Here is a 57,157-nt window from a genome sequence, read left to right on the forward strand (position 1 = left end):
GGTCCCCGTGGGGGGGGGGTGGGGGGGGGGGGGGTTGGGGGGGGGGGGGGGGGGGGGGGGGGGGGGGCCCCCCCCCCGGCCCGGTCGGTGGTGCTCTAGACGTTCGGGACGCGCAGCTTGTCCCAGCTCTTCTTGCCCGGGATGCCGTCGGCGGCATCGCCGGAGTAGCCCAGCTTCCGCTGCCAGGCCGCGTACGACTTCTTGTCGGCGGCCGTCCACTCCGGGCCCGGGCCCACCTCGTAGCGGCCGCAGCCCTCGGCCACCAGCCGCTTGCCCATCGCCGTGATGATCTTGCTTTCGCGGCCGGTGCGGAAGAAGTCGGCGCCCGGGAAGGGCTCGTACGTCGCCGGGGGCTTCGGCTTGGGCTCGGTCGGGCCGTCCGGCTTGTTGCCGAGGCGCTTGCCGATGCGGGTGCGCATGGAGCTCATCGTGAAGCCCCGGGGGTCCACCTTGCCCGGCTGCCACTCCAGGTGGCCGATCACGGACCGCTCGCTCCAGCCGTGGGCGCGGCAGATGGCGGCGGACGCCTTCTCGATCGCCAGCTTCTGCGCCTCAGGCCACGGGTCGTCGCCGTCGCCGAGGTTGACGCATTCGAAGCCGTAGAAGCGGGCGTTGCCGTCCTTGTCGGCCTCGTTGTCGGTCGGCAGCTTGGTTTCGTTGATCACCGCGTTCAGGACGTCGTTGTCACCGAGGCCCGCGTGGTTGGCGCGGCCGTGGCCGACGAGGTGGATCTCGCCCTTCTTGTCGATGACGCCGTGGCACAGCGGTCCCGGCAGCGACGCGTGGCCCTCGTAACAGAGTTCGACGGAGCTCGCGGTGCCCGAGGTCACGGTGTGGTGGATCATGACGCCGTTCACCGGGCCCCACGGGCCCTTGGAGTTGCGGTTGTGTGAGCGCCAGTTGCGGTACTCGTGGACGGTCAGGCCCTCGTCGCGCAGGGCCTTCAGGAGTCTGTCGGCGCTCAGGGGTGTTGCCATAGTGAGGTGCTCCTTCGGTGTTACTGGTATCCGTCATGTACGGATGCCGTCATGGCATGACTCAGTTGCGGTCGGTGTGTGGCGCGTCAACTACCGGCGTCCGCCGCCGGGACCGGGGCGGCCAGGGGCGCGAAGTACACCTCGGCGCCGTCCTCCAGCGGCAGCGAGCGGCTCACCACGGCTGATGGTGGCGGTGTCGACGAACTCGACCCGGTCCGCCACGTTCAGGCCGAGCTTGCCGTCGCCGCCCAGCGACCCCAACTCCCCCCCAGGCCCCGTCGAGTTCGTCGACCGGGAAGACCACGGGGCCGTTCTCCCGCGCCCCCTTGAAGGTGGCGCCCCTGGCGGGACCACCGTCGTGGATCTCCACCCGGCGGAGCTGGTTCCTCGTCCGCGTGGTCGGGCCGCTCGCTGCGCGCGGCGAGCCGGGCGGCGGTGACCGTGCGCTCCCACACCTTCAGGCAAGCCAGGTACGGGAACCGCGTGGACAGCCGGTCGGCCGGGCGCTCCGGGTCGCGGTGGGCGTCCGGCTGGTCCCAGGACGTCCAGGCTCACGGCTGCCGCCCTTGAAGTCGATCGTGAAGCGGGTGTTCCCGGCCGGGCCGCCGTGCTGCCCGATCAGGTCGGTGGCGAGCGTACGGGCCTGCCGGAGCTGGATCGCGGTCTGTTCGTTGGCGTCCGCGTCGGGCTGGACGCGGGGGCTGGGCGACGACTGGCCTGCTGGGGCGGGACGACCTGCCGCCAGGCGGCATACAGCCCGATTTGAAGGCGCGGGTCGAGGACATGGAGGTTGAAGGTCTCCTCCGGGTGCCTCGCCTCGTAGTCGACGGCCTGCCGCTGACCGGAACCCCATACCCCGGGCTCCTTGGCGTGCACCTCGAGCACGGGGCATTCGCTGCGCCCCTCGGTGGAGTGGAGCCTGACGCGGGCCGCCTGGCCGGTGCCCGCCTCGGCCACCCGGACGATGACGGCGACAGTGCCGCCGTTACCGAAGAACTGGTGCACGGCATAGCCGACCGCGCTCTGCGAGGTGAGACCGCCGAATCGGCGTTCGAAATCGGCGAAGCCGGTGATCCGCACGGGGGTGTTCAACGGACCCCGGCGGGTGTGCCCCGCGAAAGCGGTCACCGATGTGGTGACCGAGGCGATGGTGCGTACACCGCTGGGAAGTTCTTCGACGTAGACGCCGGGACAGCCCGCTTGTGTCGGCATTCCCCCTCCATTCTCCGCGCGCATCAAGAGATGAGGAGAGGAAGTGAAGAAAGCGCGAGCATGGCGCCGCCATGCACACACTTCCTCCACCAGTTCCCCCGGGACACATGAGCGCCATTGGGAGTTTCGAACGCGACGGAATGAGGGTCAAGAAGACTTTCTGGCCAATTCCGTACGGCAATGCGGCGGGGCGCGAACTCGGCCGACGTCGCGGGAATGAGAAACATATGACCTGACGTGTGCCGCTTCATCACGCGTGATCAATTTTTTGGCGGGCCCACCGAGGCGGCTGAAGCCCTTCAAGGGATCATGGCAGCGCCCGATTCAGGGAAAGCGAACGCGCCCGGTGGTCCGACCAATGGCACTCGGGAAATACACCTCAGGCGTCCTGCGGGTACCAGCGCAGCTCCACGGTGTTGCCGTCCGGGTCCGCCACATAGAGCGAAACCGCGGTGCCCCGGGCACCGTAGCGCTCACCGGGGCCGTCCAGCACCGTGAAGACGCCGGAGTCGATGACCTGCTGCCAGTCGGTCGGCTCGACGACCAGACAGATGTGGTCGACGTTGGAGCCTTCCGGGCGCCCGTCGGGCGCCTCGACGAGGTCGATGATGGTGGTGGGGCTCACCCGTACGGACGGGAAGGAGACCTTGCCCGCCCTCCACTCCTCCAGGCGCACCGGTTCCAGGCCCAGCGGGCCGGTGTAGAAGGCGAGCGAGCGCTCGGTGTCGGCGACGTTCAGGACGAGGTGGTCGAAGGCGATCACACGCATGGGATCTCCCTTGAGTCGGGGCGCCGGGGCGCCGGTCGGTGCTCCAGCATCGCCGAGTGGTGATCCATCGGTCCAACACATGCTTGTCATGTGATCCATCGTGTTTCACGATGAATCAATGGACCTCCAGCAGATGCGCTACGTCCTCGCGGTGGCGGAGACCGCGAGCTTCACCCGCGCCGCCGAGCGGTGCCATATCGTCCAGTCCGCGCTCAGCCACCAAGTGGCCCGGCTGGAGAAGGAATTGGGCGCCCGGCTGTTCGAGCGGACCAGCCGCCGGGTGCGGCTGACCACCGCCGGGGAGGCGTTCCTGCCCGCCGCCCGCCAGGCCCTGGAAGCGGCCGAGCGGGCCCGGGCGGAGGTGGCGGCGGCCACCGGCGAGATCCGGGGCAAGCTGGCCGTCGGCTCGATCCCCACCGTGGCGGCCGTCGACCTCCCGGCCGTGCTGCGGGACTACCGCCTGCGCTACCCCCAGGTGCGGATCAGTCTGCGGGTCGACTCCAGCGAAGGACTCGTCGAGCAGGTGCGCGACGGCAGACTGGACGCGGCGTTCCTCGGCGTACAGCCCGGATTCCGGCCGCAGGGCGTCCGTGACCGGGAGCTCGCCCACGGGCAGCACGTCGCCGTGGTCGCCCCGGGCCACCCGCTGGCCACGGCACAGGAGGTGGACCTCCGTCTCCTCGCCGAGGAGGTGTTCGTGGACTTCGCCGCGGGCAGTGCCGCCCGCGCCCAGTCGGACGAGGCGTTCGCGGCGGCCGGCCTGCGGCGCGAGGTCGCCTTCGAGGTGTCCGGCGTCGAACTCGTGGCCCGGATGGTCCGCCACGGCTTGGGCATCGCCCTGCTGCCCGCCCCGTTCGCCGCCGAACTGCCCGGCCTGCGGACCGTACCGGTCACCGATGGGCCGGTACGGGTGGAGCGCCTGGCCTGGAGCCGGTTCACCCCGTCCCCCGCGGCCTCCGCGTTCCTGGCCCTGCTGGGAGTCGACACCTCGCCTCCGGCCGGATGACCACCGTGGAGGCGTCCGCCGCCTGTCGCCTCCCACCGGCGCGGCGCCGCGAGTTCTGCTGCCGCGCATGGTGCCGCTCCCGGCGCACCCGGTGGTGCGCGTGCCGCTGCGGGGGCCGTCCGTTCCCGCCCGGCGGATCGTCGCCGTCACCCGGCGGAGCAGCGCCCGCTCATCCTGTGGGAACTGGGCGCGACCGGCTCTGCTTCCCGGCCGGCCACGGCTGAGGCCCGGCTGACGCGCGAGGAGTGTCGATAGCATCGCGGGGAGACGACAACGGCCGACCAGCCTGTGAGGGAGTACCGACGTGCGACTCAGCCCGCGAACCGTGCGCGAGATCGATTCGCCGATGGGTGCGACGTACGCCCTGCTGGCGGGCCGCAGCGGCGAGCGGACGCTGCTCGATCTGGCCCAGGCCGCGCCGAGTTACCCGCCCGCGGCCGAGATGATCGAGCACGTCGCCACGGTCGCGCACCAGCCGAACGGTGCTGCCTACGTACCGGCGCCCGGGCTGCCCCGGCTGAGGGAGGCGTTCGCCGCCGACCTCAGCCGGGGGTACCGGAGCCCGGTGGGGGCCGATCAGATGGTGGTCACCGCGGGATGCAACCAGGCGTTCTGCCTCGTCGCCCAGGCGCTCACCGAGCCGGGTGACGAGGTCATCGAAGTCCTGCCCTACTACTTCAACTACGACATGTGGCTGCGCATGAACGGCGTCGTGCCGCGCTATCTGGAGCCCGGCCCGGATCACGTGCCGACCCCGGAGGCGGCCGAAGCGCTCATCACACCGCGCACCAAGGCGATCGTGCTGGTCACTCCGGGCAACCCGAGCGGTGTCACCCTTCCGCCGGACGTGCTCGCCGGTTTCTACGCGGTGGCCAAGCGGCACGACATCGCGCTGATCGTGGACGAGACCTACCGCTCGTTCCGCGACACCGCGCGACCGGCACACGAGCTGTTCGCCGAGCCGGACTGGGCGGGGACCCTGGTGAGCCTGCACAGCTTCTCCAAGGACCTCGCCATCCCCGGCTACCGGGTGGGCGCGGTCGTCGCTTCGCCGGAGCTGAACCGCGAGGTGATGAAGTTGCTCGACTGCGTGGCGATCTGCCCGCCGCGCGTCGGGCAGGAGGCCGCCTGGGCCGGGCTGGCCTCGGCCCAGGAGTGGCGGGCGGAGCGGGCGGAGGAGATGACGGACAAGCGGCGCCGGCTGGAGACCGTGATGGCCGACCGGCCGGGCGGTTTCGAGCTGCTGAGCAGCGGAGGGTTCTTCGGCTGGGTCCGCCACCCCTTCGCCGGGCGCGGCACCGACGACGTCGTGCGCGACCTCATCACCCGCTACGACACGCTCGTCATCCCCGGCACCGCCTTCCTGCCCGACGACCGCCAGGTGTTCCGGGTCAGCTTCGGCAACGTCGACCGGGCCGGGCTCACCGAGTTCGCCGGGCGGCTCCGGCTGATGGCCGGGGACGTCGCCGGCTGACCCTCGTCGGCCGGTCAGGTTGTCTCCAGGTCGCTGGTGTGGGTCTCCTTCAGGAACCACACGCACAGCGCGGAGACCAGGGCGACCACCACGATGTAGCCGGACACCGGCACCGACGAGCCGGTGGAGGCGACGAGCTGGGTGGCGAGCAGGGGCGTGATGCCACCGCCGACGATGCCGCTCGCGTTGTAGGCCACGGAGGCGCCGGTGTAGCGGTAGCGGGTGGCGAACATCTCGGGGAGGAAGGCGCCCATCGGCCCGTACAGGGCGGCGAAGGCGAGCATCCCGACGGACATCGCGAGCCCGATCAGCAGGGGCTCACCCGTATTGATCAAGGCGAACATGGGGTACGCCCACAGCGCGGCCAGCACCCCCGCGCTCAGGCAGACATTGCGGCGGCCGACCCGGTCGGACAGGACTGCCAGCAGCGGGGTGGCCAGGCCCAGGACGAGCGCCGCGGCCATCGCGCACAGCAGCAGCATGTCCTTGTCGAGGTCCAGGACCGTGGTGCCGTACGAGAGGGCGAAGGTGGTGATGGTGTAGAAGAGCGTGTGCGCGAGAATGAACGCGCAGGTCGCCAGGGCCAGGGTGGTGCCCTGACGGCGGACCACGTCGACGATGGGCGCCTTGGCCCGCTCATGCTGTTCCAGCGCCTTCCGGAACACCGGTGTCTCGGCGATCCGCATGCGGATGTAGAAGCCGACGACCACCAGCAGCGCGCTGGCGAGGAAGGGGATCCGCCACCCCCAGGACTCGAAGGCCGCGTCGTCCATCACCCGGCCCAGCAGCAGGAACGAGCCGCCGGCGGCGATGAAACCGATGGCGGGGCCCATCTGCGGGAAGCTCGACCACAGCCCTCGCTTGTCGCGGGGCGCGTACTCGGTGGCCAGCAGCACCGCGCCGCCCCACTCGCCGCCCAGCCCCACGCCTTGCAGGAACCGGCACAGCACCAGCAGCACCGGTGCCGCGATCCCGACGTCCCGGTAGGTGGGCAGCAGTCCGATGGCCACCGTGCCCGTCCCCATGACGAGGAGGGAGGTGACCAGCATCGCCTTGCGGCCGGTGCGGTCCCCGAAGTGGCCGAAGATCACTGCGCCGATCGGGCGGGCGACGAAGCCGACACCGAAGGTGGCGAACGCGGCCAGGGTGCCCGCGAGCGCGGAGAAGGTGGGGAAGAAGAGCTTGCCCAGGACCAGCGCGGCGGCGGTCCCGTAGATGTAGAAGTCGTAGAACTCGATGGCCGTTCCGACGAAACTGGCGACCGCGATCCGCGCGGTGGACACCGTACGGACGGCGGGCGGGGCGATGGTGGACATGGCGGCGGCTCCCAGATGACCTTGGACTGCGGACGGAGTATCGGGCGCGGCGGCGGAGCGCGCCACCGCCTGCTGTCGGGAATCGGCCGGATGCTTTCCTCGCTTTGTCGAAAACCGGTCGAGGGCCCGTGGCTCACCCGTGGTCGGCCCCGCGCATCAGCGCGTGGAGGCGGAGCCCCAGGTGGAGGGCGAGCCGGTGGTCGCCGTCCGCCAGGTCGAGCCCGGTGAGTTCCGTGATCCGCCGCAACCGGTAGTAGAGCGAGGTGCGGTGGAGGTGGAGGGCGTGCGCGGTACGCGGGGCCGAACCTCCGTGGTCGAGGTAGGCGGTGAGGGTTTCGGTGAGGCGGCCCGACGGGTCCCGGGCGAGGAGGGTACGCAGCGGTCCGGGCAGCAGCGCGGGGGTCAGGCGGTCCGGCGGGAGCAGCGACAGCGGTGCCAGCGCGCCCAGTTGCTCCCACTGGACGATGCCGTCGCCGCCGGGCCGCACACCGGCCGCCCGGGCGGCACCGATGGCCTGCTCGTACGACATCCACGCCGCTTCGGCGCCGCCTTCCACGGTCTCGCCGATCCCCGCGACGCACTCCGCCGTCCCGGCCAGCACCGACCGTGCCTGGTCGAGGAGGGCCGACGCGCGGGCACGGAGCGGCCCTTGACGCATGGGGCGGTCGGAGAAGGTCAGCAGGACGCCCTGTGGGCCGGTGAGGCAGAACTCGGTGCGCCACGACCTGTCGGCCGCCACCCGCTCCAGTCCCGTCCGCAGCGCCACCTCCACCGCTCCCGCGCGGTCCGCGGGCGGGTCGCCGGCGATCCGCGCGACGGTGACGGTGGCGTAGCGGGACGACGGCAGCCGCCCGCCGCGCGCGAGGGCGTCCCGCCCGGTTTCGCGCGCGGTGGCCGACGCGCTCAGCAGCTGGCGCAGCGCCCCTTCGCGGGCCATGCGTTCGGTGTCGCCCGCGGCGAAGTCCTGGTACATCAGGGGTGCGAGGGTGCGGGTGGCGGCGGTGACGGCGTCGATGCTGGAGCCGGGCAGGGAGCCGTCGGGGTCGATGACGATGAGCAGGCCCAGCAGGTGGTGCCGCCACCGGATCGGTGCGCACAGCCGGGCCCGCATGCCGAGGTCGGCGCGCGGCGGGATGACGCCGGGTCCGGTCCAGCGGTCGACGCCCTGGGCGAGGATGTGACCGGCGGCGGCGCTCCCCGCGTCGCGCTGCAGTACGGCGCGCACCCGCACCCGGTCCTCGTCTCCGAAGTGGCGGCTGGCGCAGAGGATGTGAACGCGTGGATCGTTGACCGCGACGGAGCGGCCTATGCGCTCCGCCACCTCGTCCACGATCTCCTGGAGTCGGCCTCCGGGCATCGTGTGCTCCCTCCCATCGGACGCTGCCGCTGTCCCTGGAAGATCATTACGTATGTTCGTGGCCAGGTGAAGGGCCATGACCTGGTGTTTTCTACAGATCGAGGACCGGGTGCGGCAGGTTTGCGACGGCCGTCGGTGGTCCGGGGTTGCCTCGGCACCCAGGATCGGGCCATGCGCAGGGGACGACGACTGGCCGACCGCACCGCACTCGTCTTCGGGGCCGGCTCCAGCGGTGGCGGAGTGAGCAACGGCAAGGCGGCCGCGCTCGCGTTCGCCCGTGAGGGCGCGCGCGTCGCGGCCATCGACATCGACGCCGGCCAGGCGCGCCGTACGGCCGAGGCGATCGTGGCCGAGGGCGGTGAGGCGCTGGCGCTGACGGCCGACGTGACGGTCGAGGAGCAGGTGGCCGACGCCGTCGCGGCGGCCGAGCGCGCCTTGGGCACGCCGACGGTGCTGCACAACAACGTCGGCGTGGCCCGCTTGGGCGATGTCACCGAACTCGACCTCGCCACGTGGCGGTCCGCCCTCGCGGTCAACGTCGACGGCGTCTTCCTGACCTGCAAGCACGTGCTGCCGCGGATGGTGGCGGCGGGCCGCGGAGCGGTCGTCAACGTGTCGTCGATCGCCGCGATCCGTGACACCGGCTACCCGTACCCCAGCTACAGCGCGGCGAAGGCGGCGGTCGACCAGCTCACGGTCGCCCTCGCGCTGCGTCATGCCGCCGAGGGCATCCGCGTGAACGCCGTCCTTCCGGGGCTGATCGACACCCCGCTGGTGGCCCGGCAGATCGTGGCCGGTGCGGATGACCCCGAGGCCGAGCTCGCGGCCCGCCACGCGGCGAGCCCGACCGGGCGCATGGGCAGCCCCTGGGATGTCGCGGCGGCCGCCGTCTTCCTCGCCTCCGACGAGGCGGCGTACGTCAACGGCGTGTGCTTGCCGGTGGACGGCGGCCTCACGGCGCGCTGCGCGACACCTTGACACCTCGTCACCCGTGCCTTGTCGTAATACCCGCACAAAGTCGAACGCCCCCGCACAGCACCGCACGGACGACGAGGAGTACGAACATGACGTTACCCACCCGCAGACGCCGGGCCATGGCCGCCACCCTGGCGGCCGTCACCTTCACGGTGGCCGCGCCGGCCGCGGCGCAGGCGGCCGCGTCCGCGAAGGCAACGGCCGCCCAACAGCTGTCGCCCCAGGCGCAGTTGGCGACCATCACCTGGACGCTGCAGAGGGACTCCAACCCCACCCCGGACCAGCAGGACGCGTACAACCGCATCACCGCGGCCATGAACGCCGCGGTGGCCCGCTACAACAACCTCAGCGATCTGGGCAAGAACATCACCGTGCGGTACGACCCGGGTGTTCCCACCGCGGACGGCAACATCAACGGGACCATCCGCTTCGGCAACCGCTCCTACATGACCGAACGCACCGCACTGCACGAGATCGCCCACACGATCGGCGTCGGCACGAGCGGCCGTTGGGCCTCGCTCACCAGCGGCGGAACGTGGCGTGGCGCGGAGGCCACCCGGCTCGTCCGGCAGTACGACGGCGCCAGTGCCACGCTGTCCGCCGGAGGCGGCCACTTCTGGCCGTACGGCCTGAACTACGACAACGAGTTCTCCCAGACCGCCGCCGACCGGCACGTCAGCATCGTCGCCGCGATGGTGCGGGACGGCCTGTAGCGGGTCTGGTGGCCCGTCATTCGGCGAGACCGTAGTCGGGCAGGACCAGGCCGGTGTTGACGGCGCGGAACTCGTCTCCCGTCAGCGTGGCGGGGTTGCGCAGGGCCTCGTTGCGGGCGTCGAGCATGTCCTGGGTGCCGGGAATCATGACGGTGCCGCCCGAGGTGGCGAGGGCCTGGTTCTGCTCGGCGAAGGGGCGTGCCCTCCGCTCGTAGGCGGCGAAGGCGTCCGCGTGATCGGCGTGGGTGGCCAGCTCCCCGGCCAGGACGTACGCGCTGACGAGGGCGATGCTGGAGCCCTGGCCGGAGAGGAACGAGGTGGCGTGGGCGGCGTCGCCGACGAGGGCCACGCGGCCGCGCGCCCAGGTGGGCATGTGGATCTGGCTGACGATGTCGAAGAACAGGTCGCCGGCCTCGCCCATGGCGGCCACCAGGCGCGGGACGTGCCAGGCGTGTTCGGGGAACGTGGCCGCGACGAGGTCGCGCTGGGCCCCGGGGTCGCGGAAGGCGTCGAAGGGCGGCTCCTCCCGCCCGAAGACGAGGAACCCGTGCACGGGGTCGTGGGGTTCGTGGGCGTAGAGGACGGCCGCCCTGCCGGGGGCGTTCCAGACGACCGCCTCGTGTGCGAGGCCGAAGTCGTTGGGGAGGGTGAAGCCCGCGAAGACGTGGCCGAGGTAGCTGTGGAACTGCTCCTCGGGGCCGAAGACCAGGCGGCGGGTGTGGGAGTGCAGCCCGTCCGCGCCGATGACCAGGTCGAAGGTGCGGTGGGCGCCGCCCTCGAAGGTGACCTCGACGCGGTCCCCGCGGTCGTCCAGGGTGGCGATGGAGTCGTTGAACATGAACTCGACCTGGTCGCGGACCGGCTCGTAGAGGGCGTCCGCCAGGTCGCCGCGCCGCACTTCGAGGTCCAGGCCCTCCGCGCCACCGGTGATGGCTTCGGGGGGGACGGATCCGACGAGGCTTCCGTCGGCGTCCACGAAGGAGAGCTTGCCGGTGTCGACGTGTGCTTCGCGCAGCCGCGGAAGCAGTTCCATCCGGTCCGCGACGTCACGGGCCGTGCCGCGGATGTCGATGGGATAGCCGCCGCTGCGGATCGTGGATGCCTTCTCGACGACGGTGACCTCGAAGCCGTAGCGGTTGAGCCAGTAGGCGAGGGACGGACCGGCGATGCTCGCGCCGGAGATGAGGACCTTGCGGTGCGCGGAGTGGTTCATCTGGGGCTCCTTCCGTGGGACGACCCCGCCATATCTACCTACCTTAGGTATCTTTTTCCGGGGCGACGGCGATGCTACAGATACCTAACTTAAGTAAGCAAGTGCGAGCGAGCGCTCGTTGACCTCAGCCGCTCCCCGGCCTCAGTCCAGCAGCTCCAGAATGGGCGCGAGCCCTGCCGGACGTTGGTCGACCGGCAGATGGTCGACGAAGCGCACCGGGCACCCCAGCGCCTCCGCACCACCGTCCGCGGCACGGTTGTCACCGACCATCAGCACGTCGGAGGGTGCCAGGCCGAGCGTGTCGCATGCGGCGCGGAAGATGGCGGGGTCGGGCTTCCGCGCCCCCAGCTCGAAGGAGAGCGCATAGGCGTCCACCAGCCCATCCAGCCCATGGGCCCGGAAGACGGGCCGCAGATCCCAGCCGATGTTGCTGACCACGGCCACCGGGATCCCGCGACGGCGCAGTTCCCACAGCGTCGTCTCGGTGTCGGGGTAGGGCCGCCAGGCGGCGGGCGCCTTGTGACGGTCGTAGAGCGCCGGTATCAGCTCCGCCCTCGGCAGCCCGGCCTCGGCGATCAACCCGCTGTAGGCCGCCCGGTGCTGATCGGAGCTCAGGTCCCGTTCGCGCCACTGCCTTTCGAGGTGCGCGGGAATCCGCTGGGGCGCCGGCCCGCCCGGCAGTGCTCCGCACTCGGTCAGCCGCCGCACCCAGTCGGAGAACTCCTCGCCGTTCACGGAGACGGCGGCGTCCGCCAGGACCGCGCCGAGCCACTCCCCGACCGACTCACTGCGCATCAACGTTCCGGAGAAGTCGAACATCACGCCGCAGACCATGTCCGTCATCGTAAGCGCCCTGGGCGGGGTGAGGCTCGCGGAAACGCCACCCAGGGGGCTTACGCGGCGATCCGTACGCGGTCGCTTTCCTTGTCGGACAGGAACGACGCCAGGGCCCGGCCCTCCTCGGTGACGGCCGTGTGCTCGGCTCGGGTGAAGCCGCGCAGCGGGGTGACGGTCACGGTGCCCGCGTCGACCGTCCAGGTCGCGGCGACCCGGCCGTCCACCAGGAGGACGCGGGCGCCCGTGACGGACAGGCCGCGGTGGGCGTCGTCGATGATGCGGCTCCGGTCGTCGTAGCCGAGGATCGCGTTGTCGAACGCGGGGAGGAACCGCACCGGGGCGGGGGTGTCGGGGTCGGGGCGTGGCGCGTCGGGCAGGTCGAGCAGTTCGCGGCCGCGCGTGTCGCGGAAGGTGACCAGCTCCGCGCGGAGGGCGGCCACCGCGGCGGGCAGTCCGGCGAGGCCGCACCAGGCGCGCAGGTCGGCCGAGGCCGCGGGGCCGAACGCGGCCAGGTAGCGGCGTACCAGCACCTCGCCGACCGGGTCGGTCCCCTCGGCGGCGGGCGGGTCGATCTCGCGGCCCAGCCAGCGGGACAGCGGGGTGTTGCGCACCCCTGACTTCACGCGCCACAGACCGCGCGGCGGCAGCTGCACGACGGGGACGAGGGCGGCGATCGCCATCTCCCCCAGGGCCCTCGGGCTCGGCGTGGGCCAGCGGCCGGCGAGCGCCCGCGCGACCTCGGCCATCGAGCGGGGCTCGCCGTCGGCCAGCACCGCGCGGGCCGCGGCGGCGAGTTCGTCGAGGTCGACCCCGTCCATCTCGCGGCGGTAGGCGGCCATCGCCCGCTGGCGCAGCATGGTGTCATGGCGCGCCCGCCACGCCAGGACGTCGTCGGCGGTGAGGAGGTGAACCGTGCGGCGCATCAGGTGGGTTCGCACCACGCTCCGCCCGGTCAGCAGGCCGTCCAGCGCCGCCGGGTCGAACGCGCGCAGCCGCGACCAGAGACCGGTGAACGGTTCCTGCGGCTCCTGCGCCTGCAGCCCGCCGAGGTGCGCGACGGCGTCGAGGACGGGTAGGTCGGCGCGGTCGAGCAGCAACTGCCGGGCCAGCGTCGCGCGGCTCAGCGCCCGGTTGTCGAGAACGGCCATCGGCTTCCTTCGGTTCCGGTCGCTGTCGGGTGCGGGACCACGATCGCAGGGGATGCGGTCAGGACGTGACCGCATCCCCCGACCGCCTCCCCCGACCCCGTCCCCCGGCCGCGTCCTTACGGCAGCTCCGGGCCGCGGTACTCGCCCATCGCGTCGATGAGCCAGCGCGCCAGGTAGTCGGCGAACGAGGACCGCGGCAGCAGCCGGTACGTCGGCGCGTCGTCGATCTGCCAGAGCAGCACCGCGACAGGACCCACCGTGGTCGAGACCGCCCGGCCGGGGCCGAAGGCCCGGGGATGGAGGTCCAGGGGGCAGCCCTTTTCCAGCACCTGCCGGGCGGCCGGGCCGCGCAGCTCCAGCGTGGTGCGGTTCGCCGAGACGTCCACGGCCGACCCCGGGTCGCCCGCGAGTGCTTCCCGCAACTCGGCGGCCACGGCGTGTCCGTCGGCCCGGGACACCACCAGCCACTCGTCGGGACCGAGCCACAGCACCTTGTGGGGGCCGGAGGCGGTGGTGTCGCCGCACCGGCGCGGGAGCGGCGCGCCCAGGGTCTTCTCCACGCGGACGGCCGTCTCGGAGGCGGGGGCGACGCGCAGGTTCACCATGGCGACGAACGGCCGCTCGCTGAGCGTGACGCCCCGCGCGCCGGTGACGGCGGCGGCGCGCATCCGCTCCTCCAGGTGGGCCAGGGGGCTGGTGCGCAAGTTCACCGGGCCCGCGCCCGCGTCGGTCGTCGGCTCGGTCGGCTCAGCCATCTCGCTTGGTCCCTTCGGGGTCGTACAGGACACAGTCGGCCACCTCGACGGGCACCAGGTCCTCGCCCACCGGGGCGAGCAGGGTCTGACCGATCCTGGCCCGCCCGCCGGCGACGAGGGCGAGGGCGAAGGGGCGGCCGAGGGCCGGGCTGTGGTAGCTGGAGGTGACGTGGCCGAGCATGGGCACCGGCCCGGCCCCGGGGGTGATGGGCACGTCCGGCGCGACGAGCTGGGCGCCCTCGGGCAGCCGGGTCCTGCCGTCGCTCGGCAGCAGGCCGACCAGCTGCTTGCGGTCGGTGCGGGAGGTGTCGGCGCGGGAGTAGGACCGCTTTCCGATGAAGTCCTTCTGCTGGGAGACCACCCAGGACATGCCCGCGTCCTGCGGGGTGACGGTGCCGTCGGTGTCCTGGCCGACGATGATGTAGCCCTTCTCGGCCCGCAGGACGTGCATGGTCTCGGTCCCGTACGGGGTGATGTCGTACGGTCGGCCGATCGCGTACACCTCCTCCCAGACCGCCCGGCCGTACCACGCGGAGACGTTGATCTCGTAGGCGAGTTCACCGGAGAAGGAGATCCGGCAGATGCGGGCCGGGACGCCGGAGGCCAGGGTGGTCTCGCGGAAGGCCATGAAGGGGAACGCCTCGGCGGACAGGTCGACGTCCGGCGCGAGGTGGGCGACGACCTCGCGGGAGCGGGGGCCGACGACGGCGATCGTCGTCCACTGCTCGGTCACCGAGGTGCAGTGGACGTCGAGTTCGGGCCACTCGGTCTGCAGCCACTCCTCCAGCCAGTCCAGGACTCCGGCGGCGCCGCCGGTCGTGGTGGTCATGAAATAGCGGTTGTCCTCCAGGCGCAGCGTCACCCCGTCGTCGAAGATCATGCCGTCGGGCTTGCACATCACGCCGTAGCGGGCCATGCCGGGCCTCAGCTTCTTGAAGCCGTTGGTGTAGATGCGCCCCAGGAACTCGCCCGCGTCCGCGCCCCAGATCTCGATCTTGCCGAGGGTGGTGGCGTCCATGAACGCCACCCCCTCGCGGGCCGCGCGGCACTCGCGGGCCACGGCCGTGTCCATGTCCTCACCGGGCCGGGGGTAGTACCGGGGGCGCTTCCACTGCCCGACGTCCTCGAACACCGCGCCCTGCGCGAGGTGCCAGCCGTGGACGGAGGTCGTGCGCTCCGGATCGAACAGCTCGCCGCGTTCACGCCCGGCCAGGGCGGCGAAGCCCACCGGCGTGTACGGCGCCCGGTAGGCCGTGGTGCCGATCTCGCCGGGTGACGCGCCCGCGCCGAGCGCTGCGGCGATGACACCGATCGCGTTGACGCCGGACGTCTTGCCCTGGTCGTTCGCCGTGCCGAGCGAGGTGTAGCGCTTGACGTGCTCGACACCGCGCATACCGGCGCCGACCGACCGCCAGACGTCGGCGACCGTCACCTCGCGCTGCAGGTCGACGAAGTGGGTGTCCCAGGTGGCGGGTTCGCCCTCGGAGGCGGGGACGAGCCACAGCGCGCGCACCGGGCCGCAGCCCCGGGCATCACCGGACGGCGGTGCGGGCACGGCGACCGGGAATCCGGCGTCCGTCGCGGCCCGGGCGCCGGCCCGCGCCCCTTCGGCCAGGCAGCCGTCGAGGCCGTACGTCCCGCGGGCCGCGCCGACGACCTGCTGGTCCCGTACGGCGCCGTCGGGCACGAAGGCGGCCAGTTCCTCGTCCCAGCGCAGCCGGCCCTGGCGCTGGCTGTGCAGATGCACCACCGGGCTCCATCCGCCCGAGACGGCCAGCAGGTCGCAGTCGAACGACTCGGGGGTGCCGGTGAGGTCACCGTCGCCGTCGAGGGCCCGGACGGTGACGCCGGTGAGGCGGCCCTCGCCCGTGGTGTCGACCACCGCGCTGCCCGTCAGCACCCGCGCCCCGGTGGCCACCGCGACCTCGGCGGCCCGGTGGGACAGCTCGGGGCGGGCGTCCACGACGGCGGCGATGTCGATCCCGGCGGCGTGCAGATCGGCGACCGTGTCGTAGGCGCTGTCGTTGGTGGTGCTCACCACGGCCCGCGAGCCCGGGGCCACGGCGTACCGGTTGAGGTACGAGCGCACGGCCGCGGCGAGCATCACCCCGGGGCGGTCGTTGCCCGCGAAGACCAGGGGGCGCTCGTGGGCGCCGGTCGCCAGGACCACCTGGCGGGCCCGGATGTGCCACAGCCGTTGCCGCGAGACGCCTCTCGACGGCTCGGGGGCGTCGGCGCCGAGGTGATCGGTGCGCCGTTGCAGGGCCAGCACGTAGTTGTCGTCGTAGGCGCCGAACGCCGTGGTACGCGGCAGGACGACGACCTCGGGGGCGGCGTCGAGCGCCGCGCGGACCTCGGTGGCCCAGGCGAGGGCGGTCTGCTCGCCGACGGTCTCGGTGCTCCCGGAGAGCAGCGAACCGCCCGGTTCGGACTGCTCGTCGAGGAGGATCACGCGGGCGCCGGAGCCCGCGGCGGCGGTGGCGGCGGCGAGCCCCGCGGGTCCGGCGCCGACGACGAGGACATCGGTGTGGACGTACTTCTTGTCGTAGACGGCGGGGTCGGGGGCCGGGTCGAGCCGCCCCATCCCGGACAGCGTGGTGGCGGACAGGCCGTCGTACAGCTCGACCGTCGTCGCGGGCAGCATGCCCTCCGAACACGGGCCGTCGATCCGCACCAGGGCGCCTGGCTCCTCGGCGCCCGCGGTGACGATGCCGCGCGGGCGGCCCCGGTAGATCGACGGGGCGACCTCGACGACCCCGCCTGCCAGCATCGCCGAGGCGACGGTGTCTCCGGGGTGGCCGGTCATCTCGCGGCCGTCGACGGTGAACCGCAGCACGGTGCCGCGGTCCACGCGGCCCCCGTCCGGGAGCCGGAATGGCTGGTCGGTCATCGGTTCCCTCCGGCCTGGGGCAGTTCGGGGCGGGGCTCGTCGAGCCGGTAAGCGGCCAGTACCTCGTAACTCGCGGTGTCGCGCAGGAGGTTGAACCAGCGGCGGCATCCGCTGCTGTGCATCCACCGCTCGGCGAAGGGCCCCTTGGGGTTGTCGCGGTAGAAGACGTACGCGGCCCACTGCTCGTCGGTGAGGTCCGCGGTGTTTCCGGGGTAGGGGACGTGGGCCTGGCCCCCGTAGTGGTATTCGGTCTCGTCGCGAGGACCGCACCATGGGCAGGTGATCAGCAGCACGGGCTCTCTCCTCAGTGGGCCACGGCCGCGGCGCCGTGTTCGTCGATCAGTGCGCCCGTCGTGAAGCGTTCGAGGGCGAACGGGGCGTTCAGCGGATGCGGCTGGCCCGTGGCGATGGTGTGCGCGAAGGTCCACCCGGCCGCCGGGGTGGCCTTGAAGCCGCCGGTGCCCCAGCCGCAGTTGACGTACAGGTTCTCCACGGGAGTGGCACCGATGATCGGGGAGGCATCCGGGGTGACGTCGACGATGCCGCCCCAGGTGCGCAGCACATGGGCCCGGGCGAAGACGGGGAACAGCTCGACGGCGGCCGCCATCTGGTGCTCGATCACATGGAAGGAGCCGCGCTGCCCGTAGCCGTTGTACGCGTCGACGCCCGCGCCGAGCACCAGCTCGCCCTTGTGCGCCTGGGAGACGTAGACGTGCACATGGTTCGACATCACCACGGTGGGGTGCACCGGCTCGTGCAGCTCGGAGACCAGCGCCTGCAGCGGATGCGACTGCACCGGCAGCCGGAAACCGGCCAGCTCGGCCAGGACGCTGCTGTGCCCGGCCGCGGCGAGGCCGACCCGGCCGGCGCGGATGCGGCCGCGGTTGGTCTCCACGCCCAGGACCCGGTCGCCGTCCTTGAGGAAACCGGTGACCTCGCAGCCCTGGATCAGATCCACGCCCAGCTCGTCGGCCCGCCGGGCGAGTGCCCAGGCGACGTGGTCGTGCTTGGCGATCCCGGCCCGGGGCTGGAAGGTGGCGCCGAGGACCGGATACCGGGTGCGGGGAGAGACGTTGAGGATGGGGCAGACCTCGGCGACCTGCTCCGGCTCCAGCCATTCGGCGTCGACACCGTTGAGGCTGTTGGCGCCCACGCGGCGCACGCTGTCGCGGACGTCCTGGAGGGTGTGCGCGAGGTTGAGGACGCCGCGCTGGCTGAACAGGAAGTCGTAGTCCAGCTCCCCCGGCCACCGCTCCCACAGCTTCAGCGCGTGCTCGTAGATCGCCGAGCTCTCGTCCCACAGGTAGTTCGAGCGGATGATGGTGGTGTTGCGCGCCATGTTGCCGCCGGCCAGCCAGCCCTTCTCCAGGACGGCCACATTGGTGATGCCGTGGTTCTCGGCGAGGTAGTAGGCGGTGGCCAGGCCGTGGCCTCCCGCGCCGACGATGATGACGTCGTAGGAGGAACGCGGCTCGGGGTTGCGCCAGAGGAAGTCCGGGTGCTCCGGCAGCGGCTGGGTGGTCATGCCGCGTCTCCGTTCAGCTGGGGATGTTCAGGTGGGGGTAGAGGGGGAACGCGGTGGCGAGCTTGTCGACCCGGTCGCGCAGCAGGCCCGCCTGCTCGTCGCCGAACCGCTCGTCCTTCAGTGCCTGGGCGATGATGTCGGCCACCTCCCGGAACTCCGTCTCGCCGAAGCCGCGGGCGGCCAGGGCCGGGGTGCCGATCCGCAGCCCCGAGGAGACCATGGGCGGACGCGGGTCGAACGGCACCGCGTTGCGGTTGACGGTGATGCCGACGCGGTGCAGCCGGTCCTCGGCCTGCTGCCCGTCGAGCGCGGAGCCGCGCAGGTCCACGAGGACCAGATGGACTTCCGTGCCACCGGTCAGCACCGTGATCCCGGCCTCCGCCACATCGTCGGCCAGCAGCCGTCCGGCGAGGATGCGGGCACCGGCCAGGGTGCGCTGCTGGCGCTCGGTGAACTCCTCGCTCGCCGCCACCTTGAACGCCACCGCCTTCGCCGCGACGACGTGTTCCAGCGGGCCGCCCTGCTGGCCGGGGAAGACCGCCGAGTTGATCTTCTTGGCCAGGTCGGCGCGGCTGAGGATCACACCGCCGCGCGGGCCGCCGAGCGTCTTGTGCGTGGTGGTCGTCACGACGTCGGCGTACGGCACCGGGCTCGGGTGGAGGCCCGCGGCCACCAGCCCGGCGAAGTGCGCCATGTCCACCATCAGATACGCGCCCACCGCGTCCGCGATGCGGCGGAAGGCGGCGAAGTCCAGCCGGCGGGGGTAGGCCGACCACCCGGCGACGATCATCTTGGGCCGGTGGGCGAGAGCGAGCTGCTCGACCTCGTCCATGTCGACGCGCATGTCGGACTCGCGCACGTGGTACGGCACGACGTCGTACAGCTTGCCGGAGTAGTTGATGCGCATGCCGTGGGTCAGATGACCGCCGTGCGCCAGGTCCAGGCCGAGGATGGTGTCGCCGGGATCGAGCAGCGCGAACATCGCCGCCGCGTTGGCCTGGGCGCCGGAGTGCGGCTGGACGTTGGCGGCCTCCGCGCCGAAGAGCTGCTTCACCCGGGCGATGGCCAGCCGCTCGATGACGTCGACGTGCTCGCATCCGCCGTAGTAGCGGCGGCCCGGGTAGCCCTCCGCGTACTTGTTGGTGAGGACCGAGCCCTGGGCCTCCATGACCGCGGCCGGGGCGAAGTTCTCCGAGGCGATCATCTCCAGGGTCGACTGCTGACGGTGCAGCTCGGCGTCCACCGCGGTGGCGACATCCGGGTCGAGTTCGCTGAGCGGGAGGGAGAGGGGGGAGGTGACCGTGGTGATCGACGGGTTCGCTGCCATCTGTGCACCATCCTGAGAGCCAACTAATGGGCAACTGATATATCAGCCTCTGCGGTAAGGTATGGGAGCTCGCTGGACAGGTCAAGGGGGTTTCATGCGGCACGTGGCGACCGAGCCGAGGGGCGAGGAGCTGTCCCTCGCCGAGCGCGCCTACCGCGCCATCCGCGACCGGCTCGTGATGCTCGAGATCCGCCCGGGCGCGCCGATCAACGAGGACCAGCTGGCGCACTCCCTCGGCGTCGGGCGCACTCCGGTGCGCGAGGCGCTCAAGCGGCTCCAGTACGAGCGCCTGATCACGACCTACCCCCGGCGCGGCACCTTCGCCACCGAGGTCAACATCACCGATCTGGCCCATATCTCCGAGGTGCGCCAGGAGCTGGAGCCCCTGGCCGCCGCCCAGGCCGCGCGGCGCGCCACGGCCGCGGACCGCGAGGCCCTGACGGCCGCGCTGCGGGAGCTGGAGGGCATGGACGCCGGCCGGCACGGAGCCGATGAGCTGATGCGCCTGGACCTCTCGGTCCACCGCGCCATCTACGCCGCCACGCACAACCCGTACCTGGAGGACACCCTCGTCCGCCACGACAACCTGGCCACCCGCATCTGGTGTCTGTTCATCGACCGGCTGTCCGACATGGCGGGCCACGTCCAGGAGCACGGACCGCTGATCGAGGCGATCGTGGCCGGTGACCCGGAGAAGGCGGCACAGCTCGCCCACGATCACGTCGAGGGCTTCGAACGGGCCATCCGCGACGCGATCTGAGACGACGCCGCAGGCACCGGCCGACGTGCCGAGTGTGTGTCAGCGCGCGTCAGTGCCCGTCAGTGCGCCGCATCCCGGGGATCGTCCCGGCGCAGTCGGGGCCTGCCGACCAGGGTGGGGTCCGGGGGGCAGGTCCACCACTCCCCCGGTATCCGCCGCGTGCCGCTCGCCACGCGGCGCCGCGAAGGCGCAGGCCACGGCCAGCACGTGGGGCACGTCCTGGTCCTGGCCGAAGAGCCGGGCCGCGGGAGGCCGCCCGGGCCAGGATTGCTCGTCCAGTCCGGCCGGCCGTTCGGCGAGGGAGGGCGGTGCCGCCTGCCGCGTACTCGTCCGCGCATCAGTCGCCGACCAGTTCGTCGGCCAACTCGTGGGCGAGGTGCTGATACCGCCCCTGGTCAGGAAGTCGCCCAGGGCGCCGGTGGACTTCGTCACCAGGGAGGAATGACTCCCCCGCCCTCCCAGACCGCGTGGTCGTGGGCGAAGAGCACCCGGCGCGGATCGAAGTCGGCGAGCCGGTCCAGCCAGGGCCGGTACGGCGGAAGCGGTGGGGCCAGGCCGTCCCGGGCGGCATCGCGCGCCAGGTGGTCGGAGGCGAACTCGGAGGCGGTGTCGTGCGCCTGGCCGGCCAGGACGACCGTGCCGTCCGGCCGGCGGACGACGAGGGACTGGTGTCCGTCGGTGTGGCCGGGGGTGGGGATGATGCGGATACCGGGCCAGACCTCGGCCTCACCGGTGAGTTCCGTATACGTCGCGCCGGGGAAGTCGATCAGCTCGTCGATGGTGTGGCCGCCCCGGCGCGCGGTGGCCAGTTCCGTGGCCTGGACGAGGAGGGGGACGCCCGCCAGCAGGGGGTTGCCGCCGCAGTGGTCGAAGTGGAGGTGGCAGTTCACCACGAGGGTGATGTCGGCGAGGGTGGCACCGGCCGCCGCCAGCGCGGCCGGGAGGGCGCGGCGGCAGGGCCGGTAGTGGGCATCGGTCCCGGGGTTGCCGGCGCCGATGCCCGTGTCGAAGAGGAGCAGGCCCCGTTCGTGCCGCACCAGATAGCCGAGGACCGGCTCGACCCGCGGGTGTGGGCCGCCCGTCTCCGAGGACGGACGGATGAAGCAGCCGAGGTCGAGACGGCGGATCCCGATGTCGTTCACCATGGCCCCAGCGTGACAGGCCGCCCCTCGGAGCGGCGCCCGCCTCTGCCCTGGGCAGAGTGGGGATTCAGGGGGTCACCGCACGCCCGCCGGCCGCTCCACCGGAATTCGTGCGGGGTCAGGTATCCAGAGAGGCGGTCAGTCGGTCTGGAGCTGCCACACCGACCGCAGCACTCCGAGTCAGGCATGATGCGTCGCGTCACCACCACGGCAGGGAGTCTGGCCGCCGCAGGCGCCCTCGTCCTCGGCATGGCCCCCTCGGCCTCCGCCGCTCACGGCGACCTCTTCAACAGCACCTGGCGCGTCACCAACCCCAGCGGCTGCGTCGCCGTACCGCTGGAAAGCAACAGCTTCCACGTCTACAACCAGACCAACGAATACGCCCTCGCCTACCAGAACAACAACTGCACCGGGCCGGTCATCGATGTGATCCCGCCCGGTGGCCAGGCCCCAGGAGGCGCGATCGCCGTGCTGGGCCGAGCCGCCTGGATCAACTGACGAAACGGCGGGGCCGGGCCCGGGGACCGGTCCCGCCGCTGCTATCCGACCGCGGTGACGGCCGTCAGGAACGTTTGTCGATGGTGATGAACGGGTCCCATTGGAAGTACCCCACCGGATGCTGGTCGCTGTCCAGCAGCTGGAAGTAGAAGCGGTACGTGACCCGGCCGACCTTGCGGACGTCCGCCTCCCAGTAGTGGTCCTGGTAGTCCTGGGTGACGAAGTCCGGCTGGTCGACGGCCCCGTCCTTCGGCATCGGATAGGTGCCGTCGCCTATCACGATCCGCGGTTTGCTGATGAGTGGATCGCTGCTCACGTACCGGTACAGCAGGGCGCAGTATTCGCTGTTGAGCGACAGCGTCGTCTCGCGCCACCTGATGATGTCCCGGGGGTTGGCCCGGAAGTTCAGCTCGGCTCCCGAGGTGCCGACGACGCGGTCGTGACGCGTCGTCATGTAGATCAAGTCGTGGTCGACCTGGGTCGGCGCGTCGGGGTTCCGCGACGCGTTGGGGTAGCGCTGGGCGATGGTGAACGCGTCGAACGCGATCATCACGTTGATGAACTCGGACATGTTCCTAACCCCTTTTCTGTTGCACCTTGTACGCCATCGCCCGCGGGTAGTCGTGCCGGTGCAGGCGGACGCGGACCAGCAGTGGTCCGGCGTTGAGCGGGTCGGTGGGGTCGGCGAGGCGGGCCAGCAGCTCGTCCAGCTCCGAGGTGTGCGCGATGCTGATTCCGTTCGCCGGGGTCTTCTTGCCGGAGAAGACCTCCGCGAGGCGGTCGTAGTGCCACGGGTGGAGGACGTTGTAGAAGTCCGCGTCGTCCGTGGCGTCGTCGGCGTAGTAGGACGGGTGCACCAGCATCTGCTCGATGCCGTAGAAGTGCCCGTTGTCCATGACGAACACCACCGATCGCAGCCCGAGCCTGGTGTGGGTGGAGATCTCCTGGCAGGTTTCCTGGAAGGCTCCGTCGCCGACGAACACCATCGGGCGGGCGTGCTCGCGCTCGGGGGCGAGCGCGGCGCCGGTGGCCGCGCCGACGGACCAGCCGATGGACAGCCAGCTGATCTGCGACAGGAATCCGCCCGCGGGCAGGCTCAGGTTCATCGAGCCGATGAGGGAGAACGCGGCGTCGGAGACGACCGTCCAGTCCGCTTGCGTCTCCTGGCCCAGGAAGTGGTTGATCCGGTCGAACACGCCGTCGTAGGTGAGCCGTTCGCCGTGCCGGGACCGCGAACCGCTGATGCGGAGCGTGGCCCGGTGGTTACGGAGGCTGGCGGGGCGGTCGCCGGGCGCGCCGTGGTGGGCGTGGGCCTCGGCGTAATAGTCGGCGGCCAGGCCTCCGGATCCGAAGCGCTTCACCAGCGCGTCCTGGAGGGCGGGCAGCAGCCGCTCGAGCTGGACGTCGGGGAAGTAGCGGGTGCCGACGCTGACGCCGCCCTGGGCGGCCATCACCCAGTCGGTGCCGACGCACTGATCGCCGCCGAGGTTCTTCGACGTGGACCAGGCGCCCAGGCCGATCCGGCAGGTGGCCCAGTCCTTGAAGATCCAGTGCACATCCGGGTGGCTGGCGTCTCCGTTGTAGACACCGTGGAACTGCCGCAGGTCCTCGTCGACGACGGCCTTGGCACCGACGGTGGTGCAGAAGGGCACTCCGGTGGCGTCGGTCAGGTCGGTGAGCCGGCCGCCGAGGCGGAACCGGTCGATCTCCTCACCGGCCCACACGATCGGGCGGGGCCTGCCGTCCGGGCCGGGGTGTTCGTCGATCAGGGTGAGGACGGCGTCCACCGCGCTGTCCAGCATGGTCTGGTTGCGGGTGCTGAACGGCCGCTCACGGCGGACGAGGGGCTGCTCGGCGGCGGCGCACGGCTCGTCCCACAGGTCCTCCATGACCTCCAGGTAGACCGGCCTGCGCTCGGACAGGCAGGCGGTGAGCGCGGCGTCGATCTGACCGGGGGCGAGGCCCGGGTTGGAGATGACCTGCGCTTCCACGGTGACCTGCCGGTAGACGTCCAGGTTGCTCTCCCGGCGGGGGCTCATATGAGAGGTGAGCATGCCGAGGGCGCGGTAGTTCTGCCACTGCTCGTAGGGCGGACAGGCGTTGATGGCGACGAGCGGGGTGTGCTCGACGTACGCGCCGCCGCAGGCGCCCAGCAGGTTGAACGCGCCGACGCTGTAGGTGACCGCGGCCGCGCCGATGCCGTGGACGCGGGCATAGGCGTCGGCGGCCTGGCCCGCCCCGCCCTCCGTGGGGGTGCCGACCCATGCGACGTCGCCCTCGTCCCGCAGGGCGGTGAGGAACGGGCCCAGGTGGTTGCCGGGGACGCCGAACAGATGGGTGATGCCCAACTCGGCCAGGCGGCGGGCCAGATAGCGGGCGACCGTGCACTCGGGGAAGATCGCGGTCATGAGCGGCCCCCCTGGTTCGGGCCCGGGGTGGTGACCCGCGGGGCCTGGTGCACGGCGGTGGCGGCGCGGACGGCGCTCTCCAGGGCGCCCTCGATCCACGCGTGCTTGAGGGAGGTGTGCTCCCCGGCGAAGTGGACGGGGCCTTCGGGGCGGGAGACGTCCAGGTGGAAGCTGGTCATCTGGTGCGCGGTGTAGATGGCGGCCTCTCCGAACGCGTACGGGTCGCGGGCCCAGCTCTTGGTGGCACCCCGGCCGGTGAAGAACACCTCGATGCGACGGCCGTGCAGGGCCTGGAGGTTGCGCAAGGCGTAGACGTAGCGCTCATCGCTGCGCATCGAGTCCCAGCGCGCGGCGTCGTCGGACCAGGAGTACGAGGCGAGCACCACGCCGCCGGTGCTGCCCTCGACGCGGTGCGAGGGGTAGTACATGAACCGGTTGGGGTTGTCGGTGGCGGAGCCCCCTCCGAAGCAGTGGGAGGCGGGGCGGACGGCGGGGCCGCGCAGCGGCATGGTGCTGTTGAGCCGCCGCATGTCCTCGGTGACGCTGCTGTCCTTGACCGCGGCGCCGAGCAGGTCGGCACCGGCCTCGGCGAGCAGGGTGGCGGGGGCGGTTCCGGCGTCCCGTTCGCCGCTCGCCTGGTAATGCTCGTAGAGGCCCGGGGCGATGCTCTCCAGTTCGTTGCGCCAGTCCTGCTCGGTGAACTCCCACCAGCGGTGGCTGAACTCCAGCAGCACCTTGGTGGCCTGGTCGTAGTGGGTCTCGATGATGGCGCGGCGCTTCTTGTACGACATCGAGGGGACGATTTCCACGAAGCGCAGGGCGGAGAACGGGATGGTGACGATCGCCAGGTCCGCGGTCCACTGGCGCGGCGCGGCCTGCGGGTCGTTCTCGGCGACGGTCCGCACCGCCACGCCCCACCCGTCGGGTCCGACGGCGTCGCTGCCCTCGGGGGCGGCATCGCGGCTGGGGTCGTGGTATTCGAGGCGGATCATGCGGTGGCCGGCCTTCACCTCGTCGCGCAGCCCCTGGTGGAGGGCGTGGGGCAGACGCCAACTGCCGCCGGGTATCTCCCAGTAGCGGACGCCGGGGTTGATGTCGCTACGGCTCAGGAAGCTGTGGAAGAAGGAGAGGTGCAGCCGCGACGACATGTTCTCCAACGTTCCGACGGCCTCGATCGCCTCGTCGCTGAGCCCGCCGCAGTCGCGCAGGAAACCGCCCATGGAGTAGCCGTCGAAGTCGCGGATCACCCGGGCCCAGCCCTCGACCCACTGGTCGAACGGCTTGTTGACGCGCCGCCCGTCGACGATGTCGGAGTAGTAGTCGCGTACGTGCTCCAGCGCGTCGTCGACCATCTTCACCACGGGCGCGCGGACCTCGTCGTCGGTGAGGTGGAAGCCCTCGTTGATCCGTTCGGGGGCGGTGTTGTAGTCGGCACGCCGCACCTGGACGCGGTTGGCGCGGATCCAGGAGTTGCCGCGCTTGTCGGGTTCCCGGAAGCCGGGGCTGTCCTCGCCGTGGGTCCAGGTGTGTCCGGTGAAGGAGGTGTACGTCACCGGGGGCACCGCGACGCCGGGGCCGCTGCCGGTGGAGGGGTCGATGTCCACGTGGTAGAACTGCCGGCGGCCCAGCCCGAGCTTGTCGACGAGGGCGAGGACGAGCGGATGGAAGTCGGGCAGCCGCATGGCCCCGGCCTCGGCGTACTGGGCGGAGTCGTCGAACGGCTGGTGGTGCTTGGTGGCGCGGAAGGTCTTGATGCGTCCGCCGACACGGCTGGCGTTGGCCTCCAGGATGGTGACGTCGTGACCGGCGTCCTTGAGCAGACGGCCGGCGACGAGGCCGGTGATACCGGCGCCGATGATGAGGATCTTCTTGCGCGGGTGCGGGGTGCCGCCGAGGTCACCCGTGTCGATCAGAGTCCGCAGATAGCCGAGCTTGAGGTCCTCGTCGTCCGGACCGATGAGGAGGAGTTCGCGGGCGAGCCGGAGACACGTCTGCCAACGCGCACGGGCGGCGGAGTTACCGCGTGGGGTGTCCGTCATAGCCCGCGATCCTAAAGACGAGGAAACGGTTATTCAGTTATCCCGGCAGGCAATGCATTGGCAAAGTCCAAAAAGTGGCGGACAGGCGTTGACGGAATTTCACCTTGTCCGCCATTTCGGGGAAGGGACTGAAAACCACGCCCGGGACAGAAGGGGATTGGAGGCGGCACCGAGGGCATCGAGGGCGGACGCGCCGGCCAGTTCATCGAACTGGCCGGCGAGTACCGACCCTCACCAAATCGCCAGGCCAAACGGAGTTCGAACGCGAGGACGCCGTCGCACCGCCGAATTCCATGGCCAACGATTTTACGAGCGCAGCACCGTGGTGGTCTTGTTCCCGGCGTAGTCCTCCAGCACCGCCACGACCTTGCTGTTCGGGCTGGACATGGTCACGGTCATCGCCGCACGGGTGGTGCGGCCGCGGACGATGTACGGTTTGCCGCCCGAACCGTAGGTCGTGGCGAACGACTTCGGCTGACCGTCTTCGAGGACGGTGAGGGTGTGCCAGTCCGGGAGGGTGGGGCGGGAGAAGGTGAAGGTGTTGCCCGCGACCTTCACGGCGGACGTGGGGTAGGGGCTGATATCGGTGTCGGCGAAGGCGCCTCGTACGCCGGTGGCCGTGCCGTCGGCGGTCTTCACGGTGAGGAGGTATTTCTCTCCGTCGACCGGTACGCCGGTCAGGGTCACACTCGACCGCTTGCCCGGCACCGTGACCTCCTTGGTGTAGGGCTTGGAGGTGTCGAGGCCGCGGACGGCCACGGTGACCGGCTCACCGGTCCGCCTCGGGGACCAGGTCGCCTTCAGGGCGCCGTCGGGGGCCGCCTTGGCGGTCACGTCGGCCGGTGCGGTGGACAGGTCGAACGAGACGGTCGCGGGCTTGCTCCGGGTGCCGTCGGGGCCGACCGCCACGAGCTTCAGCTTCCCCGAGGTGGCGGTGAACCGCTTGACGTAGTAGACGTCGTCGTAGATGCCACCGAGGTAGGTGTCGTCGAGGTAGACGTCGTAGCGGCGCACCGTGTCGTAGTCGCTGCGCTGCCAGGACAGGAACAGCTCATCGCTGCCGGGCAACAACTGGTCGATGCGCAGCTTCTTCGGTGTCGCCGGGGTGCGGTCGACGCCGTCGTGCAGCGCCAGGGCGCCCACGTTGACCTGGTAGTCCTTGATCGGCTGGGCCCCCGCCGCGACGACCAGGCCGAGGGAGGCGATGCGCTCACCGGCGTACTTCGACAGATCGGCGGAGACGGTGGTCCAGCCGCTGGTGCGCTTGCCGGTGCCGGACAGGGGCACCTGCACCACCTTGCCCGGGTCGGAGGCGAGCACCAGCGCGAGCCGCAGCTGGGAGTCGTCGTCCGCCGAGGGCTTGGTGTAGGTCAGGTCGAGGGTCGAGGCCGGCTTGACGCTCAGGTCGGTCTTGTAGAGGCGGATGGTGTTGTCGCTGTCGAGCGTGCCGCTGAGGGCCAGGGAGCTGCCGCCGTTGTAGGCGCCGATCTTCTGGTACGAGAAGCGGTCGGCGGGCGTGTACTCGGGGCCGTAGTCGAAGTCGGCCTTGAGGGGCGAGCGTGCGGCGTCGATCCACCACTGCCAGGTCACCGGGATGTCCTGGAGGTTGATGTTGCCCCACTCCGCGTCGCCTGAGAGCTTGCCGTCGCTCCACGTCGACAGGCCGTGCCCGGTGTTGAAGGACGTCGCGAAGGTGCTGCCCTTGATGACGGAGCGCTCGGCGATGTATTTCGAGATGCCCTTCCAGTTGCCCTCGGGTGTGGTGGACCCCTGGGACGAGCCGGTCCACCAGCGGCGTTCCCGGTCGAAGACGGCCGACTGGGCCGTGTCGTCGGTCTTCTTGGCGTAGTCGGAGGAGACGAAGTCGGCGCCGAGCGTGGCGATGCCGTTCATGGGGGCGCCGTCGGTGTCGAGGTTGCTGTCGAGGTCGTACGGCTGGTCGAACTGGTACATGCCCGCCTCGACACCGGCGAAGACGCTTTTGCGCGGGTCCAGGCCCAGGCCCTTCGCGTAGGTCTTCGACCGGGTGAGCTTGGTCTTGTTCCACCAGTAGTTGAGGAAGATGGAGTCGGACACGTCGCCCTGGGCGTTGTCCCGGACGAACGGGCCGTTCACCGAGTTGAACTCGTTCTGGTACGAGATCCTGCCGGTGGAGTTGTCGATGGAGTCGTACCACTGCACGTACAGGCCGCCGTCCCGCAGCTGCTTCAGGAACTTCTTGTAGGTGGGGATGTCGGCCGGGGCGACCGCGTCCTCCTGGTTGATGAAGTAGCCGTCGAAGCCGTAGTACGTGGCGACCTCGATGAGCTTCGCGGCGGCGGGGAAGGTGCCGTCGGCGTCCCGCTGGAGCAGTTCGGTGTACGCCTGGTCACCCCGGTCGTTCGGGGAGAAGAAGACGCAGCCCAGGGACCGCACGCCGTTGGCGTGGGCGGCGTTGGTGTAGCCGGGGTTGGGGAGGTTGACCGCCCCGAACTCGAACCACTTCTCCTTCCAGTCGAGCTTCGGGTCGTAGTAGTCCACGGGTACGCCCTCGGTGGGCATGCCGTGCCAGGACGCGTACACGTCGGCGTACTGCCAGTAGTTGAAGAGGTACTGGCTGAACTCGTTTGTGTACGGGTGGCTTTCGAAGAACGCGTTGCCGTAGTCGCCCGCCAGGGTGAGCATCTGGGTGTCGGCCGGAAGCGCCGGTGTGCGCTGGGTCGCCGCGTCGGGGGCTATGCGGGTCTGGAGGGGCACCTTGGCGCGCAGCAGCTCGGCGTCGGTGTCGTCGGCGGGGTTCCACCGCAGCAGGTCGGTGGAGGAGTAGCCGTGCTGGTAGGGCTGGTGGGCCCCGACGGCGCTCTCCCCCGGCCAGGGGAGGGTGTCGCTCGCCAGGGCACTGCCGGCGCCCAGGATCAGGGCCAGGGCCGCTGCCAGGGCGCCGGTGCGTATCCGGGCGGGGGTCCGTCTTCTGCTGCCGTGGTGTCGCCGTTGTCGTGCCATGCCATGTCCTCGCTTCCCTGGTGGGGGCGGATCGTGGTGCGCAGATCGTGCACGTACAGGTCGGTGCGGGCCCGTGCGGTGGCGCCCTCGGCGAAGCAGCGCGCGGAGGGCAGCTCCCAGACGACGGTGATGTGGCCGCGCGGCGGGACGGTGACCCGGCGGAAGGCGAGGAGTTCGCGTCGCCGGGGCAGCACCGTCCCGCCGGTGCGGTGGCCGAACAGGGGGACGATGACCTCGGCCTCGGTGGGGGCGGGGTTGGTGACGCCGACTTCGACGCGTACGGTGCGCTCGGCCACGTGGGCGGTGAGGTGGCCGAAGGCGACGGTCCCGTAGCGCAGGCCGTGCCCGAAGGGGAACAGCACCGGGTCCGGTGCGTCCCGGTAGACATCGGTGGCCGCGTGGCGGTCGTTGTACCGCACGGGTATGGCTCCGGAGTGGCGGGGCGCGGTGAACGGCAGCAGGCCGACGGGTTCGTGGCCGCCGAGGAGCGCGTCGGTGAGGGCGGCGGCGCCGTGGGGACCGGGGTAGCCGGCCCACAGCACGGCGTCCGTGTGGTCCGTCACCGTGGTGAGGACGTGCGGTCTGCCCGCGATGACCACCGCGACGACGGGGCAGGCGGAGCGGGCGCGTACGGCGGTGACCAGGTCGTCCTGGCCTCCGGGCAGGGACACGTCCGCGAGGTCGACGCCCTCTCCGGATGTCGCCACCGCGGCGTGGCCCGCGACGGCCCCGTTGTCGGCGAAGTCGTCGTCGTAGGCGCGGTGGCTCGTCCCGCCGAGGGCGAGGATCACGACGTCGGCGCCGCACAGGTCGGCCCGGGAGGGCGGGCCCGGCGGGCACACGATCTCGGTGTGGGGCAGCGCCTGGCGCAGCGCGTGTTCCAGGGAGAGTACCGATGACGCGGGGAGCGGCGGCACGTAGTCGCCCAGCATCGCGGTGACATCGTGGGCGTTGGGCCCGGCGAGCACCACCTTGGTGAGGGATGGCGCGGCCAGCGGCAGCAGCCGGTCCGGGTTGTGCAGCAGGACCAGGGACTGGCGGGCCAGGCGCCGGGACAGCCGGTCCGTCGTGCGCACGGCCAGGGTGAGCCGCTCGCGGCCGGGCGTGGGCCGGGCCGGGCCGGGGGTTTCCGGCAGCAGGCCCAGGCGGTGTTTGAGGGTGAGCACCCGGCGGCAGGCGGCGTCGACCAGTTCGGCCACGCGGGTGTCCCGGGCCGCGGCGGTTTCCAGCAGGGCGAAGGAGTCGTCCCACAGCGAGAGATCCACACCGGCCTCGAGGGCGGCCACGGCCGCGGCCTCCGGGCTTCCGGTCATCGCGGTCAGGCGGTCCACGGCCCGGCCGTCCGCCATGACGACGCCGTCGAACCCGCACTCGGCGCGCAGGAAGCCGGTGAGCAGGTCGCGGTTGGCGCAGCAGGGCACGCCGTCGATGTCGTTGTAGGCGGCCATGAAGCCCAGCGCCCCCGCCTCGACCGCTGCCCGGACACTCGGCAGATGCAGTTCGCGCAGGTCACGGGGGCCGATGACGGAGGACTGGCCGTTGCGTCCGCCGACCGCCTCGCCCTGGGCCGCCAGGTGTTTGAGCACGACGGCGACGCCGTCCGCGCCGTCGTGCCCGCCCTGCATCCCGGTCACCACGGCGCGGGTGAGTTCGGCGGCGAGCAGCGGGTCTTCCCCGAAGCACTCCTCGGCCCGCCCCCAGCGCGGGTCGCGCAGCAGGTCCAGCGCCGAGACCAGCGCCAGATGCACCCCGCTCGCCGCCAGCTCGGCGGCGACGGCCGCCGCCGCCTCGGTCAGCAGATCCGGGTCCCAGCCCGCGGCGACGGCCAGGTTGGTGGGCAGCAGCGTTCCGCCGAGGGCTTGGTGGCCGTGGGGTGCCTCTTCCGAGAGGAGCACCCCGATGCGGTGGCGGCCGGCCCGGGCCACTTCCTCCTGGACCAGGGCCGCGACCTCGCCGCGCTCCTCGGGACGGATGCCGTCGTGCCAGGAGCGGCCCGACCAGGCGTCGGCGCGGAACAGCCCGTACAGGGCCCCGAGGCCGCCCCAGCGGTCGATCTCGGCGCGGGCCCGGCGGGTGAGCCGGAAGCCGCCCCGAGGGGCGCGTTCGACCGCCTGCCAGCCGTACAGGCGCTGGTTGAGCTGGCCGGCCTTCTCCCGTGGGGTCAGCTCGCTGAGGAGGCGTTCGACGGTGGCGGGGGCGGTGGCGGTGGCGGGAGCGTGTTCAGTGTTCGGCATGGGTGTGTGCCCGGTCGAGTACGGCCGCGTCGCTGACCGAGGTGTAGAAGGTGCGCCCGGTCGGTTCGGCGTGGACGAGGGAGGTGATGCCACGGGCGCCCAGCGCGCCCGGGTCGGCGGCGGACGCGGACGTGACCAGGGCGGGAGGTGCTCCGGCGCGGGCGCGTCGCATCCATGTCTCGAACACGCCGCCGCCCGGGGACAGTTCGGCGCGGGATACGGGGACGTCCTCCCCGTCGACCGGGACCACGACGGCTTCCCGCCGGGGCGAGGGGCGTGGTCGGCCGCGGAGTTCCGCGGCGAGTGCGGCGAAGCGGTGGCCGATCGGCTTCACCGCGCCGTCGGCGCCGATGAGGCCGAGGCTGTGCTCGAGGTCAGGGAAGTCTCCGAGCCGGCGGTCCACGTCGTGCGAGCACCACCAGGTGATGCCCCACAGCGCCTCGCTGCCGGCCGCCGCTCGTACGGTCCGTTCGAGGAAGCCGGGCGCCTGATCCTCGGTGAGATGGCTGAGCGGGGCGCCGACCTCCTGGAGCCACACCGGGCGGGCGGGGTCGGCGGCGAAGGCGCGGGACAGCTCGATGAGGTAGGCGGCGTGGTGGACGGACTCGTGGGACATGGCGCCGTAGCCCTGCGCCGTGCCATTGAAGATCCACGAGTGGACGACGCTCATCCGGCCGTGCCGTGCGGAGTGGGCCGGGACGAAGGCGTGGCCGTCGGCGTACCAGACGGCGTCGTATTCGGCGTTGAGCCGGAAGTGGCCAGGGTCGCGCGGGCCGGTGCCGTGCAGGGCGTCGAGCCAGGAGGTCACCTGGTGGGGGGTGGCGGGCATGGGGTTGGGGTGCACCGCGGAGGTGAACTGGTTGACCTCGTTGCCCAGGGTCAGCCCGAGGAAGTTGGGCAGATCGTGCAGCTGCTCGTCGAACGCCTCGACCAGCCGGGCCTGGGCGGCGATGGCGTCGGGGTCGCTGAACATGCTGCGCCGGTGCCAGTCCGTCAGCCAGCTGGGCACGAAGTCGAAGCCGGACAGATGCCCCTGGAGGACGTCGACACTCGCGTCGAGACCGGCCTCACCGGCGATGTCCACGACCGCGCGGATGTCCTGGAGGGCGCGGTGGCGGATCAGCGTGCGGTTCGGTTGCACCACGGGCCACAGCGGCAGGATGCGTACGTGGTCGATTCCCAGGCCCGCCAGGGCCTTCATGTCGCGGCGGGTGTTCTCCGGGTCCGGGGCCAGCCAGGAGTAGAACCAGTCCTGGGAGGGCGTGTAGTTGACTCCAAACCTCAGCATCTCAACCTTTCAGGCCGCCGGCTTCCAGCCCGCGGAAGAAGTGGCGCTGCAGGGCGGCGAAGAACGCCACGATGGGGACCAGGGCGATGATGGTGCCGGCCGCGATGAGGCGCGGGTCGTCGTAGAAGGTGCCGCGCAACCGGTTCAGGCCGACGGTGAGGGTGTAGTTCTGTTCGTCCGACAGGACGATGAGGGGCCAGAGGAAGTCGTTCCACGAGCCGACGAAGGCGAAGATGGCCACGACCGCGATCACGCCCTTGACCTGCGGTACGGAGATCCGGATGAAGCGCTGCCAGGCGTTGGCGCCGTCGACGACGGCGGCCTCTTCCAGCTCGCCGGGAAGGTTGCGGAAGGCGTTGCGCATGAGCAGCACGTTCAGGGCCGCCACCAGGGTCGGCAGGGCGACCCCGAACAGCGTGTTCACCAGCCCGGTGGCCCTGACGGTGAGGAATTGCGCGATCAGGACGGTCTCGGAGGGGACCAGCAGGGCGGCGACGCAGATCGCGGTGGCCACGCCCCGGCCGCGGAACCGCAGCTTGCCGAGCGCGTACCCGGCGCAGGTGGCTCCCACCACGTTGCCCACCACGGCCATGGCCGCCACCGCCAGGGAGTTCAGCAGATAGCGGGGTACGGGGATGCGGTCGAGCACCGTGGCGAAGTGGTCGAGCGTGGGGTGTTCGGGGATCAGCCGGGGCGGCCGTGTGTAGAGGGGTTCCCCCGCGCCCTTGAGGGACAGCGAGAGCTGCCACACCAGCGGTCCCGCCAGGAGCACGGCCATGAGCACCAGGATCAGGTAGCGTGCCGCGGAGCCCGGCGAAGCCCTGCGCCGCCGGGCGGTGACGGCGCGGGTGCGTGGAGAGAGCCGCGCCATCAGGAACTCCTCTTGCGCTGCAGGGCGAGTTGCGCGAGCAGCATCCCGCCGAGGATCACGAACATGAAGAGGCTGATCGCGCCCGCGTAGCCGGTGCGCGCCTGCAGCCCGGTCCCCTCGCGCTGGATCAGCATGGTCATGGTGAGATCGCCTCCGCCCACTCCCCCGGTGCCGCCGGTGAGGACGTACACCTCGCCGAACACGCGGAAGGCCGCCACGGAGGACAGCACGGCGATGAGGTTCATCGTCGAACGCACACCGGGGACCGTGACGGCCAGGAAGCTGCGCACCGCGCCGGCGCCGTCCATCGCCGCCGCGTCGTACAGGCTCCGGTCGATGTTGGCCAGGGCCGCGAGGTAGATGACCATGTAGTAGCCCAGGCCGGTCCACACGGTGACGAACATGGCGCTGAAGAGCAGCAGCCATCGGTCGGTGAGGAACGGGACGGGCTCGGCCACCGCGTCGAGTGTGGAGAACAGGGCGTTGACCAGGCCCCGTTTGTCGAGCATGTTCGTCCAGATCAGGCCGACGACCACCGGCGACATGACCACGGGCAGGTACAGGGTGGTGCGGAAGAAGCCGGTCAGCCGTCCCGCGCCGCTCACCAAGGTGGCCAGGACGAGCGGGAGGACCACCATGCAGGGCACCACGCACACCGTGTAGAGCGTGGAGTTCAGCAGGGCGGTGGTGAAGCGCTCGTCGGCGAACATCCGGCGGAAGTTGTCCCAGCCGACGAACTCGCCCTGCCGCAGCAGGGTCGAGTCCGTGAACGACAGCCCCAAGGTGTTCGCGAACGGCACCAGGACCATCAGCACGATGACGGTCAGTCCCGGCAGCAGGAACAGCCACGGGGTCACGCTCCAGCGGTGCGTGGCCAGGACGGTCCCCCGGCGGCGGGACGGCCGATCGGCGCGCTCGGCCCCCTTCAGGGAGGTCCCGCGCTGAAGGGAGATGGTCACTTGTCCGCTTTCAGGCGCTCGTTGGAGTACCGGACGGAGGCGTCCAGCGCCGCCTTCACGGACTTCTTGCCCAGCAGCGCCTGGGCGATCTGCTCCCGCAGGGTCTGGCTGTCGGCCGCCCCGGAGAACGCGGGCGGCCACCACACGGCCGCCTTCCTCACCTGTGCGGCGCTCTCCCGCCGCACCTTGGTGGCCGGGCTCCCGTCGTCCTCGGTGAAGTACGCGTCGTCCAGCGTCCCGGCGGAGGAGGGGAAGACCGAGGCCTTCTTGGCGAAGGTGAGCTGGTTGGCGGAGTTCGTGACGTACGTGGCGAAGGCGGTGGCCAGGGACTGGTTCTTGGTCGCCGCGTTGACGACCAGGGACTCCAGGTACATGTTGGGGGCGCTGTTGCTGATGCGCGGGCCGATGCCCAGGTTTTTGTACACATCGGGTGCGGTGGTCTTCAGGTCGTCCAGCGTGTAGGAGCTGCCGGGCAGGTAGGCCAGGCGACCCGCCTTGAACTCCTCCACCTCCTTCGTCTGGAGGTTGTTCAGCGCTTCTTCGCCGATCCCCTTCTTGGCGTAGAGCTTGCGGAACCGCTCGACGTACTCCACGCCCTTGGCGTTGTTGTAGGTGAACGTGCTCCCGCGGGCGTCCATGAGCGGCACGCCGTACTCGCCGAAGGTCTCGATGGCGGGCATCCGGGCGATCATCATCGTGTCCGAACACTTCTCGGCCATGGTTTCCGCCTGGTCGAACAGCTCGTCGTAGGTGGCGGGTAGCTTGCCGGGGTTCAGACCGCACTTGGTGAACAGGGCCTTGTTGAAGAAGGACGGCCCGGTGTTCAGATACCACGGGTAGCCGTACGTGCCGCCGTCCAGGCCCTTGAACGTCATGGCCTCCCAGGCCTTGCCGGCGTAACGGCCCTTGGCCTTCGGGTCGGCCTTGTTCAGGTCGAGCAGGACCCCCGCCTTGGCCAGGGTGTAGGCAGCCTCCGGCCCCATGTCGACGACGTCGGGGAGGGATCCGGCCGCGGCGTCGGCCGACAGCTTGTCCTGGTAGCCCTCCGCGGGCTGATCGACCCACGTGATGTCGGTGCCCGGGTGGGCCTTCTCGAACGAGGCGATGAGGCCGTTGAAGTACGAGGTGAACTTGTCGTTCTTCAGGTTCCAGGTCTGGAAGGTGATCTTGCCGGACACCTTTCCGTCCGAATCGTTCTTCGTCCCGCCGCCGCCCATGACGCAGGCGGACAGCATCAGCGATCCGGCAGCGAGTCCCGCGATGCGCGCGGCCCGTCTTCCCGCTGGCGTCATTGGTCTTCTCCTCGTCTGGGGTGTGTGGCGATCCGCAGGGTCGCCACCTGGAAGGGGCCGAGGTGCAGGGCCGCGCCGTCGGCGGGACGGCGCGTACCGGCCGGTGTCCGGGGCAGGGCGGTGGCCAGGGCGTCGCCGGGCGCCCCGGACGCTCCGGACACGTCGGACGCGTCGGACGCTTCGGGCGCGAGTTCGCGTTCCAGCAGGTCCGTCTCCGTGACGACGGCGTCCGCGCCGAGTTCCGCGCAGGGGCGGAGCAGGGCCCGCGCCCGGCTTCCCCGCGTTTCGTAGACCCGCACGACGAGGTCCCCCGAACCGTCGTCGGCGAGTTTGATCCAGTCGACGACCGCGTGTCCCCGCAGCAGTTCGATTCCCACCAGCGGTGGCAGTGGCGGGAGCGGCGGGATGTCGGGCGCGTTGAACAGGGAGGCGGCCTCGACCGTGGCGGGCACATCCGCTCCGGGGAGCAGTGCCCAGCGGAAGTGGTGGGTTCCCGCGTCGGCGTCGGGGTCGGGGAAGCGGCTGCCCCTCAGCAGCGACAGCCGGACGACGGTGGCATCACGGTCGGCGCGCGCGTCGGCTCCGTACATGGTGTCGTTGAGGATGGCCACGCCGTAGTCGCCGTCGGCCACCTGGATGTACCGGTGCATGGCGGCCTCGAACATCGCGTCCTGCTCCGCGGTGTTCACCAGGAGCGGCCGCTCGACGTATCCGTACTGCGTCTCGAACCGTGCCGTCCGCGCCATGACGTGGACCGGCAGGGCGACCTTGAGCAGGCGCTCACGCTCCTGCCAGTCGACCGCGCACTCCGTCTCGAACCGGCCGGTGCCCGCTCTCAGCCACATGGTCAGCGTGGCCGTCGACGCGCCGAAGCGCCGGACGACCTCGACCCCGGCGTCGGGTCCGTCGTGGACCACCGTGCGGCTGGTGACATCGTCGACCACCTGGAAGTTCCGTAAGGTGTGGCGATCCACGTCCCACGCGTCCCACCGCACCGGCTCGTCACGGAACAACTGCAGTACGCCCGCACGCCCGCCGGGCGGTACCACCTCCCGGCCACCGCGCAGGTCGTGGAGCGAGGTGAGGTGGCCCTCGGCGTCGACGACGACCCGCAGCAGGCCGTCGTCCAGAACGGTGGCGCCCGCCTCCCCGTCGGTGACGCGGACGGGGTCCGCCCCGGCGGGACGCGCCGGGACGAACGGAGGGAGCAGCCCCGCCGTCCGGCCAGGGGGCGCGGCGCTCAGCTCCTTGGCCGCCTGTTCGATGAGCCCGCGCAGCCGGGACTCGGTCGCCCGGTAGGTGTCGCGGGCCTCGCGGTGCACCCAGCTGATCGAGGTGCCCGGCAGGATGTCGTGGAACTGGTGCAGGAGCACGCCGCGCCAGATCTCGTCCAGGCTCTCCCGCGGATAGGGCGCACCCCGCAGGACCGTGGCCGCCGCGCCGAGGTACTCCGCCGCCCGGAGCAGGGATTCACAGCGGCGGTTGTGCCGCTTCATCGCCACCTGGGACGTCAGGGTGCCCCGGTGCAGTTCGAGGTACAGCTCGCCCCGGTGGACGGGCGCCAGTGGCCGTGCGGCCGACTCGACCTCGCGCAGCTCCGCCTCGGCGTCCTCGAAGAACCGCGCTGGGGTGCGGGACACCACGCGTGGCGCGCCTTCCAGATCGGCGAAGCGGCGCAGCCGTTCGGCCATCTCCGGGGTGGGGCCACCGCCGCCGTCGCCGTAGCCGTAGGGCAGCAGCGAGTGCGAGGCGATGGCCTTGTCCTTGAAGGTGGTGACCGCGTGGCGCAGTTCGCGGGCGGTGACCTCGGCGGCGTAGGTCTCCGCGGGCGGGAAGTGGGTGAAGATGCGGGTGCCGTCGATGCCTTCCCACCAGAAGGAGTGGTGCGGGAAGGTCGTGGTGTCGTTCCAGGAGATCTTCTGGGTCAGGAACCAGCGGGCCCCGGCCCGGCGGGCCAGTTGTGGCAGCGCTCCCGAGTAGCCGAAGGAGTCGGGCAGCCACACCTCCCGTGTCTCGATACCGAAGCGGCTGAGGAAGTACCTTTTGCCGTAGGTGAGTTGGCGGACCATGGACTCGCCGGTGGGGATGACACCGTCCGGCTCCACCCACATGCCGCCGACGGGCACCAGCCGCCCGCGCTCGACGTGGTGCCGCACCCGTGCGAAGAGGTCCGGGTAGTGCTCTTCGAGCCAGGAGAAGTGCTGCGCGGCCGACATGGTGTAGACGAGATCCGGGTGGGCGTCCAGCAGGGCGAGGGCGCCTGCGACGGTCCGGGCCAGTTTGCGCACCGTCTCACGGAGCGGCCACAGCCACGCCGAGTCCATGTGCGCGTGTCCCACCGCGGTGATCCGGTGGGCGGAGGCGTGCGCGGGTGCAGCGAGCAGTGGCGCGAGGTGGGCGCGTGCCCGGCGGGCGCTCGCTTCGGGGTCCGCCGCGTCGTAGGTGTCGAGGGCGCGCTCGATGCCGTACAGCAGGCGCCAGTGCCGCGGCTCGTCCTCGGTGAGTTCGGCGGCCAGGCCGCCGAGGACGTCCAGGTCGGACAGGAGGGCGTGCACCTCGGGCGAGAACACGGCGGTCTCCGCGCGCCGTAACCGGAACTGCTCGAAGGGTTCCCGCGCGCCCTTCTCCCCGTGCTCGGTGGCGACGAAGGGCGGCAGGCCCAGCAGCAGGGGGTTCGCCGCGGCCTCCACGTAGAGCACGAAGCGGCCGTCCGGGCCGAGCAGTCCGGGGCCGGTGTCCCCGTCGCCGAGCCGGATCGCGGTCTGCCGGGGGTGCAGGCCTTTGACGATGGTGCCGTCCGGGGTGAAGACCAGGCCTTCGCAGTGGCCGCCGACGGAGTGGTCGAACCAGCCCAGGTCGAGCAGCAGGTCGACCGGTCCGGGGGTACCGGGCTCGACCCGGCCGCTGACGCGGAACCAGGTCGTGGACCACGCGGGCCCCCATGCCTCCCCCAGGGCGAAGGGACGGTAGTCGGGGCGGCCGCGCTGAGGCTCCGTCATCAGCCCGAGCGCATGACGGGGGCTCACCGGCTCGCCGTCGTCCCCGACCGTCCATGCCTCGATCTCGACGCCCGCGAGGCGGCGGTGGAGCCGGGGAAGGATGCGCTCACGACGTACGCGGTCGAGCCGCTCAAGTGTCCTGCCGAAGTGACGGTGCATGTGTGGTCCTCACCGCAGAGGAGGAGCAACAGGTCGTCTAATACGTTTTAGTAGAATCGCGAGTGGCCGCAGATTAATACGTTTCAGTTCGTCAGTCACCGCGGCGGATCATCACGGTTGCGTAAAGTCGACGTGGGTCACGATGGAGGGTCGATGCCACCGAAGAACCGTGCCTCGTCAGGAGCCGGAGCGGGCTCCCCCGGCCGCCCGCGCCCGGAGGAATCGCCGCCCCGGCTGCGCAGCACCGACATCGCACGGCTCGCGGGCGTCTCCGTCGCGGCGGTGTCCATCGCGGTCAACGGGCGCCCCGGGCTGAGCGATGCCACCCGCAAGCGCATCCTCGATGTCGCGAACGAACTCAACTGGCGCCCGCACCTGGCCGCCCGCGCGCTCAAGGGCGCGGGCAACGACGTGGTCGGCGTGGTCATCGCGCGTCCCGCCCGCACCCTCGGCGTCGAGCCCTTCTTCGCCCAGTTCCTCTCCGGCCTGCAGTCCTGCCTGTCCAACCGGGGAATCGCCACGCAGTTACTCATCGTCGAGGACACCGAGGCCCAGGTGGCGGTCTACCGGCGCTGGGCCGCCGAGCACCGGGTGGACGGCCTCGTCCTGCTCGACCTCGCGGTCGACGACGCCCGGCCCCAACTCGTCGCCGATCTGGGCATCCCCGCCGTGGTGCTGGGAAGCCACGGCAACCCCATGCCGCTGACCAGCGTCTGGGTGGACGACCACGCCGCCACGGTGAGCATCCTGCGCCATCTGGTGGCCCTCGGGCACCGGCGCATCGGCCACGTCAGCGGCACGCCGGCCTACCAGCACACCCAGCGCCGGCTGCGGGCCATCGACGACGTACGCCAGTCCACCGGCATCGACGTGACGTCCGTCGCCACCGACTACTCCGACGCCCAGGGCGCGTCGGCGACCCGCCGGCTGCTCGAAGCCGACCCCCGCCACACGGCGGTCGTCTACGACAGCGACGTGATGGCGGTCGCCGGACTCGGCGTGGCCACCGAGATGGGCATCCCGGTTCCCGGCGAGGTCTCCGTGGTGTCCTTCGACGATTCCGTACTCACCACCATGGCCCACCCCTCGCTCACCGCGCTCACGCGCGACACCTTCGCGCTCGGCACGCTCACGGCCACCGAACTGCTCCGCGTCATGGCCGAGCGCCCCGCGCCCCGCTCCGTGCAGGCGCCCACTCCGCAGCTGGTCGTACGGCAGAGCACCGCCCCTCCCGCCGAGGGACAGCGCGCGGGTGCCGGTGTCCCTGTCGGCTAAAGTCACGCGAGGTTCGTCGCGGCCGTCGGCCAGCCTCGCGAGGTTGTTCGCCGCGCCGTCAGAAGGAGACCGCCATGGCCCAGCCCTTCCCGCCCGCCGAACCGGACGCGCACGGACTCCTCGACGTCGGCGACGGAAACCGGATCTACTGGGAGACCGGCTGAAACCCCGGGGGAAAGGCGGCGCTGTGCGTGCATGGCGGCCCCGGCAGTGGTGGGAGCCGCGGCAGCTACACGATGTTCGACCCCGAGGTCTACCGGGTCGTCCTGTTCGACCAGCGTGGCTGCGGTCGGAGCCGTCCTCATGCCTCGGACCCGGCGGTCGGCCTCGCGCACAACACCACCCACCACCTCATCGCCGACATGGAGCGCCTGCGCGAGCACTTGGGCATCGAGCGCTGGCTCCTCCACGGCGGCTCCTGGGGCTCGACCCTCATCCTGGCCTACGCGGAGCGGTACCCCGAGCGGGTCTCCGAGATCGTCATCGCGGGCGTCACCATGACCCGGCCGGAGGAGACCGACTGGCTCTACCGCGGCGTCGGACGCCTGCTGCCCGGCCCCTGGGAGGCGTTCCGCGACGCCCTGCCGGAGCCGGACCGCGCGGGCGATCTGGTGGCCGCCTACGACCGGCTGGTGAACAGCCCCGACGAGGCGGTCCGAGCCAAGGCGGCGCGGGATTGGTGCGCCTGGGAGGACGCGGTCATCGCCCACGAGGTGCTCGGCAGCCCGGGCTACTACAGCGACAAACCCGACGACGCGCTGATGGCCTTCGTACGGATCTGCGCGCACTACTTCGCCCACGACGCCTGGCTGGAGGACGGACAACTGCTGCGTGACGCGCACCGGCTGGCGGGGATCCCGGGGGTGCTGATCCACGGCCGGCTCGACCTGGGCAGCCCCCTGACGAGCGCGTGGGAGCTGGCCAAGGCGTGGCCGGACGCGGAGCTGAAGGTGATCGACGACTCGGGGCATACGGGCAGTCCCGCGATGCGGGACGCGATCCTGGAGGCGATCGCCCGGTTCGGAAGGAACGGATAGCGACCGGCCCCACTCCCCTGCCGGCCTGAACCGCCCGCGGGCCGGTGGGGCCGTCAGCCGGCTTCGGCGCGGTGGCCGCTCATCACGGCCAGGCTTTCGTCGCGGATGGGCTGCGAGGTGTCGCGGTCGGGGCGGTAGGGGGCCAGCTCGGGTGCGGGGGTGGCGGTGGTGAGTTCTTCGGCGGCGAGGACGGCGAGGAGCGGGGCGAGGGTGACACCGCTGTGGGTGGCGATGGTGTAGAGGCCGGGCGCCTGGGGATGCGGGCCGACCAGGGGGAGGCCGTCCTCGGGTACGGGGCGGACACCCACCCGGGTGCCGCCCAGGGCGCGGACGGCGGGCACGACGGCGGCGCACCGGCTGAGGAGGTCCGCCTCGGGCGGCACCTGGGTGGCCGGGATCGGGTCGAGGAGGGCGTCGACCGGCCAGGAGATGGCGCAGACCCGGTTGCCCGGGGCGGGACGCAGGTCGACGCCGGGGGTGGCGACGATGGCGCGCAGTGGCTCGGCGAGGGGGACGGACTCGCCCACCAGGCCGGGGATCTGGCGCAGCGGCAGCCGTATCCCGGCCAGTTCGGCGATGCGTCCGGCGCCGGGGCCCGCGCAGTTGACGACGTGGTCGGCCTCGAAGCGCCGGCCGCGCGCCTCGGCGCCGCGTATCCGGGTCCCGTCCCGCAGCAGGGCGGTGACGGGGGTGTCGTAGCGGATGTCGGCCCCCAGGGCCGCGGCCCGGTCCAGGAGGGTGCGCGCGAGGAGGGGCGCGTCGTACCAGGTGGCCTCGTCGTGCACGACGAGTTCGGTGGCGCGGCAGGAGGCGGGGTCGACGGCGGGTACGAGGGTGCGCAGTTCGGCGGGGTCGGCGGTGCGGCAGGGGTGGCCCCACTCGGCGAGGCGCTCGGCGCGCGTACGGAGGGTGCGCTGTTCGTCCTCGGTGTGGCCCCACTGGACGAGCGGGGCGGGGTGGCGCCAGCCGGGGGCTCCGGTGCGGGCGTGGATGTCCTGCTCCAGTTCGCGGTGGAGCGCGGCGCTGCGCTGGTTGAGCAGGAAGTAGGAGTGGGGGGTCTTCAGGTGGGTGACGTCGATGGAGAAGGTGGCGCTCGAGGTGCCCGGGGTGGGGCCGCCGGCGTCGAGCACGGTGACGCCCACACCCGCCTCGGCGAGGCGGTGGGCGGTGGCGGCGCCGATCACTCCGGCGCCGATGACGAGGGCACGGGTCATGTCAGAGTCCTTCGGTGGCAGTCGGGGAAAGGGGGCGTGCCGGGGTGGTCGGAGCGCCTTCGGAGCACCTTTCAGAGCACCTTGCTGAGGAACGCGCGGGTGCGTTCGTGGCGCGGGTGGCCCAGAACGTCCGCGGGCGGGCCGGTTTCGATGACGGCGCCGTCGTCCATGAACACCAGCGAGTCGCCGACTTCCCGGGCGAAGCCCATCTCGTGGGTGACGACGACCATGGTCATGCCGTCGTCGGCGAGTGCGCGCATCACCTCCAGCACCTCCCCGACGAGTTCGGGGTCGAGCGCGGAGGTGGGCTCGTCGAACAGCATCAGTTCCGGCTCCATGGCCAGGGCGCGGGCGATGGCCACGCGCTGCTGCTGGCCGCCGGAGAGCTGGGCGGGGTAGCTGTGGGCCTTGTCGGCGAGGCCGACGCGGTCCAGCAGTTCCGCGCCGCGCCTCCGGGCCCGTTCCTTCGGTTCCTTCGCGACCTGGACGGGTGCCTCGATGACGTTTTCCAGCGCGGTCATGTGCGGAAAGAGGTTGAAGCGCTGGAAGACCATGCCGATGCCGCGGCGGCGCCGGGAGACGGCCTTCTCGCTCAGTTCGTGGAGCTTGCCGTCGCGCTCTTCGTAGCCGACGAGTTCACCGCGCACGTACAGGCGTCCCCGGTCGATGGTCTCCAGATGGTTGACGCAGCGCAGGAAGGTGGACTTGCCGGACCCGGAGGGGCCCACCAGGCACATCACCTCGCCGGGGGCGACGGTCAGGTCGATGCCCTTGAGGACGTCGGTGCGGCCGAAGCTCTTGTGCACGCTCTCGGCCCTGATCACGGCGGGGGTCAACGTGCGCTCTCCTCGTGGTGTTTCCGGAATGCGGCACGCAGCCGCTGGAGCGGGGTGGGCGGCAGGGTGCGGCTGGTGCCGCGGCCGAAGCGCCGTTCCAGGTAGTACTGGCCGATGTTGAGCACGGAGGTGGCCACCAGGTACCAGAAGCAGGCGACGACCAGCAGCGGCACCTGCTGGAAGTTGCGCGAGTAGATGCCCTGGATGGAGGTCAGCAGCTCGGGCACGGCGATGGCGAACACCAGCGAGGTGGTCTTCAGCATGGAGATCGCCTGGTTGCCGGTGGGCGGGATGATGATGCGCAGTGCCTGTGGCAGCACGATGCGGCGCAGGGTCTGCCCGCGGGACATGCCCAGCGCCTGGGCGGCCTCGCTCTGGCCGTCGTCGACGGAGGTGATGCCCGCGCGGACGATCTCGGCCATGTACGCCGCCTCATGCAGCCCGAGGCCGAGGACGGCGGCGGTGAGCTGGGTGATGAGGACGTTCGTCTCGGCCTGGATGAACGTCGGTCCCCAGGGGATGCCGAGGCCGATGGTGGGGACGATCGCGGAGAGGAAGTACCAGAAGAGGAGCTGGACCAGCAGCGGGGTGCCGCGGAAGAGCCAGATGTAGCACCAGCTGAGCCGGGACAGGATCGGGTTGGCGGACATCCGCAGGACGGCGAGGACGACTCCGCCGACGATGCCGACCGCCATGGCGAGGACGGTCAGGAGCAGGGTGGTCCGCAGCCCCTCCATGATCACCGGCGAGAAGAGGAATTCACCGACGGTCCCCCACTGCATACGGGGGTTGGTGATCCAGCCCTCCAGCAGGAAGACCATCAGGAAGGTCACGGCGACCGCGGCGACGCGCAGCCCCGGGCGGCGCACGGGGACGGCGCGCAGGGTCTCGGCGGCGGGTCCGGATCCGGTGCCGCCGGAGTCCGCTCGGGTGAGGGTCTCGGTCATGCCGCTCCCCCGTTCACCGTGGCGCGCTTCAGGGCCCCGGAGGCGATGTTCCACTGCTTGAGGATCTTCGCGTAGGTGCCGTTGTCGATGAGTTTCTGCAGGGCACCGCGGACAGCCCGTACCAAGGTCCGCTCCTCCTTGTTGATCAGGATTCCGTAGGGCAGGAAGCGGTACGGCTCGCCGGCCGTGCGGAACCTGCCGTGCGACATCTCCGCCTGGTAGACGACGGTGGGGGTGCCGCCGACGAACGCGTCGGCGCGGCCCGTGGACAGGGCCTGGAAGCAGCCGACGGAGTCGGGGAAGACCAGTTTCTCCAGCTCGGGTTTGCCGTCCGCGGCACACTTCTTCGCCTGCGCCGCCACATCGTCCACCTGCGAGGTGCCCTGCTCGACGGCGACCTGGCCGCCGCACAGGCTGCCCAGTGAGCGGATGTTCCCGGCGGCCTTCTCGGAGGCGAGGATCGAGCTGCTGGTCTTCATGTAGTCGACGAACGTGACCTGCGACTGGCGTTCCTTCTTGTCGAGCATGGCCTGGATCGCCACGTCGTAGCGGTGGGACCTGACCCCGCCGATGATGCTGTCGAAGTTCGCCTGCACCAGGTGGACGCGGAGGCCGAGGACCTGGCCGACCGCGCGGATGAGGTCGGGTTCGGCGCCGATGACGGTCTTGTTGTCGATGTCCAGGAGGGACAGCGGCGGGTAGTCGTTGCCGACAGCCGAGGTGAGGGACCCCTTGTCGCGGATGTCCTTCGGGAGCAGGGCACGGAGTGCGGGATCGACGCGCTGCTCGGGCACCTTGGACTGGTTGACGGTCGTGGTGCCGCCGCACGCCGTCACGGCGGGCGTGAGCAGTACCGCGAGTGCGAGAGGAAGTGCGGTGGCGCGGGCTCGCGCCTGCCTTCCGGGCACGGTGCCTCCCTTCTGGGCTGCTGGCCGGGGGACCGGTACGGGGCTGGTGGACGCCCAATCTGCGCGATGGCGGTGGCCCGGGCAAGATCAGGGAGAGTGAACGTTTCCACGCGGAGTGTTAAGTTCATCTGATGCTGACCCCGCCGCAGCTTCGAGCGATATGCGAGGTGGTCGCCGCGGGCTCGTTCCGTTCGGCCGCCCAGCGCCTCGGCTACACGCCCTCCGCCGTCTCCCAGCAGATCTCCACGATCGAGCGGGCCCTGGGCGTCGCGCTCTTCGAGCGCTCACCGCGCAGCGTGCGCCCCACTCCGGCCGGGCTCCAGCTCGCGCGGCGCGCGGGCCGGCTGCTGGCCGACCTGTCGGCGACGGAGAACGAGATGCGCGCCTACGCCGCCGCCGAGCGGGGGCGGCTGCGGCTGGGCAGCTTCTGGTCCGCGGGGTTCCGGCTGGTGCCGACGGTGCTGACGGGGTTCCTCCGGGACCGGCCCGAGGTCGACGTCCGCTACGAGGAGGGCGACCCGCAGGTCACCGTGCCCGCGGTGGTGGAGGGGCGGCTGGATCTCGCCGTGATCTTCGAGTACGGCGTGGTGCCGCACAGCCGGCCCGATGGCCTGGACCACACGCTGGTACGGGAAGAGCCGCTCTACGTGCTCCTGCCCGCGGGCCACCCGCTCGCCGGGCGGCGCCACATCCGCCTCGCCGACCTGCGGGACGAGCGCTGGATCAGCTACCACGAGGACACCGACGCCGCCCGCTGTCTGCGCCACATCTGCGCGGCCGGTGGCTTTCTGCCGGAGGTGCTCTTCCGTACGAACGACTACAACCTGCCCTACGAACTGGTCCGGCAGGGCCTGGGGGTGGCGATCGCACCGGAGCTCGCCATCGTGGACACCTCCGCCTCCCCCGACGCCTCCGGCACCCACCTCGTCCGGCTCACCGACCCGACCCACACCCGCCGGGTCTACGCCACGCGCCGCACCAGCGACCCCAACCCGTTCCTCCCCCAGGCCCTCGCCCTCCTGCACACCGCGGCGGCCGCCCTGCCCGAGCGGGGCGACGGGGCCTGCGCCACGGTCACCGGCTGACGCCGAACCGCGGTGCGGTGGTGGGCCGTTCAGTCCGCGCGGGGTACGTCTCGGGCGCGTTGTGGGTGAGGGAGCGGCCGTGCGTTCCCCTCCCCCGCCACGTCCACCACCTGTGCGCGGCCCTTGTACTACCTTTGCCTCGCGTTCGCCGGGCATTGGCCTGCGCCGGGCCGTGTGGGTCGGGGCGGGCGCCCATGGCGTGCACTTCGACAAGGTCATCGAGAAGGTGCTCATCCCGGCGGTGGCCTCGCCGCTCGTGGCCGGTGTCGCCGCGCTGCTGGCCACCTACCTCGCATACCGGCTCACCGACCGGGCCCGTAAGAAGTCGGTGACCAAGGGCTTCCGGATCGGCCAGATCGCCTCGGCCTCGCTGGTCTCGCTCGCCCACGGCACGAACGACGCGCAGAAGACCTGCGGGTCGACTACACCGATCACGACGACCCCGTGCTCATCCGACCGGACGGAAGCCCGGTCGACACGTGGCGGGAGAACTACCCGTACGCGCAGCGCATGGAGCGCCCGGAGTACGAGTGGCACAAGCGGCTCCAGCAGATCGAACTGCTGAAGCTGCAGAGCTGGATCAAGGAGACCGGACGCCGGCTCGTCATCGTCTTCGAGGGCCGGGACGCGGCCGGCAAGGGCGGCACGATCAAGCGCTTCACCGAGCATCTCAACCCGCGTGGCGCACGCGTCGTCGCGCTGGAGAAGCCGACCGAGCGCGAGCGCGGCCAGTGGTACTTCCAGCGGTACGTGGAACACCTGCCGACCGCGGGCGAGATCGTGCTCTTCGACCGGTCCTGGTACAACCGGGCCGGTGTCGAGCGGGTCATGGGCTTCTGCGCGGAGGACGAGTACCGGCGCTTCATGCGCCAGGCGCCGATGTTCGAGCGGATGCTCGTGGACGACGGGGTGGACCTGGTGAAGTTCTGGTTCTCGGTGTCCCAGGGCGAGCAGCGCACGCGCTTCACGATCCGCCAGGTGGACCCCGTACGGCAGTGGAAGCTCAGCCCGATGGACCTCGCCTCGCTGGACCGCTGGGACGACTACACCGCCGCGAAGGTCGCCATGTTCCGCGAGACGGACACGGATTACGCGCCCTGGACGGTGGTCAAGAGCAACGACAAGAAGCGGGCCCGGGTCGAGGCCATGCGCAGTGTGCTCGCCCGTTTCGACTACACCGACAAGGACGAGGAGGTCGTCGGCACCGCCGATCCGCGCGTCGTGGGCGCGGCGGCGGGTCTGCTGGAGGCGGGTGAGGACGACCCGCGCTGACGTGGCGCATGACGCCGATGGGGCCCGGCCGCGGGGAAACGGCCGGGCCCCTTCGCATGCCGTCGGCGTCGTCGTTCACGCGGACGCGACGGGCTCACCGACGGCGGCGGGGCGTCCGCTGCGCAGGGAGGCGTACGCGGCCAGGACGACGCGCAGGGTGCGCAGGCCCGACTCGCCGTCGGGGCGGGCGCGCCGCCGAGTGCGGGCCGCGTCGAACGCGGGACCTCGATGGCCTGTTCCCCGTCCAGCAGGACGTCCATCAGGCCGGCGAGGTGGACGGAGGGCGGCGAATGCCGGGCTGAACCGTATGGGGCAGGCGGTCATCCGCACCCGCCCCACCAGACTCACCCCGCGGTGAGCGGGCCCGGCCGCGCCGGGGAAGCGGCGCGCGTCGCTTCCCCGGCGCGGCCGGGGTCACCGGCGGTCCCGCGCTTCGGACGGGGCGAGAAGGTAGGACTGGAGCTGCCCGAGCAGTTCGCTGATGCCCTCCCGGTCGGCGCGGTAGCGGACCAGCTTGCCGCTGCGCGTCGACTGGAGCAGGCCGCCACGCCGGAGGACCGCGAGGTGTTCGGAGGCGGTCGACGGCCCGAGCCCGGCGCGCTCGGCGATCTCGCCGACGGTCAGCTCCTCCCCGTCGGCGAAGTGCGAGAAGACCCGCTGCCGGGTTGCGCTCGCCAGCGCCTTGAGGAAGACCTGGAGGTCGTCGCCGGGCAGGGCGGCCTCGGGGCCGTCCGGGGCCCGGTACTGGCGGGGCACGCGGAGGGCCCGGTGGAGGTCGAACTCGGCCAGCGGGATGTCCAGGGCCGAGCAGACGTCGCGGACGACGGCCCGTTCGCTTTCGTCGAAGTAGCCGTCGGCGCAGCCGATGACGATGCCGATCTGGATGACGGCCCGTGCCTCGGCGGGCTTCCTCTTCGCCTTGCCGATCACCCGCATGGCGCTCACCTTGCCGAGGGCGAAATCGGCGCTCAGCTCGTCGAGGTGGTCCTCGAAGCGGCGGTGGAGGTCGTCCGAAGGGAAGTTCTGGAGCACGTCGTTGGTGGCGATGAGCTGGGCGACGCGCTGCCGTTCGGACGGGTCGATCGTGCCGTCGGCCGCCGCGACCAGGGCGCACATCGCCATGCTCGCATCCCGGAACGCCCCGCTCCGCAACTCCTGCTTTCTCGCCGTGAGCTGAGCCTGCATCGCCTGGATCGAGTCCCTGAGGCGGTCCCACAGCGCCATGCGCATCTCCTTGTCGGTACTCCCCCAATGATCGCCCATCGCCCGTCGCCGCGGTGACGTGACGGGCGGTCCGGTCACGGCTCCGTGGGCGCGGCCAGGGAGGGGTCCTGTCCGGCCCGGCTCAGCGCCCGGGCGACGAACCCGGACGCCGTCAGGTGGGCCACCGTCTCGCTCAGGAACCGCACCGTCTCCGGCCGTCGCGTCCTCGTCGTCCCGACGGCCTGCCGGATGGTCATGAACGCGGGCTCGACCAGGCGCAGCCCGGGCCGTTCGGCGACGTGCGCGGTGAGGGGCTGCCGGATTCCGGCCGCGGCCTCCAGGTTCTGGGCGTGGAAGACGTCCGTCCCCTCCGCGCCCCGGACCACGGTGGCGTGGCGCAGGGTGCGCGTCAGGTACAGGTCGTAGGCGGAGCCCTGCTTCACCCCGATACGGACGCCCTCGCGGTCCACGTCCTCCGGCGTCCGCGGCGTGGACTCGGCCGGGACGGCGTACACCCCCTCGATGTGCACATACGGGGCGGTGAACGCGATCTCCGCCTCACGGGCCGGTTCGACGGCGAGGAAGCACAGGTCGGCGCGGCCGGCGGCCATGGCCTCGTAGGACTTGCGGGCCGCGTCGAAGCACAGGAACTCCACGGGCAGGCCGAGGCGCCGCGCTATCTCACCGGCGAGATCGACGGTGACCCCGCGCGGCGCGTCCGGGGTGCCCTGGGCGAGGACGGGGTTGCCGAGGTTGACGGAGGCGCGCAGCGCTCCGGCGGGGGCGAGGTCGCGGGCGAGCGCGGCGAGGTCGGTGATCTCCATGGACCGAGTCTAGGCACGGCCACCGGCCGTGCCCGGACCGCTCTCACCCATCGGAGCCTCCACCTCGCCCAGGGGACCCGCCGAGCCCGGGCGCGGCCGCCAGGAAGGTGTCGAGCACGCCGTCCGCGACACGGACCGGGCCCTCGGGGCGGGTCTCGCCCGGGATCGTACGGATCCGCCCGGCCTGCCCGGCCAGCGACGACGCCTCGGCGAACCACCGCTCGGCCTTCCGGGTGTCGCCGTCGAGCCGGGCGCCCAGCGCGTCCAGGGTGCGTTCGAACGCGCGCCCCCACAGCGCCAGCGCGTCCAGCCACGGCGCGCAGTCCGCCACGAAGCCGCGGTCGGCCACGCCCGCCTGGATGGTGGCCGGCGCCGTGGCCAGCCGCGCCGCCAAGGGGCGCAGGGCGGCCAGCGCCGCCCGCCGCCGTCCGGCGTCCCAGTCGGTACCGAACCGGGCCAGCCGGGCGGCCAGTTCGGGCGCCTGGGGCTGCCAGGGCTCGGCGCCGAAGGTGGGCGCGAGGTGCTGGGTGTCGAAGAAGGACAGCAGCGCGGAGACGGTGGCCGCGTCCTGTTCGCCGCCCGCCAGGTACGCGGCGGCGGCCCGCCAGGTGCGGTCCGGGTCGTACGCGGTGTCGTTCCAGGCGAAGGCCGCCCCGCCGAAGAGGGCGACCTTGCTGGCGGCGGCCTGGTTCATCGGGTTGAGGACCAGACCGGAGAGCTGCTGGTGCAGACCCGCCTCGCGGGCGTCGTACGGGGCGAGCAGCAGCCGTCCCTCGGCCTGGCCGTAGTCGTTGACGGGGTAGTTGTCCCAGACGAACACCTTGCGCCCCCACACGGCGGCGGCCCGGGCGGCGTCGGCCACGGTGATCCGCGGCGGCACCACGTCGGTGCCGGTCCACATGACCTCGACGCGCGGGTCCAGCCGCTCGCGCAGGGCCTGTTTGTACGCGGTGTCGGTGACGTCGCCGTACTCGGTCGGCACCGTCTGGAGCGGCGCGGTGCCCTCGCGGGCGTCCAGGAACTCCTTCTGCACCCGGTTCAGCAGATCGGCCTGCGCCTCGCCCGCGGCCCGCCGCGAGGGCTCGCCGTAGGCGGCGCGGTCGGCATCGCAGTTCCACCGGGTGTAGCTGATGTCGTCCAGCGGCACCGAGAAGCTGCGCACCCCGAGGTCGTACATCGCCCCCAGCTTGGTCCGCAGCGCCGTGAACTCGGCGGGATCGCTGTAGCAGAGGGAGTTGCCGGGCGAGAGCGCGAAGGTGAACCGCACATGGTGGGCGGTGGCCTGCCGGACCAGCTCGCCGAGCTGGGCGAGCCGGTCGGCCGGGTACGGCTCGCGCCACTTCTCCCGGTGGTACGGGTCGTCCTTGGGCGCGTAGATGTACGTGTTCATCTTGACGTCCCCGTAGAACGCCAGCTGGTCCATGCGCTCGGCGTGGGTCCACGGGCTTCCGTAGAACCCCTCGATCACCCCGCGCAGCGGCATCAGCGGATGGTCCACGACCGAGACCGAGGCGATCCTCCGGGCGCCGGTGACCAGCTGGCGCAGCGTCTGCGCCGCGTAGTACGTCCCGTCGGCGTCCGCGCCCGCGAGCGCCACCGCGCTCCCCCTCGCGGCGAGCGCGTACCCTTGCGCGGGCAGCTCCCCGGGCGCCCGGCCCCCGGCGGACCGCAGCGCCTTCGCCACCCGGGCCTCGGCGAGCCGCCCCACGGTCACCGTCAGCCCCGGCCCGGAACCGCCCCGCAGGCGCTTCGCCCCCGCCCGGCGCAGCACGGCCGCGACGAGTTCGCGCGTGGGCCGGTCCACCCCGTCGCCGTAGACCACGCGCACCTCGGCGGGCACCCTGACGTCCGGGCCCAGCCGGGCCATCGCCTGCGGACGCGGGACGACGGACGGCAACGGTGTGGAGCGCGCGCCGGTGGCGGCGGTGGCGCCGGTGGGCAGCAGCAGCCCGAGGAAGGTGAGGAACGCGATCACAGCGGCGAGGGGGCGGGAGCTTCGGCGCATGGAACTTCTCCTCCGTGGCGTGGCATGGCGTGGCGTACGGCGGCGGTGCACGACGGTGACACGTGGAGCGGAGTGAACGGCGGGACGGACGCGGTGCCCGGTGCGCGATTTCCCGGAGACACATACCCATGGCTCGGGACCGGCGAATCCCCTGGTGGTCCCGGGTCCGCCGACAGCGGGCTTGAAGATCTCTTGACCGCGCCACGGGCATGGAGTACGGCCGCTGGGCAACCAGCCGAGGATGACACGCATCGGAATCGTCGTCCTGATGGTGGTCGCGGCCCTTGCGTCGGGCGTGGCCGCGGTGGGGATCTCGCCCTGGTGGTGGCCGGCCGCCGTACCGCTCGCCCTGCTGGGCCTGCTGGGTTCCTGGGACCTGCTGCAGCGCCGGCACTCGGTGCTGCGCAACTATCCCGTTCTGGGCCACGCCCGCTTCCTCATGGAGCGGATACGCCCCGAACTCCAGCAGTACTTCATCGAGCGGAACTTCGACGGGCGCCCCTTCGACCGGGACATCCGCAGCATCGTCTACGAGCGGGCGAAGGGCACCGACGCCGAGGAGCCGTTCGGCACCGAACGGGACGTCTACCAGCCCGGGTACGAGTTCCTGGTGCCGTCGATGGCTCCCTGCCCGGTGCCCAGGACGGCGCCGCGGGTGCGCGTCGGCGGGCCCGACTGCGGCCGCCCCTACGACATGGCGCTGCTGAACGTGTCGGCGATGAGCTTCGGGTCGCTCTCGGCGAACGCGATCCTCGCCCTGAACGGGGGCGCGGCGGCCGGGGGTTTCGCCCATGACACCGGCGAGGGCGGCCTGTCGGAGTACCACCTGCGGCCGGGTGGCGACCTCATCTGGGAGATCGGCACCGGATACTTCGGCTGCCGCACCCGGGGCGGCGACTTCGACCCCGGCGAGTTCGCCGACAAGGCCGCGCACGACCAGGTGAAGTGCGTGTCGCTCAAGCTCTCGCAGGGCGCCAAGCCGGGCATCGGCGGGGTCCTGCCGGGAGCCAAGGTCAACGCCGAGATCGCGCGGGTGCGGGAGGTGCCCGAAGGCCGGACGGTCATCTCACCCCCGTACCACCGGGCGTTCTCCACGCCGCGCGAACTCGTCCGCTTCATCGCCCGGATGCGGGAGCTGTCCGGCGGCAAACCGGCCGGGTTCAAGCTCTGCGTGGGCTCGCGCCGGGAGTTCCTCGCCGTGTGCAAGGCCATGCGGGAGGAGGGGACGGCCCCCGACTTCATCGTCGTGGACGGGGCCGAGGGCGGCACCGGCGCCGCGCCCCTGGAGTTCGCCGACCACATCGGCGCCCCGCTCACCGAGGGGCTGCTCACCGTGCACAACGCCCTCGTCGGCGCGGGGCTGCGCGACCGGGTCAAGATCGGCGCGAGCGGCAAGATCGCCACCGGTACCGACCTGGTCAAGCGCATGGTGCAGGGCGCCGACTACGGCAACGCCGCGCGGGCGATGATGTTCGCCGTGGGCTGCATCCAGGCCCAGCGGTGCCATACGAACACCTGCCCCACCGGCGTCACCACCCAGGACCCCCGGCGGGCCCGCGCCCTCGACGTCGGCGACAAGACGCCCCGGGTACGGCGCCTGCAGGAGGCGACGGTGGCGAGCGCGCTGCAGATCATGGCGTCGATGGGGGTCACCGATCCCGCGCAGCTGCGCCCGCGCATGCTTCACCGGCGCGTCGATCCCTCCACGCTGCGCTCGTACGAGGAGCTGTACGAGTGGCTCGGCCACGGGCAGTTGCTCGCCGAGCCCCCCGGGTCCTGGGCGGCCGACTGGAACGCCGCCGACCCCGACCGCTGGAACTGAAACGACGTCTCGTGCGGTGGCGGACTCACGGTCCGCCGGCGGGCGGGACACCGGTCTCGTCCTGTTCGAGCGGGAGGCGCACGGGATCCGGCCGACAGCCGCGGCCCACCGGCTGGTGGACCTCAGTGGCCGGGCCCTGGCCCCCCTGGACGATCTGGACCAGCAGGTACGGGAGCCGGCCACCGGTGTCACCGGGCGGCTGAGGCTGGGCAGCTTCCCGACGGCGAGCGACCGGCTGACCCGCCACCCCCTGCTGCGTGAGGACCTGGTCCTGCTGCGGTCCGCGGACAGCCGGCTGGGGGCGAGCCTTCCCCAACTGGCCGAGGCCCGCTGGATCACCGGCGCGGAGGGCACGGCCGAGGCCCTTTCGCTGGTCCGGCTGTGCGCGGCCGCGGGATTCGACGCGGAGGTGGCGTTCCGGAGCAACGCCTACGACGTCGCACGGGAGTTGGTCTCCACGGGGCTCGGCGTGGCGGGCGTCCCGGCGCTCGGCCACGCGCCCAGCGAGGCGATCCGGGCCACCCGGCTCACCCAGCGGCACGGGAGAGTCGGAGGGCGTTCTGCGGGACGAGTACCTGGAGCAGGAGCAGGCCGACGCCGTGGACGTCCTGCACGTCGCCGCGCGCCGCAGGGGCCGGGGACGGGTGTCGGCCGGCACGGCGGCGGCGAATGGCCACGGCGGCCGAAAGCGCCACCAGCCCCAGGGCCACGGCGGCGACAGGATGGTCCTCGGCCGCCCGGACACCGGCCTTCACGGCGGTGCCCGCCGCGAGGAGAACAAGGGCGATGAGCCCGAAGCAGACCGAGAGATTGCACAGGCTGAAGGTGTCTGGCGACCGTTACGTGGCCGACGGCCGGACGTGGTCATGGGCGGCGGCCCCCTCGCGTATCGGCGTCAAGATCGTCACTGCCGACTGCCCCGGTACGCTGCTTCCACACCCCGGGCTGTCCGGGCCCGGGCGGAAGAACGCGCCGTTGAACAGCGGCGATAGCGAAGCGCGAAGAGGGTACCGGTGGTCCCATGCCTGCCATGTTGAATCCGACGAGAACCCGCGCCGCGCTCCGCGCATCGGCGCGTATTTCCCTTGAGTCGCTCCTGGTCCTGGTGATGGCCGCGGTGCTGCTGTGGCTTCTGGGCCGCATGTGGTCGGTCGTGTGGCCGCTCATAGTCGGCCTGCTCCTTACCACGCTGACGTGGCCCCCGGCCCGTTTCCTGCGCGGGCGCGGGTGGCCTCCGGCCCTGGCCGCCTCGGCCGTGACCGTGGTGTTCCTGCTGGTGGCCGCGGGCATCGTGGCGCTGATCGCGGTACCGGTGGCATCCCAGTCCGGCCAGCTGACCGACGGCGTGGCCGCGGGCATCCACGAGGTGCGCCAGTGGGTCGCCGGGCCACCGCTGAACATCGGCGATGCCCAGATCTCCGAGGCCACCGACGCCGCGGCCGCCCGCATACAAAGCGGCGCCGGAAGCATGATCACCACGGTGGTCACGGGGCTGAGCACCGTGGTCGACGGTGTGGTCACCGCCGTTCTGGCGCTCTTCCTGATGTTCTTCTTCCTCAAGGACGGCCCGCGTTTCCTGCCGTGGCTCACCCGCCAACTGCCCGGCCGGCTCGCCACCGACATCCCCGTCGTGGCCGCGCGGGGCTGGGACACTCTGGGCGCCTTCGTGCGCTCCCAGGCCCTGGTCGGCCTGCTCGACGCCGTCCTCATCGGGCTCGGACTGTGGGCTCTGGGGGTGCCGCTGGTTCTCCCGCTGGCGGTCCTGACCTTCGTCTCCGCGTTCGTGCCGATCGTGGGCGCCCTGTTCGCGGGCGCGGTCGCGGTGCTCATCGCGCTGGTGTCCAACGGCGTGACGGACGCGCTGATCGCGCTGGCGATCATCGTCGTGGTGCAGCAGCTCGAGGGCAACGTGTTCCAGCCCATGATCCAGAGCCGTGGGCTCGGCCTGCACGCCGCGGTGGTGCTGCTGGCGGTGACGCTGGGCGGCAGCCTGGCGGGCATCGTGGGCAGCCTGCTCGCCGTACCGGTTGCCGCGCTGATCGCGGTGGTCTGGAACTACCTGCGCGAGCAGCTCAGCGACCCGCGGCACGAACCGGAGACCAGCGAACGGGCCAGTTAGGCTAGCCTAAGTGACGGAGGCTTATCCGCGTCCCTTCCTTCTCCCAAGGAGACGTTCATGCGCCTGGGCACGGCCGACATCGACAACGCCTTCGCCGCGTTCGGACTGCCCGGCACACCCGGCACCGACGCGTTCTGGGACGCGGCGGGGACACCGGCCTCGATACCGTCCGCGGGCGGTGGTTGGGTGACCCTGTTCCTGTGGCGCGGGTCCCCGGCGACCGTCGTCTTCGAGAGCTGGTCGGAGCCCGTCCCCTTGCGCCGGTGGGGAGACACCGACTGCTGGTACGCCGAGGTGCGCATGCCCGCGCGGCTGCGGGTGACCTACCAGTTCCTGGTGGGCGACGAAGCGCACGCCGACCCGTTCAACCCGGCCGGTGCCGGCGGCGACCGGTCCATCGCCGCGACCCCGGACGCCCCGGCCCAGCCGCACTGGCCCGTCATCGGCGACACGGACGTGCTCCCCCTCCCCCGCACCCGGATCCGCTGGAGCAGCGAACGGCTCGGCGGGCGGCGCACCGTGCGCGTCCATCCGGTGGGCGGCGGCGGGCCCGTGGTCCTGCTGCTCGACGGGGACGACTGGCTGTATCTGCACCCGGCCATGGCCGCGTTCGACGCGGCCCACGCCAGTGGCGGGATGCCCGCCGCGACGCTCGTCTTCCTCCCGGCCAAGGACCGGGAGGCCGAGTTCGCGTGCGGGTCCGGGCTGTGGGAGGCGATCCGGGACGAACTGCTGCCGCTGGTGGCGGAATCCGGCGCACCCGCCGCCCCGGACCGGCTGGTGGTCGCCGGGCAGAGCCTGGGCGGGCTGAGCGCGATGTACGCGGCGCTGGAGTTCCCGGACCTGGTGGACCGCGTCGCCTGCCAGTCGGGGTCGTTCTGGTGGAGCCCAGGTGCCACGGATCTGCCGGACCCGTTGGGCGGCCCGGTCGGCGGCGCCCTCGCCGCGCGCCTGCGGGAGCGCCCGGACCTGTCCGGCCTGCGGGTCGCGTTCGACGTGGGGGAACACGAGACACGGATGCTGCCCCACTGCGAGCTGACCGAGACCCTGGCCGAGCGGGCCGGCGCGACCGTACGGGTCTCGCGGTCGGCGTCCGGCCACGACCGGGCGGGCTGGCGGCACGCCCTGCTCAGGGATGTCGCCTGGGCGCTGGCCTAGCGACCCGGTTCACCGGGCCACCGCCGCGCAGTAGCCCTCGTCGGTGGCGAGGAGGTTGCGGTGGGTGTCCTCGGCGGTGATGACGCCGTCGTCCAGGACGAGGACCCGGTCGGCGGCGTCCAGGAGGGCCGGACTGCTGGTGATCACGATGGTGGTGCGGCCCCGGCGCGCCTTCGCGACGTTGCGCGCGATGAGCTGTTCGGTGACCGCGTCGACGGCTGTCGTCGGGTCGTGCAGGACGAGGACGTCGGTGTCGGCGGCGAGGGCGCGGGCCAGGGACAGCCGCTGGCGCTGCCCCCCGGACAGGTTCGCGCCGCGGTCGCGGAC

General features: G+C 71.7%; 44 protein-coding genes and 5 pseudogenes (1 of these 49 cut by a window edge). 15 read left to right on the forward strand and 34 right to left on the reverse strand.

Annotated elements, in window-relative coordinates:
- Window positions 1-95 precede the first annotated feature (95 nt).
- The 4 genes and pseudogenes from ABZ562_RS01845 to ABZ562_RS01860 all read right to left on the reverse strand — a co-directional run bounded on the left by ABZ562_RS01845 (window position 96) and on the right by ABZ562_RS01860 (window position 2,958).
- Window positions 96-977, reverse strand: coding sequence for a peptidoglycan-binding protein (locus tag ABZ562_RS01845; RefSeq protein WP_361472558.1), 882 nt, complete (start codon window positions 975-977; stop codon window positions 96-98).
- A 165-nt stretch (window positions 978-1,142) separates the two neighbouring features.
- Window positions 1,143-1,674, reverse strand: a pseudogene (locus ABZ562_RS01850) (DUF6519 domain-containing protein); the annotation flags it as partial.
- A 71-nt stretch (window positions 1,675-1,745) separates the two neighbouring features.
- Window positions 1,746-2,189: pseudogene (locus ABZ562_RS01855) on the reverse strand (phage tail protein); the annotation flags it as partial.
- 379 nt (window positions 2,190-2,568) lie between these two features.
- A complete protein-coding gene (locus tag ABZ562_RS01860) occupies window positions 2,569-2,958 on the reverse strand; it encodes a VOC family protein (protein ID WP_361472561.1) in 390 nt (129 codons plus the stop codon).
- Window positions 2,959-3,076: 118 nt separating this feature from the next.
- On the opposite strand from ABZ562_RS01860, the gene ABZ562_RS01865 reads away from it, so the two are divergent.
- Together ABZ562_RS01865 and ABZ562_RS01870 are read left to right on the forward strand one after the other, a co-directional pair.
- Complete coding sequence (locus tag ABZ562_RS01865; RefSeq protein ID WP_361472564.1) at window positions 3,077-3,964, forward strand: LysR family transcriptional regulator; 888 nt, start codon at window positions 3,077-3,079, stop codon at window positions 3,962-3,964.
- A 304-nt stretch (window positions 3,965-4,268) separates the two neighbouring features.
- Window positions 4,269-5,438 (forward strand): aminotransferase, encoded by a 1,170-nt coding sequence (locus ABZ562_RS01870; protein ID WP_361472566.1) that lies wholly within the window; start codon window positions 4,269-4,271, stop codon window positions 5,436-5,438.
- Between the two features lie 14 nt (window positions 5,439-5,452).
- On the opposite strand, the gene ABZ562_RS01875 is transcribed toward ABZ562_RS01870, so the two are convergent.
- Together ABZ562_RS01875 and ABZ562_RS01880 are read right to left on the reverse strand one after the other, a co-directional pair.
- Window positions 5,453-6,754, reverse strand: a complete 1,302-nt coding sequence (locus ABZ562_RS01875) for an MFS transporter (protein WP_361472569.1) — start codon at window positions 6,752-6,754, stop codon at window positions 5,453-5,455.
- A 133-nt stretch (window positions 6,755-6,887) separates the two neighbouring features.
- Window positions 6,888-8,111, reverse strand: coding sequence for a helix-turn-helix domain-containing protein (locus ABZ562_RS01880; protein WP_361472572.1), 1,224 nt, complete (start codon window positions 8,109-8,111; stop codon window positions 6,888-6,890).
- A gap of 171 nt (window positions 8,112-8,282) precedes the next feature.
- Here ABZ562_RS01880 and ABZ562_RS01885 point away from each other — a divergent pair, with 171 nt between their 5' ends.
- Together ABZ562_RS01885 and ABZ562_RS01890 are read left to right on the forward strand one after the other, a co-directional pair.
- Window positions 8,283-9,089, forward strand: a complete 807-nt coding sequence (locus ABZ562_RS01885; protein ID WP_361472575.1) for an SDR family NAD(P)-dependent oxidoreductase — start codon at window positions 8,283-8,285, stop codon at window positions 9,087-9,089.
- Window positions 9,090-9,175: 86 nt separating this feature from the next.
- Window positions 9,176-9,799, forward strand: coding sequence for a hypothetical protein (locus tag ABZ562_RS01890; protein ID WP_361472578.1), 624 nt, complete (start codon window positions 9,176-9,178; stop codon window positions 9,797-9,799).
- Between the two features lie 16 nt (window positions 9,800-9,815).
- On the opposite strand, the gene ABZ562_RS01895 is transcribed toward ABZ562_RS01890, so the two are convergent.
- From ABZ562_RS01895 to glyA, 8 genes are all read right to left on the reverse strand, one after another.
- The gene (locus ABZ562_RS01895; RefSeq protein WP_361472581.1) at window positions 9,816-11,012 is read right to left on the reverse strand and encodes an FAD-dependent monooxygenase; all 1,197 of its coding nucleotides are present in this window, start codon (window positions 11,010-11,012) and stop codon (window positions 9,816-9,818) included.
- A gap of 141 nt (window positions 11,013-11,153) precedes the next feature.
- A complete protein-coding gene (locus ABZ562_RS01900; RefSeq protein ID WP_361472584.1) occupies window positions 11,154-11,846 on the reverse strand; it encodes an HAD-IA family hydrolase in 693 nt (230 codons plus the stop codon).
- Between the two features lie 59 nt (window positions 11,847-11,905).
- Window positions 11,906-12,997, reverse strand: coding sequence for a winged helix DNA-binding domain-containing protein (locus ABZ562_RS01905; protein ID WP_361472587.1), 1,092 nt, complete (start codon window positions 12,995-12,997; stop codon window positions 11,906-11,908).
- 116 nt (window positions 12,998-13,113) lie between these two features.
- Window positions 13,114-13,665, reverse strand: coding sequence for a sarcosine oxidase subunit gamma family protein (locus tag ABZ562_RS01910; protein ID WP_361473245.1), 552 nt, complete (start codon window positions 13,663-13,665; stop codon window positions 13,114-13,116).
- Window positions 13,666-13,744: 79 nt separating this feature from the next.
- Window positions 13,745-16,642, reverse strand: coding sequence for a sarcosine oxidase subunit alpha family protein (locus ABZ562_RS01915; protein WP_361472590.1), 2,898 nt, complete (start codon window positions 16,640-16,642; stop codon window positions 13,745-13,747).
- Window positions 16,639-16,935 (reverse strand): sarcosine oxidase subunit delta, encoded by a 297-nt coding sequence (locus tag ABZ562_RS01920; protein WP_361472593.1) that lies wholly within the window; start codon window positions 16,933-16,935, stop codon window positions 16,639-16,641. Before ABZ562_RS01920 ends, ABZ562_RS01915 begins: the two co-directional genes overlap by 4 nt.
- Window positions 16,936-16,946: 11 nt before the next feature.
- Window positions 16,947-18,167, reverse strand: a complete 1,221-nt coding sequence (locus tag ABZ562_RS01925; RefSeq protein ID WP_361472595.1) for a sarcosine oxidase subunit beta family protein — start codon at window positions 18,165-18,167, stop codon at window positions 16,947-16,949.
- 13 nt (window positions 18,168-18,180) lie between these two features.
- Entirely contained in the window at window positions 18,181-19,494 is a 1,314-nt protein-coding gene (gene glyA, locus ABZ562_RS01930) for a serine hydroxymethyltransferase (RefSeq protein WP_361472598.1), read from the reverse strand.
- A 94-nt stretch (window positions 19,495-19,588) separates the two neighbouring features.
- Between glyA and ABZ562_RS01935 the strand changes: the two genes are divergently transcribed.
- A complete protein-coding gene (locus tag ABZ562_RS01935) occupies window positions 19,589-20,254 on the forward strand; it encodes a GntR family transcriptional regulator (RefSeq protein ID WP_361472601.1) in 666 nt (221 codons plus the stop codon).
- A 428-nt stretch (window positions 20,255-20,682) separates the two neighbouring features.
- On the opposite strand, the gene ABZ562_RS01940 is transcribed toward ABZ562_RS01935, so the two are convergent.
- Window positions 20,683-21,399 (reverse strand): MBL fold metallo-hydrolase, encoded by a 717-nt coding sequence (locus tag ABZ562_RS01940; protein WP_361472604.1) that lies wholly within the window; start codon window positions 21,397-21,399, stop codon window positions 20,683-20,685.
- A gap of 183 nt (window positions 21,400-21,582) precedes the next feature.
- Between ABZ562_RS01940 and ABZ562_RS01945 the strand changes: the two genes are divergently transcribed.
- A complete protein-coding gene (locus ABZ562_RS01945; protein WP_361472607.1) occupies window positions 21,583-21,894 on the forward strand; it encodes a hypothetical protein in 312 nt (103 codons plus the stop codon).
- 64 nt (window positions 21,895-21,958) lie between these two features.
- Here the strand turns inward: ABZ562_RS01945 and ABZ562_RS01950 are convergent, their stop codons facing one another.
- The 10 genes from ABZ562_RS01950 to ABZ562_RS01995 all read right to left on the reverse strand — a co-directional run bounded on the left by ABZ562_RS01950 (window position 21,959) and on the right by ABZ562_RS01995 (window position 39,125).
- Window positions 21,959-22,465: an inclusion body family protein gene (locus ABZ562_RS01950; protein WP_361472610.1), complete on the reverse strand. Its 507-nt coding sequence runs from the start codon at window positions 22,463-22,465 to the stop codon at window positions 21,959-21,961.
- 4 nt (window positions 22,466-22,469) lie between these two features.
- Entirely contained in the window at window positions 22,470-24,302 is a 1,833-nt protein-coding gene (locus ABZ562_RS01955; protein WP_361472613.1) for a thiamine pyrophosphate-binding protein, read from the reverse strand.
- Entirely contained in the window at window positions 24,299-26,341 is a 2,043-nt protein-coding gene (locus tag ABZ562_RS01960) for an FAD-dependent oxidoreductase (protein ID WP_361472616.1), read from the reverse strand. The genes ABZ562_RS01955 and ABZ562_RS01960 overlap by 4 nt, the downstream gene beginning before the upstream one ends.
- A 306-nt stretch (window positions 26,342-26,647) precedes the next feature.
- Window positions 26,648-29,323 (reverse strand): endo-beta-N-acetylglucosaminidase, encoded by a 2,676-nt coding sequence (locus tag ABZ562_RS01965; protein WP_361472619.1) that lies wholly within the window; start codon window positions 29,321-29,323, stop codon window positions 26,648-26,650.
- Window positions 29,236-31,557 carry a glycoside hydrolase family 3 N-terminal domain-containing protein gene (locus tag ABZ562_RS01970; protein WP_361472622.1) on the reverse strand — a complete coding sequence of 774 codons (2,322 nt, stop codon included), beginning with the start codon at window positions 31,555-31,557 and terminating at the stop codon, window positions 29,236-29,238. The genes ABZ562_RS01965 and ABZ562_RS01970 overlap by 88 nt, the downstream gene beginning before the upstream one ends.
- Complete coding sequence (locus ABZ562_RS01975) at window positions 31,544-32,845, reverse strand: glycosyl hydrolase (protein ID WP_361472625.1); 1,302 nt, start codon at window positions 32,843-32,845, stop codon at window positions 31,544-31,546. Before ABZ562_RS01975 ends, ABZ562_RS01970 begins: the two co-directional genes overlap by 14 nt.
- A 1-nt stretch (window position 32,846) precedes the next feature.
- Window positions 32,847-33,716, reverse strand: coding sequence for a carbohydrate ABC transporter permease (locus ABZ562_RS01980; protein ID WP_361472628.1), 870 nt, complete (start codon window positions 33,714-33,716; stop codon window positions 32,847-32,849).
- Window positions 33,716-34,675: a sugar ABC transporter permease gene (locus tag ABZ562_RS01985; protein WP_361472634.1), complete on the reverse strand. Its 960-nt coding sequence runs from the start codon at window positions 34,673-34,675 to the stop codon at window positions 33,716-33,718. The genes ABZ562_RS01980 and ABZ562_RS01985 overlap by 1 nt, the downstream gene beginning before the upstream one ends.
- Window positions 34,672-35,967 carry an extracellular solute-binding protein gene (locus ABZ562_RS01990; protein WP_361472637.1) on the reverse strand — a complete coding sequence of 432 codons (1,296 nt, stop codon included), beginning with the start codon at window positions 35,965-35,967 and terminating at the stop codon, window positions 34,672-34,674. The genes ABZ562_RS01985 and ABZ562_RS01990 overlap by 4 nt, the downstream gene beginning before the upstream one ends.
- Entirely contained in the window at window positions 35,964-39,125 is a 3,162-nt protein-coding gene (locus ABZ562_RS01995) for a glycoside hydrolase family 38 C-terminal domain-containing protein (RefSeq protein WP_361472640.1), read from the reverse strand. The genes ABZ562_RS01990 and ABZ562_RS01995 overlap by 4 nt, the downstream gene beginning before the upstream one ends.
- A gap of 153 nt (window positions 39,126-39,278) precedes the next feature.
- Between ABZ562_RS01995 and ABZ562_RS02000 the strand changes: the two genes are divergently transcribed.
- Together ABZ562_RS02000 and pip are read left to right on the forward strand one after the other, a co-directional pair.
- Window positions 39,279-40,400 carry a LacI family DNA-binding transcriptional regulator gene (locus tag ABZ562_RS02000; RefSeq protein WP_361472643.1) on the forward strand — a complete coding sequence of 374 codons (1,122 nt, stop codon included), beginning with the start codon at window positions 39,279-39,281 and terminating at the stop codon, window positions 40,398-40,400.
- A gap of 74 nt (window positions 40,401-40,474) precedes the next feature.
- A pseudogene (gene pip / locus ABZ562_RS02005) lies at window positions 40,475-41,437 on the forward strand (prolyl aminopeptidase).
- Window positions 41,438-41,490: 53 nt separating this feature from the next.
- Here the strand turns inward: pip and ABZ562_RS02010 are convergent.
- The 4 genes from ABZ562_RS02010 to ABZ562_RS02025 form a co-directional block, all read right to left on the reverse strand.
- Window positions 41,491-42,651, reverse strand: coding sequence for an FAD-dependent oxidoreductase (locus ABZ562_RS02010; RefSeq protein ID WP_361472646.1), 1,161 nt, complete (start codon window positions 42,649-42,651; stop codon window positions 41,491-41,493).
- Between the two features lie 71 nt (window positions 42,652-42,722).
- Window positions 42,723-43,475, reverse strand: coding sequence for an amino acid ABC transporter ATP-binding protein (locus tag ABZ562_RS02015; protein ID WP_361473248.1), 753 nt, complete (start codon window positions 43,473-43,475; stop codon window positions 42,723-42,725).
- An 8-nt stretch (window positions 43,476-43,483) separates the two neighbouring features.
- Complete coding sequence (locus ABZ562_RS02020) at window positions 43,484-44,434, reverse strand: amino acid ABC transporter permease (protein ID WP_361472649.1); 951 nt, start codon at window positions 44,432-44,434, stop codon at window positions 43,484-43,486.
- A complete protein-coding gene (locus tag ABZ562_RS02025) occupies window positions 44,431-45,342 on the reverse strand; it encodes an ABC transporter substrate-binding protein (protein ID WP_361472652.1) in 912 nt (303 codons plus the stop codon). Before ABZ562_RS02025 ends, ABZ562_RS02020 begins: the two co-directional genes overlap by 4 nt.
- A 131-nt stretch (window positions 45,343-45,473) precedes the next feature.
- Between ABZ562_RS02025 and ABZ562_RS02030 the strand changes: the two genes are divergently transcribed.
- The 3 genes and pseudogenes from ABZ562_RS02030 to ppk2 all read left to right on the forward strand — a co-directional run bounded on the left by ABZ562_RS02030 (window position 45,474) and on the right by ppk2 (window position 47,699).
- Window positions 45,474-46,427: a LysR family transcriptional regulator gene (locus tag ABZ562_RS02030; RefSeq protein WP_361472655.1), complete on the forward strand. Its 954-nt coding sequence runs from the start codon at window positions 45,474-45,476 to the stop codon at window positions 46,425-46,427.
- A 169-nt stretch (window positions 46,428-46,596) separates the two neighbouring features.
- A pseudogene (locus ABZ562_RS02035) lies at window positions 46,597-46,839 on the forward strand (inorganic phosphate transporter); the annotation flags it as partial.
- Window positions 46,839-47,699 carry a polyphosphate kinase 2 gene (ppk2, locus tag ABZ562_RS02040; protein WP_361473251.1) on the forward strand — a complete coding sequence of 287 codons (861 nt, stop codon included), beginning with the start codon at window positions 46,839-46,841 and terminating at the stop codon, window positions 47,697-47,699. The pseudogene ABZ562_RS02035 and the gene ppk2, both read left to right, overlap by 1 nt.
- Window positions 47,700-48,113: 414 nt before the next feature.
- On the opposite strand, the gene ABZ562_RS02045 is transcribed toward ppk2, so the two are convergent.
- The 4 genes and pseudogenes from ABZ562_RS02045 to ABZ562_RS02060 all read right to left on the reverse strand — a co-directional run bounded on the left by ABZ562_RS02045 (window position 48,114) and on the right by ABZ562_RS02060 (window position 51,731).
- A complete protein-coding gene (locus ABZ562_RS02045) occupies window positions 48,114-48,455 on the reverse strand; it encodes a metalloregulator ArsR/SmtB family transcription factor (RefSeq protein WP_361473254.1) in 342 nt (113 codons plus the stop codon).
- A 15-nt stretch (window positions 48,456-48,470) separates the two neighbouring features.
- A pseudogene (locus ABZ562_RS02050) lies at window positions 48,471-48,923 on the reverse strand (TerB family tellurite resistance protein); the annotation flags it as partial.
- Window positions 48,924-48,997: 74 nt separating this feature from the next.
- Complete coding sequence (locus ABZ562_RS02055) at window positions 48,998-49,726, reverse strand: transporter substrate-binding domain-containing protein (protein ID WP_361472658.1); 729 nt, start codon at window positions 49,724-49,726, stop codon at window positions 48,998-49,000.
- Window positions 49,727-49,769: 43 nt separating this feature from the next.
- Window positions 49,770-51,731, reverse strand: a complete 1,962-nt coding sequence (locus ABZ562_RS02060; protein WP_361472661.1) for a beta-N-acetylglucosaminidase domain-containing protein — start codon at window positions 51,729-51,731, stop codon at window positions 49,770-49,772.
- 241 nt (window positions 51,732-51,972) lie between these two features.
- Here ABZ562_RS02060 and ABZ562_RS02065 point away from each other — a divergent pair, with 241 nt between their 5' ends.
- From ABZ562_RS02065 to ABZ562_RS02080, 4 genes are all read left to right on the forward strand, one after another.
- Window positions 51,973-53,553 (forward strand): glutamate synthase-related protein, encoded by a 1,581-nt coding sequence (locus ABZ562_RS02065; RefSeq protein ID WP_361472664.1) that lies wholly within the window; start codon window positions 51,973-51,975, stop codon window positions 53,551-53,553.
- Between the two features lie 16 nt (window positions 53,554-53,569).
- On the forward strand, window positions 53,570-54,343 hold the full coding sequence (locus tag ABZ562_RS02070; RefSeq protein WP_361472667.1) for a LysR substrate-binding domain-containing protein: 774 nt from the start codon (window positions 53,570-53,572) through the stop codon (window positions 54,341-54,343).
- 231 nt (window positions 54,344-54,574) lie between these two features.
- The gene (locus tag ABZ562_RS02075; RefSeq protein WP_361472669.1) at window positions 54,575-55,672 is read left to right on the forward strand and encodes an AI-2E family transporter; all 1,098 of its coding nucleotides are present in this window, start codon (window positions 54,575-54,577) and stop codon (window positions 55,670-55,672) included.
- A 57-nt stretch (window positions 55,673-55,729) separates the two neighbouring features.
- Entirely contained in the window at window positions 55,730-56,830 is a 1,101-nt protein-coding gene (locus ABZ562_RS02080) for an alpha/beta fold hydrolase (RefSeq protein ID WP_361472672.1), read from the forward strand.
- A 9-nt stretch (window positions 56,831-56,839) separates the two neighbouring features.
- On the opposite strand, the gene ABZ562_RS02085 is transcribed toward ABZ562_RS02080, so the two are convergent.
- A protein-coding gene (locus tag ABZ562_RS02085; RefSeq protein ID WP_361472675.1) for an ABC transporter ATP-binding protein crosses the window boundary here: on the reverse strand, window positions 56,840-57,157 show its final stretch. It continues 1,383 nt past the right edge of the window; 318 of the gene's 1,701 nt are visible here — the last part of the coding sequence; its start codon lies off the right edge, out of view; the stop codon is at window positions 56,840-56,842.

The sequence above is a fragment of the Streptomyces sp. NPDC019937 genome, assembly GCF_040631655.1.
Taxonomy (GTDB): Bacteria; Actinomycetota; Actinomycetes; order Streptomycetales; family Streptomycetaceae; genus Streptomyces.

Bases quoted from the DNA above. Each gene is read 5' to 3' on its own strand.
- glyA (WP_361472598.1), bottom strand. From the start codon at position 19,494: ATGGCAGCGAACCCGTCGATCACCACGGTCACCTCCCCCCTCTCCCTC.
- ABZ562_RS01875 (WP_361472569.1), bottom strand. From the start codon at position 6,754: ATGTCCACCATCGCCCCGCCCGCCGTCCGTACGGTGTCCACCGCGCGG.
- ABZ562_RS02020 (WP_361472649.1), bottom strand. From the start codon at position 44,434: ATGACCGAGACCCTCACCCGAGCGGACTCCGGCGGCACCGGATCCGGA.
- ABZ562_RS01900 (WP_361472584.1), bottom strand. From the start codon at position 11,846: ATGGTCTGCGGCGTGATGTTCGACTTCTCCGGAACGTTGATGCGCAGT.
- ABZ562_RS01945 (WP_361472607.1), top strand. From the start codon at position 21,583: ATGATGCGTCGCGTCACCACCACGGCAGGGAGTCTGGCCGCCGCAGGC.
- ABZ562_RS01965 (WP_361472619.1), bottom strand. From the start codon at position 29,323: ATGGCACGACAACGGCGACACCACGGCAGCAGAAGACGGACCCCCGCC.
- ABZ562_RS02000 (WP_361472643.1), top strand. From the start codon at position 39,279: ATGCCACCGAAGAACCGTGCCTCGTCAGGAGCCGGAGCGGGCTCCCCC.
- ABZ562_RS02080 (WP_361472672.1), top strand. From the start codon at position 55,730: ATGCGCCTGGGCACGGCCGACATCGACAACGCCTTCGCCGCGTTCGGA.
- ABZ562_RS02065 (WP_361472664.1), top strand. From the start codon at position 51,973: ATGACACGCATCGGAATCGTCGTCCTGATGGTGGTCGCGGCCCTTGCG.
- ABZ562_RS01950 (WP_361472610.1), bottom strand. From the start codon at position 22,465: ATGTCCGAGTTCATCAACGTGATGATCGCGTTCGACGCGTTCACCATC.
- ABZ562_RS01940 (WP_361472604.1), bottom strand. From the start codon at position 21,399: ATGGTGAACGACATCGGGATCCGCCGTCTCGACCTCGGCTGCTTCATC.
- ABZ562_RS01915 (WP_361472590.1), bottom strand. From the start codon at position 16,642: ATGACCGACCAGCCATTCCGGCTCCCGGACGGGGGCCGCGTGGACCGC.
- ABZ562_RS01865 (WP_361472564.1), top strand. From the start codon at position 3,077: ATGGACCTCCAGCAGATGCGCTACGTCCTCGCGGTGGCGGAGACCGCG.
- ABZ562_RS01910 (WP_361473245.1), bottom strand. From the start codon at position 13,665: ATGCGCGCCGCCGCCGTCACCGGCGCGCGGGGCGTCACGCTCAGCGAG.
- ABZ562_RS01895 (WP_361472581.1), bottom strand. From the start codon at position 11,012: ATGAACCACTCCGCGCACCGCAAGGTCCTCATCTCCGGCGCGAGCATC.
- ABZ562_RS01955 (WP_361472613.1), bottom strand. From the start codon at position 24,302: ATGACCGCGATCTTCCCCGAGTGCACGGTCGCCCGCTATCTGGCCCGC.
- ABZ562_RS01995 (WP_361472640.1), bottom strand. From the start codon at position 39,125: ATGCACCGTCACTTCGGCAGGACACTTGAGCGGCTCGACCGCGTACGT.
- ABZ562_RS01860 (WP_361472561.1), bottom strand. From the start codon at position 2,958: ATGCGTGTGATCGCCTTCGACCACCTCGTCCTGAACGTCGCCGACACC.
- ABZ562_RS01880 (WP_361472572.1), bottom strand. From the start codon at position 8,111: ATGCCCGGAGGCCGACTCCAGGAGATCGTGGACGAGGTGGCGGAGCGC.
- ABZ562_RS01885 (WP_361472575.1), top strand. From the start codon at position 8,283: ATGCGCAGGGGACGACGACTGGCCGACCGCACCGCACTCGTCTTCGGG.
- ABZ562_RS01890 (WP_361472578.1), top strand. From the start codon at position 9,176: ATGACGTTACCCACCCGCAGACGCCGGGCCATGGCCGCCACCCTGGCG.
- ABZ562_RS01845 (WP_361472558.1), bottom strand. From the start codon at position 977: ATGGCAACACCCCTGAGCGCCGACAGACTCCTGAAGGCCCTGCGCGAC.
- ABZ562_RS01960 (WP_361472616.1), bottom strand. From the start codon at position 26,341: ATGACGGACACCCCACGCGGTAACTCCGCCGCCCGTGCGCGTTGGCAG.
- ABZ562_RS01990 (WP_361472637.1), bottom strand. From the start codon at position 35,967: ATGACGCCAGCGGGAAGACGGGCCGCGCGCATCGCGGGACTCGCTGCC.
- ABZ562_RS01975 (WP_361472625.1), bottom strand. From the start codon at position 32,845: ATGCTGAGGTTTGGAGTCAACTACACGCCCTCCCAGGACTGGTTCTAC.
- ABZ562_RS02060 (WP_361472661.1), bottom strand. From the start codon at position 51,731: ATGCGCCGAAGCTCCCGCCCCCTCGCCGCTGTGATCGCGTTCCTCACC.
- ABZ562_RS02010 (WP_361472646.1), bottom strand. From the start codon at position 42,651: ATGACCCGTGCCCTCGTCATCGGCGCCGGAGTGATCGGCGCCGCCACC.
- ABZ562_RS02030 (WP_361472655.1), top strand. From the start codon at position 45,474: ATGCTGACCCCGCCGCAGCTTCGAGCGATATGCGAGGTGGTCGCCGCG.
- ABZ562_RS01905 (WP_361472587.1), bottom strand. From the start codon at position 12,997: ATGGCCGTTCTCGACAACCGGGCGCTGAGCCGCGCGACGCTGGCCCGG.
- ABZ562_RS02055 (WP_361472658.1), bottom strand. From the start codon at position 49,726: ATGGAGATCACCGACCTCGCCGCGCTCGCCCGCGACCTCGCCCCCGCC.
- ABZ562_RS01970 (WP_361472622.1), bottom strand. From the start codon at position 31,557: ATGCCGAACACTGAACACGCTCCCGCCACCGCCACCGCCCCCGCCACC.
- ABZ562_RS01980 (WP_361472628.1), bottom strand. From the start codon at position 33,716: ATGGCGCGGCTCTCTCCACGCACCCGCGCCGTCACCGCCCGGCGGCGC.
- ABZ562_RS01935 (WP_361472601.1), top strand. From the start codon at position 19,589: ATGCGGCACGTGGCGACCGAGCCGAGGGGCGAGGAGCTGTCCCTCGCC.
- ABZ562_RS02075 (WP_361472669.1), top strand. From the start codon at position 54,575: ATGCCTGCCATGTTGAATCCGACGAGAACCCGCGCCGCGCTCCGCGCA.
- ABZ562_RS01925 (WP_361472595.1), bottom strand. From the start codon at position 18,167: ATGACCACCCAGCCGCTGCCGGAGCACCCGGACTTCCTCTGGCGCAAC.